Origin of the sequence: Ligilactobacillus araffinosus DSM 20653, assembly GCF_001435375.1 — a bacterium.
Classification (GTDB): domain Bacteria; phylum Bacillota; class Bacilli; order Lactobacillales; family Lactobacillaceae; genus Ligilactobacillus; species Ligilactobacillus araffinosus.
On the sequence record NZ_AYYZ01000029.1, the window covers coordinates 315 to 57,985 of the forward strand.

At 40.1% G+C, this 57,671-nt stretch carries 56 protein-coding genes and 7 tRNA genes (1 of these 63 only partly in view); 58 read left to right on the forward strand and 5 right to left on the reverse strand.

Annotation, left to right across the window (positions count from 1 at the left end; all coding sequences use genetic code 11):
- Positions 1-52 precede the first annotated feature (52 nt).
- The 11 genes from FC64_RS04465 (at position 53) to pepF (ending at position 5,238) form a co-directional block, all read left to right on the forward strand.
- Positions 53-128: transfer RNA gene (locus FC64_RS04465), tRNA-Phe, on the forward strand.
- A gap of 1 nt (position 129) precedes the next feature.
- A tRNA-Tyr gene (locus FC64_RS04470) sits at positions 130-212 on the forward strand.
- Positions 213-221: 9 nt separating this feature from the next.
- Positions 222-292 (forward strand) — tRNA-Trp (locus FC64_RS04475).
- A 15-nt stretch (positions 293-307) separates the two neighbouring features.
- Positions 308-382 (forward strand) — tRNA-His (locus FC64_RS04480).
- A gap of 9 nt (positions 383-391) precedes the next feature.
- Positions 392-463: transfer RNA gene (locus tag FC64_RS04485), tRNA-Gln, on the forward strand.
- Between the two features lie 28 nt (positions 464-491).
- Positions 492-562: transfer RNA gene (locus FC64_RS04490), tRNA-Cys, on the forward strand.
- Positions 563-605: 43 nt separating this feature from the next.
- A tRNA-Leu gene (locus FC64_RS04495) sits at positions 606-690 on the forward strand.
- Positions 691-1,151: 461 nt separating this feature from the next.
- Entirely contained in the window at positions 1,152-1,550 is a 399-nt protein-coding gene (gene spxA, locus FC64_RS04500; RefSeq protein WP_057906736.1) for a transcriptional regulator SpxA, read from the forward strand.
- A 112-nt stretch (positions 1,551-1,662) separates the two neighbouring features.
- Positions 1,663-2,439, forward strand: coding sequence for an adaptor protein MecA (locus tag FC64_RS04505; protein ID WP_057906737.1), 777 nt, complete (start codon positions 1,663-1,665; stop codon positions 2,437-2,439).
- Positions 2,440-2,483: 44 nt separating this feature from the next.
- The gene (locus FC64_RS04510) at positions 2,484-3,392 is read left to right on the forward strand and encodes a competence protein CoiA (RefSeq protein WP_057906738.1); all 909 of its coding nucleotides are present in this window, start codon (positions 2,484-2,486) and stop codon (positions 3,390-3,392) included.
- A 37-nt stretch (positions 3,393-3,429) separates the two neighbouring features.
- The gene (gene pepF, locus FC64_RS04515; protein WP_057906739.1) at positions 3,430-5,238 is read left to right on the forward strand and encodes an oligoendopeptidase F; all 1,809 of its coding nucleotides are present in this window, start codon (positions 3,430-3,432) and stop codon (positions 5,236-5,238) included.
- 32 nt (positions 5,239-5,270) lie between these two features.
- Here pepF and FC64_RS04520 read toward each other — a convergent pair whose 3' ends face one another.
- Entirely contained in the window at positions 5,271-5,903 is a 633-nt protein-coding gene (locus FC64_RS04520) for a DsbA family protein (RefSeq protein WP_057906740.1), read from the reverse strand.
- A gap of 135 nt (positions 5,904-6,038) precedes the next feature.
- Between FC64_RS04520 and yjbM the strand changes: the two genes are divergently transcribed.
- The 3 genes from yjbM to FC64_RS04535 are packed head-to-tail and all read left to right on the forward strand — an operon-like array spanning position 6,039 to position 8,384.
- Positions 6,039-6,677, forward strand: coding sequence for a GTP diphosphokinase (yjbM, locus tag FC64_RS04525; RefSeq protein WP_057906741.1), 639 nt, complete (start codon positions 6,039-6,041; stop codon positions 6,675-6,677).
- On the forward strand, positions 6,674-7,480 hold the full coding sequence (locus FC64_RS04530; protein WP_057906742.1) for an NAD kinase: 807 nt from the start codon (positions 6,674-6,676) through the stop codon (positions 7,478-7,480). Before yjbM ends, FC64_RS04530 begins: the two co-directional genes overlap by 4 nt.
- Positions 7,470-8,384 (forward strand): RluA family pseudouridine synthase, encoded by a 915-nt coding sequence (locus FC64_RS04535; protein WP_057906743.1) that lies wholly within the window; start codon positions 7,470-7,472, stop codon positions 8,382-8,384. Before FC64_RS04530 ends, FC64_RS04535 begins: the two co-directional genes overlap by 11 nt.
- A gap of 11 nt (positions 8,385-8,395) precedes the next feature.
- Here FC64_RS04535 and FC64_RS04540 read toward each other — a convergent pair whose 3' ends face one another.
- Complete coding sequence (locus FC64_RS04540; protein WP_057906744.1) at positions 8,396-8,992, reverse strand: copper homeostasis protein CutC; 597 nt, start codon at positions 8,990-8,992, stop codon at positions 8,396-8,398.
- Positions 8,993-9,012: 20 nt separating this feature from the next.
- Complete coding sequence (locus tag FC64_RS04545; protein WP_057906745.1) at positions 9,013-10,035, reverse strand: lactonase family protein; 1,023 nt, start codon at positions 10,033-10,035, stop codon at positions 9,013-9,015.
- Positions 10,036-10,135: 100 nt separating this feature from the next.
- On the opposite strand from FC64_RS04545, the gene FC64_RS04550 reads away from it, so the two are divergent.
- The 39 genes from FC64_RS04550 (at position 10,136) to alaS (ending at position 51,672) form a co-directional block, all read left to right on the forward strand.
- Positions 10,136-10,489, forward strand: a complete 354-nt coding sequence (locus FC64_RS04550; protein WP_057906746.1) for a PTS glucitol/sorbitol transporter subunit IIA — start codon at positions 10,136-10,138, stop codon at positions 10,487-10,489.
- Positions 10,490-10,499: 10 nt separating this feature from the next.
- Positions 10,500-11,000, forward strand: a complete 501-nt coding sequence (locus FC64_RS04555) for an aminoacyl-tRNA deacylase (RefSeq protein ID WP_057906747.1) — start codon at positions 10,500-10,502, stop codon at positions 10,998-11,000.
- A 91-nt stretch (positions 11,001-11,091) separates the two neighbouring features.
- Positions 11,092-11,871: a methyltransferase domain-containing protein gene (locus FC64_RS04560; RefSeq protein ID WP_081035656.1), complete on the forward strand. Its 780-nt coding sequence runs from the start codon at positions 11,092-11,094 to the stop codon at positions 11,869-11,871.
- A 176-nt stretch (positions 11,872-12,047) separates the two neighbouring features.
- The gene (gene trmL / locus FC64_RS04565) at positions 12,048-12,560 is read left to right on the forward strand and encodes a tRNA (uridine(34)/cytosine(34)/5-carboxymethylaminomethyluridine(34)-2'-O)-methyltransferase TrmL (protein ID WP_057906749.1); all 513 of its coding nucleotides are present in this window, start codon (positions 12,048-12,050) and stop codon (positions 12,558-12,560) included.
- A 14-nt stretch (positions 12,561-12,574) separates the two neighbouring features.
- On the forward strand, positions 12,575-14,893 hold the full coding sequence (locus tag FC64_RS04570) for an FtsK/SpoIIIE family DNA translocase (protein WP_057906750.1): 2,319 nt from the start codon (positions 12,575-12,577) through the stop codon (positions 14,891-14,893).
- A 2-nt stretch (positions 14,894-14,895) separates the two neighbouring features.
- Entirely contained in the window at positions 14,896-16,188 is a 1,293-nt protein-coding gene (yfmF, locus tag FC64_RS04575) for an EF-P 5-aminopentanol modification-associated protein YfmF (RefSeq protein ID WP_057906751.1), read from the forward strand.
- Positions 16,175-17,467 carry an EF-P 5-aminopentanol modification-associated protein YfmH gene (yfmH, locus tag FC64_RS04580; RefSeq protein WP_057906752.1) on the forward strand — a complete coding sequence of 431 codons (1,293 nt, stop codon included), beginning with the start codon at positions 16,175-16,177 and terminating at the stop codon, positions 17,465-17,467. Before yfmF ends, yfmH begins: the two co-directional genes overlap by 14 nt.
- On the forward strand, positions 17,464-18,189 hold the full coding sequence (gene ymfI / locus FC64_RS04585) for an elongation factor P 5-aminopentanone reductase (protein ID WP_057906753.1): 726 nt from the start codon (positions 17,464-17,466) through the stop codon (positions 18,187-18,189). Before yfmH ends, ymfI begins: the two co-directional genes overlap by 4 nt.
- 97 nt (positions 18,190-18,286) lie before the next feature.
- Positions 18,287-19,306, forward strand: coding sequence for a helix-turn-helix domain-containing protein (locus FC64_RS04590; RefSeq protein ID WP_057906754.1), 1,020 nt, complete (start codon positions 18,287-18,289; stop codon positions 19,304-19,306).
- 20 nt (positions 19,307-19,326) lie between these two features.
- The gene (gene pgsA, locus FC64_RS04595) at positions 19,327-19,923 is read left to right on the forward strand and encodes a CDP-diacylglycerol--glycerol-3-phosphate 3-phosphatidyltransferase (protein WP_057906755.1); all 597 of its coding nucleotides are present in this window, start codon (positions 19,327-19,329) and stop codon (positions 19,921-19,923) included.
- A gap of 97 nt (positions 19,924-20,020) precedes the next feature.
- Positions 20,021-20,482: a CinA family protein gene (locus FC64_RS04600; protein WP_057906756.1), complete on the forward strand. Its 462-nt coding sequence runs from the start codon at positions 20,021-20,023 to the stop codon at positions 20,480-20,482.
- A gap of 76 nt (positions 20,483-20,558) precedes the next feature.
- Positions 20,559-21,629: a recombinase RecA gene (gene recA, locus FC64_RS04605; RefSeq protein WP_057906757.1), complete on the forward strand. Its 1,071-nt coding sequence runs from the start codon at positions 20,559-20,561 to the stop codon at positions 21,627-21,629.
- A 342-nt stretch (positions 21,630-21,971) separates the two neighbouring features.
- A complete protein-coding gene (gene rny, locus FC64_RS04610; protein ID WP_057906758.1) occupies positions 21,972-23,537 on the forward strand; it encodes a ribonuclease Y in 1,566 nt (521 codons plus the stop codon).
- Positions 23,538-23,671: 134 nt separating this feature from the next.
- Positions 23,672-26,290, forward strand: a complete 2,619-nt coding sequence (mutS, locus tag FC64_RS04615) for a DNA mismatch repair protein MutS (protein ID WP_235804848.1) — start codon at positions 23,672-23,674, stop codon at positions 26,288-26,290.
- Positions 26,290-28,308 carry a DNA mismatch repair endonuclease MutL gene (gene mutL / locus FC64_RS04620; RefSeq protein ID WP_057906760.1) on the forward strand — a complete coding sequence of 673 codons (2,019 nt, stop codon included), beginning with the start codon at positions 26,290-26,292 and terminating at the stop codon, positions 28,306-28,308. Before mutS ends, mutL begins: the two co-directional genes overlap by 1 nt.
- Position 28,309: 1 nt before the next feature.
- The gene (gene ruvA / locus FC64_RS04625; protein WP_057906761.1) at positions 28,310-28,915 is read left to right on the forward strand and encodes a Holliday junction branch migration protein RuvA; all 606 of its coding nucleotides are present in this window, start codon (positions 28,310-28,312) and stop codon (positions 28,913-28,915) included.
- Positions 28,916-28,952: 37 nt separating this feature from the next.
- Positions 28,953-29,963 (forward strand): Holliday junction branch migration DNA helicase RuvB, encoded by a 1,011-nt coding sequence (ruvB, locus tag FC64_RS04630; protein WP_057906762.1) that lies wholly within the window; start codon positions 28,953-28,955, stop codon positions 29,961-29,963.
- 17 nt (positions 29,964-29,980) lie between these two features.
- Positions 29,981-31,027 (forward strand): tRNA preQ1(34) S-adenosylmethionine ribosyltransferase-isomerase QueA, encoded by a 1,047-nt coding sequence (queA, locus tag FC64_RS04635; protein ID WP_057906763.1) that lies wholly within the window; start codon positions 29,981-29,983, stop codon positions 31,025-31,027.
- 12 nt (positions 31,028-31,039) lie between these two features.
- Positions 31,040-32,185 carry a tRNA guanosine(34) transglycosylase Tgt gene (tgt, locus tag FC64_RS04640; RefSeq protein WP_057906764.1) on the forward strand — a complete coding sequence of 382 codons (1,146 nt, stop codon included), beginning with the start codon at positions 31,040-31,042 and terminating at the stop codon, positions 32,183-32,185.
- A gap of 81 nt (positions 32,186-32,266) precedes the next feature.
- On the forward strand, positions 32,267-32,626 hold the full coding sequence (yajC, locus tag FC64_RS04645; protein ID WP_057906765.1) for a preprotein translocase subunit YajC: 360 nt from the start codon (positions 32,267-32,269) through the stop codon (positions 32,624-32,626).
- Positions 32,627-32,752: 126 nt separating this feature from the next.
- On the forward strand, positions 32,753-33,241 hold the full coding sequence (locus tag FC64_RS04650; protein ID WP_057906766.1) for a cysteine hydrolase family protein: 489 nt from the start codon (positions 32,753-32,755) through the stop codon (positions 33,239-33,241).
- A gap of 647 nt (positions 33,242-33,888) precedes the next feature.
- The gene (gene fabZ / locus FC64_RS04655) at positions 33,889-34,341 is read left to right on the forward strand and encodes a 3-hydroxyacyl-ACP dehydratase FabZ (protein ID WP_057906767.1); all 453 of its coding nucleotides are present in this window, start codon (positions 33,889-33,891) and stop codon (positions 34,339-34,341) included.
- Between the two features lie 73 nt (positions 34,342-34,414).
- Positions 34,415-34,858, forward strand: a complete 444-nt coding sequence (locus tag FC64_RS04660; RefSeq protein ID WP_057906768.1) for a MarR family winged helix-turn-helix transcriptional regulator — start codon at positions 34,415-34,417, stop codon at positions 34,856-34,858.
- A 15-nt stretch (positions 34,859-34,873) separates the two neighbouring features.
- Positions 34,874-35,848, forward strand: coding sequence for a beta-ketoacyl-ACP synthase III (locus FC64_RS04665; protein WP_057906769.1), 975 nt, complete (start codon positions 34,874-34,876; stop codon positions 35,846-35,848).
- Between the two features lie 23 nt (positions 35,849-35,871).
- Positions 35,872-36,114 (forward strand): acyl carrier protein, encoded by a 243-nt coding sequence (locus FC64_RS04670; RefSeq protein ID WP_057906770.1) that lies wholly within the window; start codon positions 35,872-35,874, stop codon positions 36,112-36,114.
- A gap of 9 nt (positions 36,115-36,123) precedes the next feature.
- Positions 36,124-37,086 (forward strand): ACP S-malonyltransferase, encoded by a 963-nt coding sequence (locus FC64_RS04675; RefSeq protein WP_057906771.1) that lies wholly within the window; start codon positions 36,124-36,126, stop codon positions 37,084-37,086.
- Positions 37,077-37,805, forward strand: a complete 729-nt coding sequence (locus FC64_RS04680) for a 3-oxoacyl-ACP reductase family protein (protein WP_057906772.1) — start codon at positions 37,077-37,079, stop codon at positions 37,803-37,805. Before FC64_RS04675 ends, FC64_RS04680 begins: the two co-directional genes overlap by 10 nt.
- Before the next feature lie 11 nt (positions 37,806-37,816).
- Positions 37,817-39,049 (forward strand): beta-ketoacyl-ACP synthase II, encoded by a 1,233-nt coding sequence (gene fabF, locus FC64_RS04685; RefSeq protein WP_057906773.1) that lies wholly within the window; start codon positions 37,817-37,819, stop codon positions 39,047-39,049.
- Positions 39,050-39,051: 2 nt separating this feature from the next.
- On the forward strand, positions 39,052-39,495 hold the full coding sequence (gene accB / locus FC64_RS04690) for an acetyl-CoA carboxylase biotin carboxyl carrier protein (protein WP_057907106.1): 444 nt from the start codon (positions 39,052-39,054) through the stop codon (positions 39,493-39,495).
- The gene (gene fabZ / locus FC64_RS04695; RefSeq protein WP_057906774.1) at positions 39,496-39,924 is read left to right on the forward strand and encodes a 3-hydroxyacyl-ACP dehydratase FabZ; all 429 of its coding nucleotides are present in this window, start codon (positions 39,496-39,498) and stop codon (positions 39,922-39,924) included.
- A gap of 3 nt (positions 39,925-39,927) precedes the next feature.
- Positions 39,928-41,310 carry an acetyl-CoA carboxylase biotin carboxylase subunit gene (locus FC64_RS04700; protein WP_057906775.1) on the forward strand — a complete coding sequence of 461 codons (1,383 nt, stop codon included), beginning with the start codon at positions 39,928-39,930 and terminating at the stop codon, positions 41,308-41,310.
- The gene (locus FC64_RS07500; protein ID WP_057906776.1) at positions 41,297-42,151 is read left to right on the forward strand and encodes an acetyl-CoA carboxylase carboxyltransferase subunit beta; all 855 of its coding nucleotides are present in this window, start codon (positions 41,297-41,299) and stop codon (positions 42,149-42,151) included. The genes FC64_RS04700 and FC64_RS07500 overlap by 14 nt, the downstream gene beginning before the upstream one ends.
- Positions 42,144-42,923: an acetyl-CoA carboxylase carboxyltransferase subunit alpha gene (gene accA / locus FC64_RS07505; RefSeq protein WP_057906777.1), complete on the forward strand. Its 780-nt coding sequence runs from the start codon at positions 42,144-42,146 to the stop codon at positions 42,921-42,923. Before FC64_RS07500 ends, accA begins: the two co-directional genes overlap by 8 nt.
- A gap of 17 nt (positions 42,924-42,940) precedes the next feature.
- On the forward strand, positions 42,941-43,699 hold the full coding sequence (gene fabI, locus FC64_RS04715; RefSeq protein WP_057906778.1) for an enoyl-ACP reductase FabI: 759 nt from the start codon (positions 42,941-42,943) through the stop codon (positions 43,697-43,699).
- Positions 43,700-43,751: 52 nt separating this feature from the next.
- Complete coding sequence (zwf, locus tag FC64_RS04720) at positions 43,752-45,242, forward strand: glucose-6-phosphate dehydrogenase (protein WP_057906779.1); 1,491 nt, start codon at positions 43,752-43,754, stop codon at positions 45,240-45,242.
- Between the two features lie 104 nt (positions 45,243-45,346).
- Complete coding sequence (gene dinB / locus FC64_RS04725; protein WP_081035641.1) at positions 45,347-46,426, forward strand: DNA polymerase IV; 1,080 nt, start codon at positions 45,347-45,349, stop codon at positions 46,424-46,426.
- A 59-nt stretch (positions 46,427-46,485) separates the two neighbouring features.
- Entirely contained in the window at positions 46,486-47,454 is a 969-nt protein-coding gene (locus FC64_RS04730) for a DHH family phosphoesterase (RefSeq protein ID WP_057906780.1), read from the forward strand.
- Positions 47,447-48,781, forward strand: coding sequence for a DEAD/DEAH box helicase (locus FC64_RS04735; protein WP_057906781.1), 1,335 nt, complete (start codon positions 47,447-47,449; stop codon positions 48,779-48,781). Before FC64_RS04730 ends, FC64_RS04735 begins: the two co-directional genes overlap by 8 nt.
- A gap of 248 nt (positions 48,782-49,029) precedes the next feature.
- On the forward strand, positions 49,030-51,672 hold the full coding sequence (gene alaS, locus FC64_RS04740; protein ID WP_057906782.1) for an alanine--tRNA ligase: 2,643 nt from the start codon (positions 49,030-49,032) through the stop codon (positions 51,670-51,672).
- A 183-nt stretch (positions 51,673-51,855) separates the two neighbouring features.
- On the opposite strand, the gene FC64_RS04745 is transcribed toward alaS, so the two are convergent.
- Positions 51,856-52,407 carry a DNA-3-methyladenine glycosylase I gene (locus tag FC64_RS04745; RefSeq protein WP_057906783.1) on the reverse strand — a complete coding sequence of 184 codons (552 nt, stop codon included), beginning with the start codon at positions 52,405-52,407 and terminating at the stop codon, positions 51,856-51,858.
- Between the two features lie 191 nt (positions 52,408-52,598).
- On the opposite strand from FC64_RS04745, the gene FC64_RS04750 reads away from it, so the two are divergent.
- Together FC64_RS04750 and FC64_RS04755 are read left to right on the forward strand one after the other, a co-directional pair.
- Positions 52,599-53,537 carry a nucleoside hydrolase gene (locus FC64_RS04750; RefSeq protein ID WP_057906784.1) on the forward strand — a complete coding sequence of 313 codons (939 nt, stop codon included), beginning with the start codon at positions 52,599-52,601 and terminating at the stop codon, positions 53,535-53,537.
- Positions 53,538-53,631: 94 nt separating this feature from the next.
- Positions 53,632-54,198 carry a zeta toxin family protein gene (locus FC64_RS04755; protein WP_057906785.1) on the forward strand — a complete coding sequence of 189 codons (567 nt, stop codon included), beginning with the start codon at positions 53,632-53,634 and terminating at the stop codon, positions 54,196-54,198.
- Positions 54,199-54,205: 7 nt separating this feature from the next.
- Here FC64_RS04755 and FC64_RS04760 read toward each other — a convergent pair whose 3' ends face one another.
- A complete protein-coding gene (locus tag FC64_RS04760; protein WP_057906786.1) occupies positions 54,206-54,598 on the reverse strand; it encodes an arsenate reductase/protein-tyrosine-phosphatase family protein in 393 nt (130 codons plus the stop codon).
- A gap of 185 nt (positions 54,599-54,783) precedes the next feature.
- Here FC64_RS04760 and FC64_RS04765 point away from each other — a divergent pair, with 185 nt between their 5' ends.
- From FC64_RS04765 to FC64_RS04775, 3 genes are all read left to right on the forward strand, one after another.
- On the forward strand, positions 54,784-55,521 hold the full coding sequence (locus tag FC64_RS04765; RefSeq protein WP_057906787.1) for an SDR family NAD(P)-dependent oxidoreductase: 738 nt from the start codon (positions 54,784-54,786) through the stop codon (positions 55,519-55,521).
- Positions 55,522-55,699: 178 nt separating this feature from the next.
- Entirely contained in the window at positions 55,700-56,563 is an 864-nt protein-coding gene (locus FC64_RS04770) for a hypothetical protein (protein WP_057906788.1), read from the forward strand.
- Positions 56,564-56,715: 152 nt separating this feature from the next.
- Positions 56,716-57,671: the 5' portion of a glycosyltransferase family 2 protein gene (locus FC64_RS04775; RefSeq protein WP_057906789.1), read on the forward strand. 355 nt of this gene lie beyond the right edge of the window; only the first 956 of its 1,311 coding nucleotides appear in the window; its start codon is at positions 56,716-56,718; its stop codon lies off the right edge, out of view.

The following is a 57,671-nucleotide window of genomic DNA, read 5'->3' on the forward strand; positions in this document are numbered from 1 at the left end:
TAACCGAAAGGTTGCATTTGAATTTAATATTTAGTATCATCAATCAAGTAGTGGCTCGGTAGCTCAGTCGGTAGAGCAAAGGATTGAAGCTCCTTGTGTCGGCAGTTCGATTCTGTCCCGCGCCACCACGGAGGGGTAGCGAAGTCTGGCTAAACGCGGCGGACTGTAAATCCGCTCCTTCGGGTTCGGTGGTTCGAATCCACTCCCCTCCATTTTATAATAGGGATATAGTTTAAAGGTAGAACTACGGTCTCCAAAACCGTCGGTGTGGGTTCAATTCCTACTATCCCTGCTTCTTATTTTGATGGCGATAGTGGTGAAGGTTGGTTAACACACCGGTTTGTGGCACCGGCACGCGTGGGTTCGAATCCCACCTATCGCCCTTTTTTATTGGGCTATGGCCAAGCGGTAAGGCAAAGGACTTTGACTCCTTTATGCGCTGGTTCGAATCCAGCTAGCCCAATTTCTTAAGGATTTGAATCCTTTGAGATGGCGGTATAGCCAAGTGGTAAGGCAGAGGTCTGCAAAACCTTCATCACCGGTTCAAATCCGGTTACCGCCTTATTAATGCTTAGAAAGGCGTTAACTTTTTAAAATTTAATTATGCCGGTGTGGCGGAATTGGCAGACGCGCTGGACTCAAAATCCAGTGTCCGTTGAGGACGTATCGGTTCGACCCCGATCACCGGTATCATATGAATAAAGAGGTTGTGATGTAGGTCACAGCCTTTTTTGCTATATCCACATAATCGGGATTCTCAAAATAAACGGAACAAGCTAAGTTTGAAAAACGCCAAATCAGAGCTATGCATACTTATTCTAACGTTTTTCATATCTTCATTTTTGTATATTAAATTTATATTAGTTGAACTTTATATTAGTTGAACTTTATATGATAATCAATAAATTTTATATTAAAATTACTATAACAAATTACATATGGTTTAATTTGTGAACTTATTGCGATTAAAGCTTGAATTTGTTGTTATATCAATGATTAGAGTGTTGAAACGGCTCTGGCGAAACTTTAAATTAATTTAAAGGAACTCTAGTTTTTTTCTAAATTTACCGTTCAGTAATTGAAAATAAGTGTATAATGAAGAATGTAAGGTAGTTATTTGGATATGGACAAAAGCAAAGGAGCGGTTAGATATGGTTACTTTATATACATCACCAAGTTGTACTTCATGCAGAAAAGCTCGCGCCTGGTTAAAAGAACATGATATTCCTTTTACAGAAAGAAATATTTTCTCCAATCCACTTAGTATTGATGAAATTAAACAAATTTTACAAATGACTGAGAATGGGACAGAAGAGATTATTTCCAAACGTTCAAAAGCTTATCAAGATTTGAATGTTGACATTAATGATATGCCACTTCAACAGTTATTTGAATTATTACAATCAAATCCTGGACTTTTACGGCGTCCAATTATCATGGATGATAAGCGCCTTCAAGTTGGATACAATGAAGATGAAATTCGGCGGTTCTTGCCACGGAAAGTTCGAGTTCTTGAACTTGAGAAAGCCCAAAAGATGGCAGGATTTTAACCGGAATTAATTATTAAAATGGAATTTTGAAAGGTTGCCCATATAATATGGGTAGCCTTTTTTGTTAAATATGTGCTATGATATTACGTGAATTTGAAGGGAGGTTCTCTTTATGGAAATGGAGAAAATCAACGAAAATACAATGCGTGTAACCCTTGGAAAAGAGGATCTTGCCGAGCGTGGAATTTCAATTTTAGATTTAATTGGAAATCAACACGACGTTGAAGATTTTTTCTACGGTATTTTAGATGAAGTTGACACTGACCATGAGTTTCGTGATAATGGGGCAGTGACATTTCAGTTAGTTCCAAGCGGTGATGGGGTTGAGTTGTTTATCACTAAAGTTGACCCAGAAGCCGCAGAGAAGATGAATTTGCCTAAAGATGCAGAATTTGATGAAAATAATAGCGTGATGCTTTCAAATCTAACGCCGGATGAACTGGATCAAATTGGTTTAGATAAGGATGTTACCCGAATTTTAAAGGACCGAATGAAGGAAAATTTAAAATCAGATTCAAAAGATCAACGCAAAACAACGGTTGAACAGCCTGAGAAAGCAAGTACTAGTCGATCATCCCAAACCCCTGAACAATCTGAAAACTATGTTCGTGTTATCGAATTTGAAACACTTCAAGATTTTATTGATTTAACCCGAAATGTAATTTTTAAAGTTTCATTCGGATCAGATTTATTCCGAATGGACGATAAATATTATTTGGTGATTAAATTCTCTGATGAAGAGGTCACAAGCGGAACGGTTCAGGATGTATATTCAACCATGCTTGAATACGGGAAAGCGCCAAAAATACCGCCAATTTATCTTGAAGAACACGGTCAAATTGTTAAAACCCGGAATGCATATGAATGGTTTTCATATAATTTTAGTTAATCAAAAAGACACCTTATTTGCGTAACTGTAGATGAGGTGTTTTTATGTTTTATGCGTTAAATTCTGAAAATCAAATGATTCATGCTTCATCGGCTGATTTATCTCAAAAATACTATTGTCCAGTATGTCATCAGCTAGTTAAATTACGAACAGGCAAGTCAAATTCAAAGCATTTTGCTCATGAGCAGGTGTCTTTTTCAAAGCAGCACCATGAAACAAACATTCATCAAGCAGGAAAAAAGTTATTAATGAAATGGGGAAGTGAGATGGGGTATGCTGTTCAGTCAGAGATATATTTTAAGAAAATTAAGCGTCGAGCTGATGTAATTTTTAAACTTCCAAGATTCCAAGTGGCTGTTGAATATCAATGCTCACCAATTTCACCAACGGAATTAACGAAACGCAGCCAAGCATATTTTCAGGCGGGGTTGCGTTATATTTGGTTTGTTGGGAAACGCTATTGTCTTCATGAAAGAATTTCGCAACAGAATGCACAATTTTTTAGATACCATCCCAATATTGGATTTTATTTTATTTATTTAAATACTGAAATGCAACGGTTGGAACTTTACTATCAAATTCAGCAAGCAGCATTTTTGCGTTCAAAATATCGAATTAAGTTTTTAGCAAATCTAAAGGAATTAATTCAATTTATCCGTCATGCTAAAGAAAACTATTTAAGCAGGATCTCGGTTAAAATGCGATTGTGTCAAATTCGAAACCTTAATCGGGCAGAAGCATACTCAGCGGGAATGACCCGCATGCTACAGATTCGATGTTATCTGAATCATCTTGAATTTCATCAAGAAGTTTTACAGAGTCTTTCGCCGGTTTTTGATTATCCGATCTATCGGTATTCAAAGGCATATTTTCAGATTGCGACGCAATTAAATATTGACGATAAAAAGTTGCTTTATCAAATGCCGTTTATTAACTATCATAATTTTATTTGAGAAAATTTACTGGTAAAATGATTTTGAGGTGAAGATGATGACAGAAATCAAAAAGGTTCCAACACGTTCAGAAATTCCCGAAGAATTAACATGGGATTTGGAACGGGTTTATCAATCAATTGAAGAATGGAAAAAGGATCAACAAAAATTAGAACAAGAATTAGCCGGATTTCGTAAAGCAAAGAATCAAATGGAGTCGGGGGCTGAAGAGTTTCTGACAGTAATTGAACGCTACCTTGAAATTATGCGAATTTATGAGAAGCTTGCAGTCTTTGCTTCGATGAAGAATGACCAGGATACAACCAATTCTAAATATCAGGAATTACAAGGAATGGCAGATAATTTAGGAACTCAAGTCAGTGAAGCAGTTGCGTGGTTTCAACCAGCACTTGTTCATCTTGATGATCAAGTGCTTCAGGATTACTTTGAACAAAATTCAAACCTTGAACCATATCGGCACTTTATTACTGAATTGCGTTCACAGCGGGACCATTTATTAAGTGATGCACAAGAAGAGTTACTAGCTGCAGCAGGAAACATTTTTGGCGCTCCTGAAAAAACATTTGAAATGTTAAGTGATGCGGATTTAAAATTCCCGATTGTTGAAGGCGAAAATGGACAGCAAGTTGAGCTTTCAGAAGGAACATACAGTAAATTGCTCGAATCTGCTGATCAAAAGATTCGTCGAGGCGCGTTTAAGGCATTGTACCAAACGTATGGATCGTTTAAAAATACGTTTGCAACGACCCTAACTTCACAAGTTCAAGTCCAAAATTATCAAGCCAAGGTTCGGCATTATGCTTCGGCCAAGGATGCTGCATTAAGCGAGAATCATATTCCAGATAAAGTGTATGATGTTTTAATTGATGAAGTTCACCGTAATTTGCCGTTATTACACCGTTACGTTAAATTGCGTGGTGAAGTTTTAAAATTAGACAAAGTTCACATGTACGACTTGTATACGCCAATCGTGAAGGAAAGTAATTTATCATTTACATATTCTGAAGCTCAAGCTAAAGCACTTGAAGCTCTTCAAGTTTATGGTGATGATTATTTACAACATGTTCAAGAGGCATTTGATAACCGCTGGATCGATGTTGTTGAAAATAAAGGAAAACGAACCGGAGCATATTCTTCAGGCGGATATGACACTGATCCATATATTCTTTTAAATTGGCAAGATGGACTGGAAGACTTATATACGCTGGTACATGAGATGGGACACAGTATGCACAGCTACTATACGACCCACACCCAACCGTATGTATATGGTGATTATCCGATTTTCGTTGCAGAAATTGCATCAACTACAAATGAAAATCTGCTTACGGATTACTTGTTGAAGACGGAAAAGGATCCTCAAGTCCGAGCATTCGTTTTAAACCACTATTTAGATGGCTTTAAAGGAACGATTTTCAGACAAACTCAATTTGCTGAGTTTGAACAGTGGATTCATGGACAGGATGCCAGTGGGAAGTCATTGACGGCTGATTCAATTTCAAAATTTTATGGTGACTTGAATAAGGAATACTATGGTCCTGCAATTTATAATGATGATGAAATTGCGATGGAATGGATGCGGATTCCGCATTTTTACTATGACTTTTACGTATATCAATATGCAACCGGATTTGCAGCCGCAACAACGTTATCGCAACGAATTGAAGATGACGATCCTACCCATACCGAAGCATACTTGAACTTCTTAAAGTCAGGGAGTTCAGCATATCCAATTGAAACGATGCAAAAAGCGGGCGTTGATATGACGCAACGCGAATATTTAGAAAAGGCATTTAAGGTTTTTGAAGAACGGCTAAATGAACTTGAAAAGTTAATTGTGAAGTAACATAAAAACGGAGGCGTTTTAGTGCCTCCGTTTTATTTAATTGGTTTTTGTGGCCTGTTTAATTTTGCAGAATGCAAATAATGAGTATGATTATTTGAACATAAGACCGAATCTTGTGGATGCAAAATAAACTTGTGTAAAATATTAAATGATTCTTGCGGATTAAGCGAAAATGCATAATCAGGAAAATCAGTGTTAGTGACTACGACTTCCGGGTAAGTGGTAATTTGCATTTCAGCTGCAATTCGTTGATCTTTTTTAAAGGTTTTAACCGCCAAATCAGATTGCCGGTCTTTTTTAAAGAGCTCCCAGTCAAGATGACTCTTAAAAGCAACCTTTTCAACCATCTCGTCAGTGTATTTAAAATTGTTTCTTAACGTACATTCTTGAACGTTGAGTAAGAAATTTCGTCCGCGTTTCTGGCCTTGAAAAAGAGCGGCCTCATAGTCAAGGGATGCCTTATAAAGGGTATCAACGACTTGATGTTCAATTGAACTTGAAACGCCAACGTGCTGCATCGCAAATGAAACGGTACTCAACGTCAAAAGCGGGAGAACTCGAAATCGAATTTTATTTTGAGCTTGCGCAAGCAATTTAATAATTTTCTTTTCAGTCTGATAGCAAGTTTCACTAATCGGATTAATAAATAGATATACCTCTAACATATTTATTTTTCCTCCCTGCTCGATTTATTCATTCCTTACTTTAAATAAAACAAAGCCGTTTTGCAATTAATATGTTTTCACCAACTAATGACAACGTATGGTAGAATAACAACAGATAAAGTTTCGGGGAGCGAAATGATGGATCGTTGGGATGAATTTTTAGCACCGTATGCTCAAGCAGTCGATGAGCTTAAGCTTAAATTGAATAGTTTAAAAAAACAAATGAGTTATAACAACCATGGCCCGATTGAATTTGTAACGGGCCGGGTAAAAACGAAGGAAAGCATTCTTGAGAAAATGCAACGACGGCACATCACTGCTGAAAACCTTGCAGTCGATATGGAGGACATCGCTGCCGTCCGAATTATGTGCGAATTTGTGGATGACATTTATACCATTGTGGGGATTCTTCGCAAACGGCATGATATGGATATTATTGAAGAACGCGATTATATTGCCCATAAAAAGCCAAGCGGCTACCGTTCATATCACATTATTATTCGTTATCCGGTCGAACTTGTTACGGGAACAAAGTATATTAAAGCTGAAATTCAGATTCGGACGTTAGCAATGAACTTTTGGGCAACGATTGAACATTCATTAAATTATAAGTATCAGGGTGAATTTCCACCCGAGATTGCTGAACGGTTACGGAAAACGGCGGAGGCAGCCTTTTTACTTGATACAGAAATGTCAAATATTCATGATGATATTAAAGAGGCTGAACGACTATTTGCACAGCGAAAACGGAATGACAAAGAGGATAAAAAATGAAGATTGGAATTTTTGCAAATGATACTCCGCAAACGGAGCAGATCAAAAATCAGCTTGAACAAAAATTAATTGATCGCCATATTACGATTGATAATACAGATCCTGAAATTGTAATTACAATTGGTGGTGATGGAACGTTACTTTCAGCATTTCACCATTATCAGGAACAACTCGAAACGATTCGCTTTTTAGGGGTACATACTGGTCATTTAGGATTTTATACTGACTGGCGGGCTGACGAGCTTGATGATCTTGTAATCAGTCTTCAATCAGATAATGGGCAAGCGGTCAGCTACCCGCTCCTTGATATTTCCGTTACCTATCATGATGAAAATCAGGCCCGGCATTATTTAGCCTTAAACGAAGCAACGCTTAAGCGAATTGGAATGACAATGGGAGCTGATGTTTACATTGGCGGTGAACTGTTTGAACGTTTTCGGGGTGATGGATTATGCGTGTCAACGCCGACTGGTTCAACGGCCTATAATAAATCATTGGGAGGAGCAGTGATTCACCCGAGCTTAGATGTGATTCAATTGACAGAAATTGGATCGCTAAATAATTTGGTATACCGAACAATTAGTTCGCCAATGATCGTTCCGGCAAATGACTGGATCACGATTGTTCCCAATCAGGCGAGTGACTTTTTTATGACGGTTGACCAGGAAAATATTTATGGAAAACAAATTGAACAGATTATGTTTAAGGTCTCGAAACGTAAAATTCGGTTTGCTAAGTATCGGCACACTGAATTTTGGCGGCGGGTTCAAGCAGCATTTATTGGTGATTTAAATGAGAATTAGTTGGCAGTATACGGGAAATGAACCGATAAAACTAAAGACGTTTATTCGCAATCAGGGAATTTCCCGGCACTTAATGGCAAAAGTTCGGGGCGATGGCGGCAAAGTTCTGATCAATGGCGTTGAAAATCGTCAAATTGATAAGATTAAACCGCAAACGGTATTAACGATTAAGTTTCCACCTGAAGAGAACCGTAAAAATGATTTAATTCCATCGTACGTTCCTTTAAAGATTATATATGAAGATCGCGACTTTTTAATTATTGATAAGCCGGATCATGTTAATTCGATTCCGTCCGTTCCTCAACGTAAGGATTCATTGGTGAATCGGGTCGATGGCTATTATCATCTTCGGGGATATGACGATTTGATTCCACATATTGTGACCCGGCTTGATCGTGATACATCGGGCGTGGCGTTGTTTGCCAAACACCGGTATGCTCATGCATTGCTTTCACAACAAATGGAGCAGCATGCAATCAAAAAGACTTATTTAGCGCTTTTGAGCGGTAATTTAAAGGAAAATCATTTGGTGATTGATCGCCAGATTGGTCGTGTTCCGGGAAGTTTGATTGAACGACAGGCGGTTTCAAGCGGTGGGCAAGAAGCGCAGACTGAGTTATGGGTCAAAAAACGATTGCCGGACTGTACGGTCTGTGATGTGCGGCTGCATACAGGGCGGACCCACCAAATTCGGGTCCATTGTAAGTCGATCGGCTATCCGTTAGTGGCGGATACGTTATATGGCGGGCAAATTCAGTTGCCATTGCAGCGCCAAGGATTACATTGCCGTAAAATTGAATTTTATCACCCATTTAAAAAGCAAATGATGACGTTTGAAAGTCCGCTTCCACAGGATATGAAACGCTATTTAGAGTTTGAAGAGCACAAAAAAACTGGACGTTAAGTCCAGCTTTTTTATTCAACTAAGAGTAAGTGAAGGTTAAACTGTTCACAAAGCTCAGTTAATTGTTTTTCATCTTTTCCGGTCAGAACAAATTGAACTGTACCTTGATTATAGGCGATCAATGTTTGAAGATTCTTTTTAAATGATGATGAATCCGGGTGGACAGAAATCATGATGCGATCGATTCCATGCTCGTTTGCAAAATCAATGGCTTTCTTTTGCCCAGCCAAGGTTAATTCATCAAAAGCGTGGTTTAAGGTGATTTGCATTCCGCCAGCTGCGCCGATCAATTGTGTCATTGAATCTTCATCGAGATGATTTTCTTCAGTGATTGCGCCAATTGCAACGCTGTCAACGCCTAATGCTTGGGCCTCGAAAACATCGGCTTCCATTATTTTGATTTCGATATCGCTGTATGAATATTTGCCTGTGCGTGGTCGAATCAACGTTTCAATTGAAATCTTCTGATTGTCATGCAAATAGCGAACCGTTTCGGCAATCATGCCTTTACTAGCAGTTGTTTGTTGGTTTTGAAGTTCAATTTTTTGAAAGTCAGTAAGGGTTGAAAGTTCATGAATTGTCTGAACTGTCTTTTGTTTAATAATCATTTAAGATCCCTTTCTTTATCTTATTTTTTAAAGCAAACGCAGACTCCTTCAGGAAGAGGAATATTTTGCTGGATGCAATCTAGTTTACCATTTTTTGAATCTCGTTTAAATAAGGTTGCGTTGTTGGTATTTTGGTTAACCACAACGAGAAATCGATTTGTTTTGTCTAATGCAAAATCGCGTGGGAAACTGCCTTCGGTTGAAGTCCAGTCAATCAACTCTAACGTATGGTCTGAGTTGATTTGATAAATTGCAAGCGAGTCATGTCCCCGGTTTGAAACGTAAACAAACCGATGATCGTTTGTGATGCGAATTGCAGCGGCACCATTGTGGACAGTAAAGTCATCGGGAATCGTTGATAAAATTTGTCGAATTTCAAAATGACCATCATCCGGGGCATATTGAAGGACTGCAATTTGACTGCTCAGTTCAGCAGCTAAATAAGCGGTATTTTGATCAGCGAAAACAAGGTGCCGGGGACCGAAGCCAGCTTCAAAATTCAAGCAGGCATCTTCAGTCGCTTTTCCGGTTGAGTTAATGGTATAAGTCGTTAACGTATCATTTCCGAGGTCAACAACGGCCAACCGTCCATCTGGCGTAAGATCGGCAAAGTGGACGTGCGCGTCATCCTGTTCAGGCCGTGGTCCGTTTCCATGATGAATGATTTGATCAGTTAGGGTCAAGGTCAAATCATCGTTTAAATGATAAATTTCGACGGTTCCCCGATGGTAGTATGCTGCAAAAACGAATTGTCGAGACTGATCATAGCCGATGTAACATGGACTGGAGCCAGGTGTAAGTTGATCATCAAGTAAATCAAATGATTGGTCGGCCAGATTATAGTTGGTGATTCCGCCAAGGGAACCTTCAACCGCAACGGCAAGTAGTGAGTTGCGGTCAGTTAATCTTAAATAGGTGGGATTGCCAACCGTAATGATTGGCCGTGGTTGACTTAAACGGCCGGCATCGCAATCGAGTTGGGCTTGATAAATTCCACGGCTGGTTTGTTTAGTATATGTTCCAAAGTAAATTTGTTGTTTCATGTAACTCACTTCCCATTTAAGTTAATTTAATTATAGCATTTTCGAATTTCTTTAATAATTCAAAAATTGCTATGTTAAAATAACCTTGAGGTGAAGTGTGATGATTAAAATGAAAGTTGTTTCAGTCGGAGATGGCGCATTGAATGCGGATGATGGATTGGTTATTTTATTTGGCAAAGAAGTTTCAGAACGGTTAAAGGAAGTCTCAGTTATTCAAGAATTTGAACAAATCGATCAGTACGGTGTGAAAAAAGGAATGCAGTTAACGATTGATGATCAGCATTATCAAGTTGCATACGTTGGAAATTTAGTCGAAAGTAATCTTGAAACGGTTCATCATACTGTTTTAGATTTTAATACTGTTCCGGATGAACCCCGCAGTAATGCAATTTACTTGGAACCGCAAAAGTTTCCGATAATTCATGCTGGATCACAGATTACGATTGGAGAATAGAGGAATTATCGTGGCAAAGAAGAAAAAAATCAAGAAAACGAATGAAGAGCGGATTCTTGATGAAAATGGAATTGAATATGAAGAAAAGAATTTTAACTGGGTTGAACGCGGAATGGATGCGTTGAAAGATGCCGAAAGCCAAGGAATTGATCCAGATAGCTTGTTGAAGACGATCGTTTTACAAGCGAATAACGATGCCAAAGATTATCTGGTTGTTTGCTTACCCGTTCAGGCCGAGATCAATTTAAAATTAGTTGCCCATGAACTTGGGAAAAAGCAGGTTCATCTAGCCGATAATAAAAAGCTGGTGAAAATCACTGGCTATGTTCATGGAGCAAATACACCAATCGGAATCAGCGCATATAAAGGCTTCCCAATCTATTTTGATGAACAAATTCAAAAGCTTGATGAAATTTCGGTTTCTGCGGGAAAGTTAGGACGCTCAGTTCGATTAAAGCGGGAAGATTTAGTAAAACTGGTGAAGGGATCATACATTAAAGTTGAACGCTAATCAAACAAAGTTATTAAAGAAAATTGATCAAGCAAAAGTTTTTTTGACGCACAATCGTAACTTATTTAAGTGTCCGTATTGCGGGGCGAAGATGACTGCGATTGAAGATTATAGTTTGATTTGTGCTCAAGGCCACCGGTTTGATTTGTCCAAAAAGGGGACGCTTTTCTTAATTAAGCATGGGGTTAAAAGCGACTACGATCAAAAAGAATTATGGCAGGCTCGGCGCCATGTCCTTCAACACGGATTATTTGATGAGGTACTTGAACAGATTATTCAACGGATGCCTCAACGAAATTTAACTTATATTGATGTAGGATGCGGTGAAGGGACGCCGCTTGCTCAAATTCGGAAACAACGCCGTCAATTCAATGATCAAGCAATTGGATTTGATATTTCAAAGGATGCGATTAGCCTGGCAACGCAGCAAACGGCGAATAGTTTCTTTTGCATTGCAGATTTAGCGGCGCTCCCATTTGCCAATCGTCAAATCGATGTCATTATTGATATTTTATCGCCGTCATCATACCGCGAATTTGATCGGGTTCTTGCCCAAAATGGAATTTTATTTAAGGTTATTCCAAATGCCAAGTATCTGATTGAACTTCGGCATCGCCTCTATCGGCCTGAAGATCCGAAATATTCGTATCAAAATGATGACGTGTTAAACCGAGTGATAGAACAGTATCCGCAAACCGAAGTCGTTCCGGTTAAATATCAATTTGATTTAACACCAGAACTTGCGACGGACCTGTTAAAGATGACCCCATTGCAGTGGGGAACCCAGGCGGATCCGGCGAATGTCTTTAAAACATCGTTGGAGTATGTTACGGTTGATATGTCACTGTTAATTGTTCGGAAAATTTTGTAAAATTGCTTGTCAAACAATATTTAAGGTGTTAACCTTATTAGTAAGAAAACGGTTGTTAGTAATTAACCAAGTTGTTAGTTATTAATTAATTGGACTTCATTAACGTAGCTGTTCGCCGTGCCCACACCGAACGGTTACGCTTTTTTATTGCTTGAAATTAAGAAAGGAAGATATTGATGACGAATCACATTGCGCTCTTTGAACCATTAATGCCGGCAAATACAGGAAATATCGCACGGACTTGTGCGGGAACAAATACGGAATTGCATTTAATCGAACCATTAGGATTTTCAACTGATGATAAATATTTAAAGCGGGCCGGTTTGGATTACTGGGACAAAGTTAAAATTACATACCATAAGAATCTTCCAGCATTTTTAGAAACGATTCCTGATATGAGTAAACTTTATCTGGTTTCAAAGTTTGCGGAAAAAACATATACTGATCCGGATTATTCAAATGTCAATGAAGATCATTATTTCCTTTTTGGAAAAGAAACAACGGGATTACCGGAAAACTTCATGCGGCAAAATGCGGAAAAATGTATCCGGATTCCGCAAAACGATGACCATATCCGAGCATTGAACTTGTCGAATACGGCAGCAATTGTAGTTTATGAAGCATTGCGGCAACAAGGATTTCCGCAATTAGACCGGACGCACCTTTACGAAAATGACAAATTAAAATAATAGAAGAGGGAAAAATGGCAGCAAAGAAAAGCGGTAAACGAACATCAAAACGGAAAAAAGCGGCCGCAGCCCAAAAACCAATTTTTTCTGAACGGGTCGTTGGCCTGATTTTAGGTGTCGTAAGTTTATTTGGAATTTTTCATTTAGGTTACTTAGGAGTCTTGATTGCAAATGCATTCCGGTTGTTGATCGGCGATGCATATTTAATTGGAATTGGGCTTCTATTGTTATTTAGTATTTATTTGTTGATTTACGGTAAAGAACCCCAGATCAAACTACGATATTGGGGTGGAATATTACTGATTATTTTGGGAATTAGCCTTGGGTTGGAGGCAATTTTCTTTAATAAACTTGATTTGCATAACGACTTTATTGGTGTTACGTGGCAGTATTTGGCCAATGATATTGTCGGCGCAAGTCTTGGGACCGCGGTTGGCGGTGGGATGATCGGGGCGTTGCTGTATACCGGGACGAATTTCCTGCTTGCTCAGCTTGGATCATACTTGATCAGTATTTTGCTGATTGGTGCTGGTTTATGCATGTTATTTGGAATTTCACTGCAACAGGTAGCTCAATTTTTCGGAAAAATTGGACTTGTTTGTTGGAATGGAATTAAATTGATAGCTGATAAGTTAAAGACCGCGGCAGGAACAGCCAAAAATTCGCTTCAAGATGCAGCGGAAAAGCGGAAAGCAGCGGTCGCTGAAAAAACGGATGATCAACCGGAAGAAAAGAAAGGACCTGCTGAACCGGTAAATCTAGAAGAAGTTGAACCGCTTGTTGCTCCGGAAGATAAGGAATTGCCAAAACCGATCAGTGAACGGAATACAACGAATGTTTGGAATCACGAAACTGAAAAACCGGAAGAATCAGCGATGAAGCCGGTTTTACATCCGTCATCTTCAATTGAAAACTATCAATTGCCGCCAATTAGTTTGCTTCAGGATGTTGCGCCAACGGATCAAAGTCAGGAACGAAAAGAAATCAAGCATAATCAAGAGGTTCTTCGGCAAACGTTGAAAAGCTTTGGAGTTGATGCGGAACTGAAAAATACAATTTTGGGACCGTCAGTTACAAAATATGAACTGCACCCGGCAATTGGAGTTAAAGTTTCAAAAATCGTCAATCTGACAGACGATTTGGCGTTAGCCCTTGCAGCTAAAGATATCCGAATCGAAGCTCCAATTCCTGGAAAGTCATTGATTGGAATCGAAGTTCCGAATAAAAAGGTAGCGACGATTTCCTTCAAAGATGTGATTTCAGCGGAACATAAGCGCCCGCATCATTTGCTCGAAGTGCCATTAGGACGGGATGTCGCTGGAAAATTAATTACCTTGGACATTACGAAGACGCCCCACCTTTTGATTGCCGGCGCAACCGGAAGCGGAAAATCAGTGGCAATCAATGGAATCATTACGAGTTTATTAATGAATTGTACACCGGATGAAGTTAAATTAATGCTGGTCGACCCGAAGAAGGTTGAATTGGGAGTTTACAATGGCATTCCGCATTTAATTTCGCCAGTTGTTACGGAATCCAAAAAAGCAGCGATCTCATTGAACAAGTTGGTTGCTGAAATGGAACGGCGATATGAGACATTTGCGAATGTCGGGGCCCGCAATATTGACGGCTATAACCGGTTGATCAAAAATCAGCAAGCTTCAATGGATACTGGCGAAAAGCCGATGCCGTACATTGTGGGCATTGTTGATGAATTAGCCGACTTGATGATGGTTTCGTCAAATGAGGTTGAAGGTGCAATTATTCGAATTGCTCAAATGGGACGGGCCGCTGGGATCCATATGATTATTGCAACCCAACGGCCGTCAGTTGACGTAATTACCGGATTGATCAAGGCTAATGTACCGTCGCGGATGGCATTTGCAGTTTCAAGCGGAACGGATTCGCGGACGATTCTTGATCAAAACGGGGCTGAAAAATTACTTGGTCGGGGCGATATGCTCTTTAAGCTGGTTGGAAAGAAGCCAGTCCGGGTTCAAGGAGCATTTATTTCGGATGAAGACGTTGAGAAGGTCGTTTCCTTTGTCAAAGAACAGGGAACAGCTGATTATGATGATAATCTAGCGGTTTCGGACGAAGAAGTCCAGGCAACGCAGGATGGAAATGATTCAGATAACGATCCACTTTTTGAACAGGTGATTGACTTTATTCAACGTGAACAAAAGGTAAGTATTTCCCTCCTTCAACGGCGGTTTAAAATTGGATATAACCGGGCTGCCCGCATCGTTGATGATTTAACGAAAAAGGGTATGATTGGACCGCAAGAAGGAAGCAAGCCGCGGAAAGTTTACTTACCGAAGAAGGAAGAATAAGGATGAAGAGTGAATTTAATTATGAACTTAAACCGGGAATCAAGGTCCGGTTTATTCAGAGTAAACAATTTAAATCAGTTCAGATGATGGTTTCGTTTATTCACGAATTGAAAAATAAACGGGAACTGGCAAGCCGGACGCTTTTAGCCGGGATTTTAGAAAGTTCAAGTGCAGCATATCCGAATCAGCATGCAATCACACTTAAACTTGCTGAATTATATGGGGCAACGTTTGGCGCGAATACTGAAGTTGAGGGGAATTTAAATCTCCTCAATTTTGTTTATAGTTTTGTTGCGCCAGAGTACTTGAAAGCTGGACAGTCCCTTCTTGATGAATCGATTGATTTTTTGAATCAAATTATTTTTCATCCGCGAATGGAAAAAGGAATGTTTAAGCCTGAAGTCTTTGAACGTCAGCGAATGAATTTAAAAACATATATTCAAGGAATTGTCGATAATAAACAGTCCGAAGCCCTGGTTAATGTTCAACGGTCATATTTTGATGATCCAATTCAGCAAAATACACCATATGGGACGGAAACTGATTATCAAGAATTAACGAATCAGGACATTGTTGCGGCTTATGATCAAATGCTTCGGCGTGATCAAGTTCAAATCACAGTAATGGGGGATTTAGACCTTGATTTTTTGAAGCATTCTCTTTCAAAATTTGAATTTCAAGAATCAGCTCGGGAAACGCTTCATGAAATTTGTTATTCCCAAGCGGTCAAAAATCAAGTGAAGGTGCAAACGAAGAATGAATCAGTTCAGCAAAGTAAACTGGATTTGATTTATCATTTACCGATTGATGCGCATCAGGACAGAATGTTTTATGCTGCGGTTGTAATGAATGCGTTCCTTGGCGGGTCGCCGCAATCGCTTCTCTTTCAAAATGTTCGCGAAAAAGCAAGTATGGCGTATTATGCTGAAAGCAGCTATTCATCTTTACGGTCGATGGTGCTGATTCAAACCGGAATTCAAGCAACGAATCATGATTCAGTTTTAACGTTGATTAAGGAGCAGATTGCTGCTTTGCAGCAAGGCGATTTTTCCGTTGAGCAGTTAGCTAAAATTAAAATCGAACTGATCAATGAACGACAGCGAATGCAAGATAGTCCGGCAAGCAACCTTGAGCAAGCTGTTTTAAGCGAATTGCTGGATCGTCCATTGGATTATAAAACCCAACGAAATGGAATTCAAGCAGTGACAAAGCAGGACGTCGTTGCGGCTGCTAGTCAACTTAAGCTTCAAACTGAGTTTTTCTTGAAAGGAGAGATGGCCAATGGTAACTATTAATTACAGGCGTTTTCGCGAAAAGATGGAAAGTTTTGTTTTACCGAATGGCTTGCATGTTAATTTGATTGCCCGCCCATCCTTTCATCAAACGGAGGGAGTTTTGACGACCCGTTTTGGATCAGTTAATACAACGATTACGGTTGATAATCAGCTTAAAACTTATCCAAGCGGAATTGCCCATTTTTTGGAACATAAATTGTTTGAAAAGGAAGAGTATGATGCATTTGATAAGTTTGCAATTTACGGAGCAGATTCAAATGCATTTACCAGTTTTACCCGGACAAGTTATCTTTTTTCAACGGCTGAAAACGTTGGCGAATGTGTTTCAACGTTGCTAGATTTTGTTTTTAGTCCGTATTTCAGTGACCAAACTGTTAATAAGGAAAAAGGAATTATTGGGCAAGAAATTCAGATGTACGAAGACGATGCAAACTGGCAGTTACTGTTCGGAATTATCAACAATTTGTACCCGAAGACGCCGCTGACAGCTGATATTGCTGGAAGTGTTCAGTCGATTCAAGCAATTACGCCCGCAATGCTTTATGAATGCGATCAATATTTTTACCGGCCATCAAATATGAGTTTAATGATCGTTGGTAATTTTGATGGAGTTCAAATTAAAGAAATTATTAAGAATGCGACTGCAGGAAGTTCAGCTTCAAATGATAGGTTAAACTTACAACGGGTTAAGTTAGCTTATCCGTTAATCGTTCCGTTTGCTGAACGGCAAATGGATATTCAACGGCCGAAACTTGCGTTAGGGATTCGGTTTGAAAAAGATTTTCTTCCGGCTGAACGGTTTAAAGTCAAAATTATGCTGCAGATCATTTTAGAAATGCTGGTTGGCGAATCATCTACTGATTATCAGCGCTTGTTTGACCAGGGGTTGATCGACAACAGTTTCGGTTATGAGATTCAGCTTGAAGATGGATTCCAGTTTGTTGATTTTTATTTAGATACAAGTTTAGAACAAATCGATCAAACGGCTGCCGAGTTAAAGGCAATTATTGTCAATGCAGCAGTAAAACTTACGGAACAAAAGCCGATTTTTGAATCCATGAAGCGTGAATTTATTGGAAGGGCAATTAAAGGAATGAATTCCAACGAGAACATTGCCAACCATTTTGATTTGTGGCTTTATGGCGAACGGACGGTGTTTGACATTCCAGCAATGATCGAACAGCTGACATTCGATGAAGTGATTGATTTTGCGGATCAGTTCTTTGATCCGGCGGAATTAACTCGTTATCAAATATTACCAAGGGGAGATCAAAAATGAAGTGGGCGTTGATTTTAGGAAGTTCTGGTGATATTGGTAGTCAGATTGCACGTGATCTGGCACAGCAAGGCTGGTCGCTTTACCTGCACTATGCCCACCAGCAAGAACGAATTGAAAAGCTGATTGACGAATTTCAATCAAAGTTTCCGCGGCAGGATTTCATTCCCATTCAAAGTGATTTCATGGTGGCCGATGGTGTTGACCAAATCGCGAATTCAATTTTTGGAGTCGATGCAGTCATTTTTGCTCAGGGAACAACGCACTTTAAGTTTTTGCATGACTTTACTGAAAATGAACTGGATGAAATTTTGCGAATGCAGCTTAAAGTGCCGATGATGATTCTTCAGCGTTTAGAAGATAAGCTTGTCCGTGCAAAAGCCGGGAGGGTTGTCTTTATCAGTTCGGTATACGGGAAAAGCGGCAGTGCAATGGAAACCCCATACAGCGCAGTAAAAGGGGCAATCAATACATTTGTTAAAGCATATAGCAAGGAAGTTGCTTCGATGGGGATTACGGTCAACGCGATTGCTCCCGGAGCGGTTAATACTCAAATGAATCAAATGTTTGATGCGGAAACTTTGGCGACTGTTCGTAGTGAAATTCCAGTGGGACATTTGGCTGATCCGGCAGAAATCAGTTATTGGGTGCGCATTTTATTAGCACCCGAAGCAGGGTATATGACTGGTCAAACCCTTTATGTTACGGGCGGCTGGCTAGAATAGTCGTTTTTGGCAGATAAAGACGCTTATGATATACTTAACTGTATGTAAGACGAAATATTAAAAGTTTGAGATTAAATAAGAAAGATGTGGATTTTTAATGGCTAGTGTTGGTCAAAAATTAAAAGACGCAAGAATTGCCAAGGGGTTGACCCTTGATGATTTGCAACAAACAACTAAAATTCAAAAGCGTTATTTAATTGCGATTGAAGAAGGCAATTATGATGCTCTTCCGGGGAAGTTTTATGTGAAGGCATTTGCCCGGCAATATGCAGAAACGGTTGGCTTAAATCCCAACGAGATCATTCAAGAATTAGATCAAGAACTTGGAATGCCGGCTTCACCTGAAGAACAAGCAGAAACAACTTCGCGAGTTCAAAAGCGTGAAGAATTGACCCGGCCGCAAGACAACAGCTTAAGTGCAAAAATTTCTAAATATCTTCCAACGATTATTATCGTCGTGGTAGTGGTTGCAATTTTAGGGACGATTTATGCCGTTGCATGGGGAAACCATGAAAAGGCTAAAAATCAACAAATTGAACAAACCAATACCAAGGTTGCAGTTTCAACTGATGTGAAGAAACCAGCAAAGAAAAAGAAAAGCGAATCATCATCGACATCAAAGAAGGAACAAAAAATTGTTAATATTGCTTCCGCAGGTTCAACGTTTACATATAACGTTGAAAACGCACCAAGTCAAAGCACAATTGAACTTGGGGCTTCTGGCGGTTCATCATGGGATGCAGTCTATATTGGCGGCGCCCAAAGCTGGCAAGGAACCCTTCAATCAGGAGCAACGAAGGAAATTCAAGTTCCAGCAGGGACAAGCCGCGTTGTTTTGAGCATTGGAAATTCAAATGCTTCAACGGTTAAAATTAACGGTCATAAGTTGAACTTCCTTGCTCAAAATTCATCACTAACTGTACGGAAGTTAGTTTTGAATTTTACAAACGGTTCAAGCTCAACCAATGCTGAAACGCAATCCCAAACACAAACGGCTGCTCAAACTCAAGGACAAGGGCAAACGGTTAATAATCAAAATGGTTATCAAACAAACCAGCAACAACGTTATCAACAAAATAACGGTCAAACAAATAATTATCAAACCGTTACCCGGTAATTTTAATTGAGGTGAGAGAGTTGAATTTACCTAATAAATTAACAGTTATTCGAATTTTATTAATTCCATTATTTATGTTTGTTTTATTGTTACCGTTACATTGGGGAAACATCGTTCTTGCGGGGACGGCGATTCCGAAAACAAGCTTAATTGGCGCAATTATTTTTGCAGGGGCATCGATCACGGATTTTGTTGATGGTCAGATTGCTCGGCGAAAGCACTTAGTAACAAATTTTGGCAAGTTTGCCGATCCGTTGGCAGATAAAATGCTGGTAATGACCGCGTTTATTATCCTGGTTCAAATGGGAAAAGTTCCGGCATGGGTTGCCGCAATTATTGTCTGCCGTGAGTTAGCGGTTACCGGATTACGGTTGATCGTTGTTGAAAATAATGGTGAAGTAATGGCTGCGAAGATGCCAGGAAAAATTAAGACAGCATCGCAGATGTTTTCAATTATTTTTCTCTTCTTAAACAACATTTTCTTTGCAAATATTCACTTCCCAATCGGACAAGTTCTTTTATATGTCTGCTTGTTTTTTACGATCTATTCAGGAATCGAATATTTCTACAATGCACGGCACGTATTTGCTGACTCATTCGGGAAAGATAAAAAATAATTTGAAAAATAAAGGTGGAGAGGCTAGGGAATTTTCTAGCCTCTGTTTTGTCTAAAAATAATTTTAATTTCGTATCTATTAAGTGAGGAGGATTTATATGGGATCAGATATGCATCAAACGGATCAATCAAGGTTAATTCAAACCGTAATGGAAAAGCTAACTGCTCAAAATCAGACGATTGCATTTGCAACTGATTTTTTAACAAATTTTGCGACGGATTTAATCGATCGGGAAGCAAGTTTTGCAGGATTATTTGTTGCGCCCACTGATGACGCGAAGAATGCGATGTTTGATATCCCATATCAAATTTTGAATGCGAATGGATCGCATAGTGAAGAGACAACGATTTGGATGGCACGGCAAGCAAAAGCAGTTCTTCGGACAAACTACGCAATTGCGACTACCCGGAATTCAGAGCAATATACTATTTGGATTGCAATTGTTGACCAAAAGGGGCATGAACGGTCATGTTCGATTCCATTTTATCGAACGCAAAATGTTGAAGATAAGGTGTTTAACAAGGCGTTTGAACTTGTTCAGCAAAGTTTTGAAAAATGAATCAAACATTTGTTCGCATCTTTGGATAATCTTTGGTATAATAAATTCGACGAGAAATGATACAGGAGGAAATGGCGTGGCTAATAACGATAGACAAGCAGCATTAGATAATGCATTAAAGAAAATTGAGAAAAACTTTGGAAAAGGTTCCATTATGCGGATGGGTGAAAAGGCCGATACCCAAATTTCAACGGTTCCAACAGGTTCACTTGCCCTTGATGAAGCTCTTGGAGTTGGTGGATATCCGCGAGGCCGGATTGTTGAAATTTACGGGCCTGAAAGTTCAGGGAAAACAACGGTTGCGTTGCACGCCGTTGCTGAAGTTCAAAAAAACGGAGGAACAGCAGCATACATTGATGCTGAAAATGCCCTTGATCCAGCATATGCTTCTGCATTAGGTGTTAATATTGATGATTTATTACTTTCACAACCAGATACTGGAGAAGAAGGCTTGGAAATTGCCGATGCTTTGGTTTCATCCGGTGCAATCGATATCGTCGTTGTTGATTCAGTTGCTGCACTGGTTCCACGTGCTGAAATTGAAGGCGAAATGGGCGATGCCCACGTTGGCTTGCAAGCCCGGTTAATGTCACAAGCATTACGGAAGCTTTCGGGAACGATCAATAAGACCAAAACAATTGCGTTATTTATCAACCAGATTCGTGAAAAGGTCGGCGTAATGTTTGGTAACCCAGAAACAACTCCCGGGGGACGTGCGTTGAAGTTCTATTCAACGATTCGATTAGATGTTCGGCGGGCTGAACAAATCAAAGACGGTTCCGATGTAATTGGTAACCGGGTTCGAATTAAAGTTGTTAAGAATAAGGTTGCTCCGCCATTTAAACAAGCTGAAGTTGATATTATGTATGGTGAAGGAATTTCGAAGACCGGTGAATTGCTTGATATGGCGGTTGAAAAGGACATTATCAAGAAGAGCGGTTCATGGTTCTCATATGGTGAAGACCGAATCGGTCAGGGACGTGAAAATGTTAAACGGTACTTGAAGGAACATCCTGAAATGATGAAGGAAGTTACCCTGAAAGTCCGGAAGGCATACGGAATTGCAACTGAAGAAGAACAAAAACAACTTGATTTAAAACTTGATGATCAAGCAAAGAAACCTGAAAAGGATCCAAAGAAGAAATAAATTATTGAAAGAAAAAGTGTGATAAACCGTTAAAAACGAGCGTGATGAAAGCGGAGAAGCAAACGAATCGCGGAGCATAAATTCAGAGGTTTTCGAACTTTACTAGTTTCGCATCGTAGCTTGTTTGTTTTGGAGCGGATATAGCAAGGAGGTTGTGGGTTATTGTCACAGCCTTTCTTATTATATATTTTTTATTATTTCTAAAAATGCCGATTATTTATGTTGACATTTTTCGGGCGTAACAACTAAAATAGATACGTATGTGTAATAAATATATTTAATTTAAAAATTAAAAATGCAGTTTAAAAGCCGCATTTTTGAGACGATGCGGAGGTATTAACTATGATGGAGATCATTGTAATCCTCGCCGTCGCTGTTTTGACTTTGATTATTGGTTTTATCTTAGGAGATAAACGTCGAATCAAGCTTTATGAAACCAGTTTGAACGAGGCTAACCGAACAGCCGAAGGAATTGTGAAGCATGCCCGTAAGGAAGCGGCTGCGAAGAAAAAAGAAGCAATTCTAGAAGCAAAAGAAGAAAGTCATCGTTACCGCTCTGAAGTTGAAAAGGAACTTCGTGAACGGCGCAATGAAGTTCAAAAGCAAGAGAATCGAATGATTCAACGTGAAGAAAATCTTGACCGGAAGGATTCTTTACTTGAAAAACGCGAACAATCTCTTGATAAGAAAGAGGATCAGTTAAATGCTGATCAACAAAAAATTGATCATCAACGTCAAAAAGTAACAGAACTTGTTCAACAACAACACGATAAGTTAGAAGAAGTTGCTTCATTAACGACTGAACAAGCAAAAGACCAAATCATGAAGGAAACTAAGGCAAGTCTTACTTATGAACTTGGTCAAATGATTAAGGAAAGCGAAGATGAAGCAAAAGCTCGCGCTGAACAAACAGCTAAAGATTTAATCGCTCAGGCAATCGAGCGCAGTGCGGCTGATACGGTTTCTGAGTCAACGGTATCAGTTGTAACATTACCTAATAATGACATGAAAGGGCGGATCATTGGTAAGGAAGGACGGAATGTCCGGACATTTGAAACATTGACCGGCATTGATCTGATTATTGATGATACTCCAGATACAGTTTTATTGAGCGGATTTGACCCTGTTCGAAGAGAAATCGCTAAAATCGCGCTTGAAAAATTGATTCAGGATGGACGAATTCATCCCGCACGGATTGAGGAAATGGTTGATAAAGCTACCCGTGAGATGGATACTAAAATTCGTGAGATTGGTGAAGAAACGATCTTTGATTTGGGCTTGAATTCAATGCATCCTGATTTGATCAAGACGGTTGGACGGTTGAATTACCGGACAAGTTACGGTCAGAATGTATTGACCCACTCAATTGAAGTTGCCAAAATAGCTGGAGTTTTAGCTGCTGAATTAGGAGAAGATGTTACATTAGCGAAACGCGCAGGATTATTACACGATATTGGGAAAGCTGTTGATCATGAGATTGATGGTTCACACGTTGAAATTGGAGTTGAATTGGCGAAGAAATATCACGAAAATGATGTGGTTGTAAATACGATCGCATCGCACCATGGTGATGTTGAACCGAAGTCAGTAATTGCAGTTTTAGTTGCTGCTGCAGACTCGATTTCAGCTGCTCGCCCAGGAGCACGGAGCGAATCATTAGAAAATTACCTTCACCGATTAGAGAAACTTGAAAGTATTTCAAATGAATTTGATGGTGTAAGCAAGAGTTATGCAATTCAAGCAGGACGTGAAGTTCGCGTAATTGTTAAACCTGAAAAGATCAATGATTTGCAAGCAACAGTATTAGCACGTGACATTAAAGATAAAATCGAAAATGAACTTGAATATCCGGGACACATCAAAGTTACGGTTATCCGGGAAACGCGTGCGACAGAATATGCGAGATAAAAAGAGGTTGGATTTTTTCCGACCTTTTTTATTATCGAATTTAAAACCGTTGATAATTGAAAAATGTTAAAATAAGAGAAGCAAACCATAAGGAAGGAATGAGAAAAGTGGCCCCAAAAATCAAGCCAACTCCGATGATGGAACAGTACTTGGCAATCAAAAAGCAATATCCTGATGCTTTTTTGTTTTACCGCTTAGGCGACTTTTATGAAATGTTTTATGATGATGCAGTTAAGGGATCGCAGCTGCTAGAACTGACCCTAACTCAACGCAATCATAGTTCAAAAAATCCTGTTCCAATGTGTGGTGTCCCGCACCATGCCGTTCAAAACTATATTGATATTTTAGTTGACAAAGGCTATAAGGTCGCTATTTGTGAACAGATGGAAGACCCGAAGCAGGCCAAAGGAATGGTTAAACGGGAAGTTATTCAGTTGGTTACGCCGGGGACGTTAATGGATGAATCCGCCGGTGATGCAAAAGAAAATAACTATTTGACTGCTCTTCATCAAGATCAGAACGGTAAAATGGGCTTTGCTTACGCAGACCTTTCGACTGGTGAATTGAAAGTTACGGAACTACAATCGACGGATGCATTGGTCAACGAATTAACCAGTTTGCGGACAAAGGAAATTGTAGTTGATGATTCTGTAAACCAGGATATTTTAGCCGTAATTAAAAAGTTGAAAATTTTAATTTCAACTCAAAATTCATATGAGGAAAAAGCAGAATTTTCATATGCGGTGCAGGATCTGACATCAAATCTTGAAATTGAGGTTGTTAAACACCTGTTAATGTATTTAACCGTGACGCAGAAGCGGGCCCTTGCACATCTTCAACGGGCAATTCACTATGAACCGTCAGCATATTTGAAATTGGACCGATTTGCCAAGCGAAACTTGGAGCTTCTGCAAAATTCGCGGACTGGAAAAAAATCCGGGACATTACTTTGGATTCTGGATGCAACCAAAACGGCGATGGGTGGCCGATTGTTAAAACAATGGTTATCGCGCCCGTTATTGTTAAAGGATGAAATTGAACAACGTCAAGGAATTGTTCAAAACTTGATGGACAATTTTTTTGAACGGAATAATTTACAAGATGAATTAACAAACGTTTATGATTTGGAACGGTTAGCCGGGAAAATTGCGTTTGGCAGTGCGAACGGTCGGGATTTGATTCAATTAAAAACTTCATTATCTCATGTTCCCCAAATCCGGTATCTTCTTTCGCAATTAAATACGGATGGAATTTATAATGATTTGCTTGCTGAGCTTGATCCGGTTGAAGAAGTGGCTGATTTGATCGAGCAGGCGATTGTTGATGATCCGCCGATTTCAGTGACAGATGGAAATTTGATCCGTGAAGGTTATAACGATGAGCTTGATCAGTACGTTGATGCGATGAAAAACGGGAAGCAATGGCTTGCTGATCTTGAAGAGCAGGAACGTGAAAAGACCGGAATTCATAACTTAAAGATTGGATTTAACAAGGTTTTCGGATACTACATTGAGGTTTCAAAGGGAAATGCTAGTAAGGTTCCCCAAGATCGTTATCAGCGCAAGCAGACCCTTGTCAACGCTGAACGGTTTATTACACCTGAATTAAAGGAAAAGGAATCATTGATCCTTGGTTCAGAAAGTAAAGCATATGATTTGCAATATAAACTTTTTGTCGATGTTCGGGAGCAAATCAAGGACCAGATCAAACGAATTCAAAAACTTGCCCACGCCCTAGCTAAGTTGGATGTGTTGCAAGGCTTTGCGGTTGTGAGCGAAAATCACCAATTTGTGAAACCAGAATTAACAACGCAAGGCCATTCACTTGAAATCAAAGATGGATGGCACCCGGTTGTTGAAGAAGTTATGGGACGTCAAAGTTATGTTCCGAATGACATCAAAATGGATGATGATCAAACGATTTTACTGATTACCGGGCCAAATATGTCAGGAAAGAGTACTTATATGCGGCAACTGGCATTAACGGTTATTATGGCGCAAATCGGGTGCTTTGTTCCGGCAACACAGGCGCGGATGCCGATTTTCGATCAAATCTTTACCCGGATTGGGGCTGCAGATGATTTAATTTCCGGAGAATCAACGTTTATGGTTGAAATGAAAGAAGCTAATGAAGCACTTGAAAACGCAAGCGAAAACAGTCTGATCCTTTTTGATGAAATCGGCCGCGGAACCGCAACGTATGATGGGATGGCCCTTGCACAAGCAATTATTGAATTTATCCATGACCATGTTCATGCGAAGACCTTGTTTTCAACGCACTATCATGAATTAACGATTCTTGATAAGAAATTAAAACATCTTACAAATGTCCACGTTGGGGCAGTCGAAAAGAACGGCGAGTTGATTTTCTTGCATAAAATGCAACCTGGCCCAGCTGATAAATCGTACGGGATTCACGTCGCTAAACTAGCAGGCATGCCGGATTCGTTGTTGCAGCGGGCAGATGTAATTTTGAAACGGCTGGAAAATGATTCAAAGAAGGTTACGCATCATGAAGAGGCCGATGAAGAATCAGCAGCAACATCAGTGATCAAAGAGGACGAATCATCGGTAAGTCAAGTTGACGAACAACTTTCACTTTTCCAACCAGAAACGGTTAAACTTGATTCGCAGGAAAACGAATTACTTGAAGATATCAAGACGACGAATTTAATGTCATTAACGCCGTTAGAGGTAATGAATAAAGTTTTTGAGTGGCAGCAAAGATTAACAAAGAAAGGTAAGCGAAAATAATGGGAAAAATCCATGAATTGCCGGAAGTCCTTGCTGATCAGATTGCAGCGGGTGAGGTGATCGAACGGCCCGCATCAGTTGTAAAGGAATTGACTGAAAATTCAATTGATGCGCAAAGTACGCGAATTGATATTTTGGTCGAAGATGCCGGTCTAAAGTCGATCCAGGTAATTGATAATGGGATTGGAATTGCAGCTGAGGATGTTCAAATTGCCTTTCAGCGGCATGCAACCAGCAAAATTACTAATCGGGATGATTTGTTCCGTGTCCGTACTCTTGGATTTCGGGGAGAGGCGCTTCCAAGTATTGCATCAATTGCAGATGTGATTTTAGAAACTATGCAACAGGATGCCTCAATGGGATCGATGATTCATTTTAAAGGCGGAAAGCTAATTACCCAGCAACCCTACGCTGGACGGCAGGGAACCAGAATTACCGTTAACCAGTTGTTCTATAACACTCCGGCCCGTTTAAAATACTTAAGTTCGCCGCAAACGGAATTAGCGGCTATCACTGATTGGGTCGATCACCTTGCAATGAGTCATCCGGAAGTGGCATTTTCACTGTCAAATAATGGACGAACTCTGCTCCGAACTTCTGGTAATGGAAACCTGGTTCAGGTAATCAGTGCGATTTACGGGGTAAAAAACGCCCATCAAATGATCGATTTTGCAGGCGAAGACCGTGACTTCCAGGTTAGTGGATTAGTTTCGCTTCCAAAATTGACCCGGGCATCGAAAAATTATATCAGTATTTTATTGAATGGCCGGTACATTAAAAATAATGAGCTTTCAAAAGCAATTATTAAGGGATATGGCTCAAAATTAATGGTTGGTCGTTACCCCATCGCCGTGTTAGCGATTCAACTTGATCCGTTACTGGTAGACGTTAACGTTCATCCGACAAAGCAAGAAGTTCGGATTAGTAAAGAAAATCAACTGGCTGACTTGATCACAACAAGTGTTGCTAATCGAATTGGACAGCAAAACTTAATTCCAAGTGCAGTCGGCAATTTAAATTCACATCAACCAAAGGCAAAAAAAGCAGAACAATTTGATATTGGATTGAATCCACAAGCCGTTGAACACCAACATCATGTTGAAAAGCAACAAGAAGTTTTAGCAGCGCTTTTAGGTGAAAAGCCGCTGCCAATTTCAAAAAATGAAAAGCAGTCAGCAGACTCAACGGCAGAACAGGCGACGGGCAAAGAACCGTTTAAACCGCAAACGATTACTCACCCGGTAATGATTGCGACCCGGGATGATTTAAAGAGTCCGACGGTTCAGCAATGGGACCAAAAGTATCGCTCTCAATTGGAAGCTGAACAATCCGATGCTTCATTTGAGATCCATGAAGAGCAGGCAACGGAAAAAGTTAGTGAACTTTCGTCGCGGCGTTTTCCGGATTTGAAGTATATCGGTCAGTTGCACGGGACCTATTTGCTTGCCGAAGCTGATGATGGGTTTTATCTGCTCGATCAGCATGCTGCTCAAGAACGTGTTAAATATGAGTTTTACCGGGAAGAAATTGGTAATGACAACCCGGCAGAACAAAAAATGCTTGTTCCGCTTGTTTTGACGTATTCAGTCAGCGATGCGTTGAAGGTTGAGCAAAATCGCGATAAGTTAGCGCAATTGGGAATTAATCTCGAAGATTTTGGGCAAAACACTTATATTATTCATGAACATCCAGCGTGGATTCCAGCTGGAAAAGAGGAAGAAACGATTCGGAACTTAATCGAAGAATGTTTGGCTGACCCGCAATTAACAGTTGCTAAATTTCGGAAGGCAACTGCGATCATGATCAGTTGTAAGCAATCGATTAAAGCAAACCATCACTTAGAGCGGCAACAAGCAGTTTCGCTGTTACAGCAGTTAAAGGAATGTGAAAATCCATTTAACTGTCCGCACGGACGGCCAACGGTGGTTAAATTCAGTAATCAAGATCTAGAACGGATGTTTAAACGGATCCAAGATTCACACCGTTCAATACGGGAAACAAAAAACGCAGGAGATTAATATGTATGAATATTTAATTGGAAAAATCACAGCCATCAATCCGCATTACATTGTGGTTGAAGTTAACGGAATCGGTTATCAGTTACAGGTTGCAAATCCATTCCGGTACGAAGAAAATACCACACAAAAGGTATATGTATATCAAGCGGTTCGAGAAAATGACGTGACGCTATACGGTTTTTACGATCTTGCTGAAAAGCAACTGTTCTTGAAGCTGATTAGCGTTTCCGGAATCGGACCGAAAAGTGCACTTGCGATTTTGGCAACGAATGATCAGGGCGGTTTTGTTGCTGCAATCAATGCAGATGATGAAGCCTATCTGACAAAGTTCCCAAGTATCGGGAAGAAGACGGCCAAGCAAATTATTCTTGATTTAAAAGGCAAAATGGACGATATTGAAACGCCGACGCCAATGGTTGACCAACAAAACCTGGCCCTTGATTTTGATAGCGAACAATCATATCTTAAAGAGGCGCTTGAAGCAATGTTAAGCCTTGGTTATACTAAAACGGAAGTTAAAAAGGTCAGCAAAAAGCTTAAAGATTTTCAAGCCGACTCGACGGACGCTTATTTGAGTGCTGCGTTAAAGTTAGTTTTAAAGAAGTAATGAATTGATTGAATTATGAATAGAAAGGAGCAGACTGATGGCAGAAGATGACCGGATTGTTTCGGGAGAAGCGCTTGATGCGAATGATGAATTTGGGCAGTTAAGTTTACGGCCGCAATTTTTAAATCAATATATCGGACAAACCAAGATTAAAGACGAGATTGCGGTCTATATTCAAGCAGCCAAGCAGCGTGAAGAGTCACTTGATCATGTTTTACTATATGGCCCACCAGGATTAGGGAAAACAACCTTGGCAACGGTGATTGCCAATGAGTTGCAGGTCAATATTAAGACAACTACAGGCCCAGCAATTGAAAAGCCAGGTGACTTGGTTGCGATTTTAAATGAACTCGAACCGGGGGATGTCTTATTTATCGATGAAATTCACCGATTACCGAAAAATGTTGAAGAAATTTTGTATTCGGCAATGGAAGACTTTTACATCGACATTATTGTGGGCCAGGATACAACGGCTCATCCCGTGCATTTTCCGTTGCCGCCATTTACGCTGATTGGTGCAACAACCCGGGCAGGGATGCTTTCAGCACCTTTGCGGGCCCGGTTCGGAATTCTTGGCCATATGAGCTACTATACGGAAACGGAATTGACTGCAATCGTTAAACGGTCAGCTGAGGTTTTTGATACGCAAATCGATGACCAAGGGGCTCACGAAATTGCGCGCCGTTCGCGAGGAACCCCGCGAATTGCCAACCGCTTATTAAAACGAGTGCGAGACTTTTCACAAGTTTCGCAAAAAGAAATGATCGATAAGGAAATCGTCGATTATGCGCTTAAATTGTTACGGGTCGATGAAAAGGGCCTGGATGACAATGACCGTAAGCTTTTACGAACAATGATTTTGCTTTATAACGGTGGCCCGGTCGGCTTATCAACGATTGCTGCCAATATTGGCGAAGAAACCGATACGATTGAAGATGTGATCGAACCGTATTTGCTGCAAATCGGCTTTATTAAGCGGACGCCACGTGGTAGAGTGGTAACAGACGCTGCTTATCAGCATTTAGGATTAGTACGCACAGACAAATAGGAAAGGTGAAATTTAAAATGACAGATAAACCACTAAAGACAGAAGATTTTGATTATGATTTACCCCATGAATTAATTGCCCAAACTCCATTAAAGGAACGGGATGAAGCCCGGATGCTGGTTTTGAATGCCAAAACCGGCGAATACAAGGATGATTATTTCTATGATATTATTGATTACTTAAACCCGGGAGATGCAGTCGTTATGAACGATTCGCGGGTTATGCCGGCACGAATTTACGGTGTTAAGCCCGATACTGGTGGTCACTTGGAAGTTTTGTTATTAAATAATACCGAAGGCGATAACTGGGAAACATTGGTTAAACCTGCCCGGCGTGCCAAAGTTGGGACAAAGATCGTTTTTGGGAACGGTGAATTAACAGCTACGGTCACCAAGGAACTTGAACACGGCGGTCGGATGATCAAGTTTGAATATGACGGAATTTTCATGGAAATTCTTGATAAGTTGGGTGAAATGCCGCTTCCGCCATACATTAAGGAAAAACTTGATGATCCTGAAATGTATCAAACAGTTTACTCAAAGGAAGTCGGTTCAGCAGCTGCTCCAACGGCCGGCTTCCACTGGACAAAGGAACTGTTGAAGAAGGTTGAAGAAAAAGGGGTTAAACTAGTTTACTTAACGTTACACGTCGGATTAGGAACATTCCGCCCAGTTAACGAAGAAAACATTGACGATCACAAGATGCACAGTGAATTTTACAGCATGTCGCAAGAAGCAGCGGACACATTGAATGAAGTTCGCAAAAACGGTGGTCGAATCGTTGCAACCGGAACAACTTCAATTCGGACATTGGAAACGATTGGAACTAAATTTAACGGCGAATTAAAGGCTGATAGCGGCTGGACAGATATCTTTATCAAACCAGGTTACAAGTGGCAAGTTGTTGATGCCTTTATTACAAACTTCCACTTGCCGAAATCAACATTGGTAATGTTGGTTGCTGCCTTTACCGGCCGGAAAAATATTTTGAATGCATACAAGCATGCCGTTCAAGAAAAATATCGTTTCTTTAGCTTCGGCGATGCGATGTTTATTCACAAATAATTAGGAGGATCTATGAGCGAACCAGCAATCAAATACCGGTTAATTAAAAAAGAAAAACATACTGGCGCACGGCTTGGTGAAATCATTACGCCGCACGGAACTTTCCCAACCCCGATTTTTATGCCGGTTGGAACCCAAGCAACGGTTAAGGCGATGTCACCGGAAGAACTGGATGAATTAGGTGCAGATATTATTTTGTCAAATACCTATCACTTGTGGTTGCGGCCTGGTGAGAATCTTGTCCGGGAAGCAGGCGGCTTACACAAATTTATGAATTGGCACAAGGGAATTTTGACGGATTCAGGCGGTTTCCAAGTCTTTTCGTTGGCCGAATTACGGAATATTACCGAAGAAGGCGTTCATTTTAAGAACCACCTGAATGGACACCAAATGTTTCTTTCGCCCGAAAAGGCGATCCATATTGAAAATGCGCTGGGTGCCGATATCATGATGAGTTTTGATGAATGTCCACCGTTTTTTGAAAGTTATGACTACATCAAAAAATCCGTTGAACGGACTAGTCGATGGGCTGAAAGAGGATTAAAGGCGCATCAAAATCCGGAGACACAAGCCTTGTTTGGAATTGTTCAAGGTGGTGGTCATAAAGATTTACGGCAACAAAGTGCTCGTGATTTGGTCGCAATGGACTTTCCGGGTTACTCAATTGGCGGGTTGTCAGTTGGAGAATCAAAGGCGGAAATGAACCATGTTCTGGATTTTACAACACCATTATTGCCGGAAAATAAACCGCGGTACTTAATGGGTGTTGGTTCACCAGATGCGTTGATTGACGGCGTTATTCGCGGGGTAGATATGTTTGACTGCGTTTTGCCGACCCGGATTGCGCGGAATGGAACATGTATGACCTCGCATGGGCGTTTAGTAGTTAAAAATGCCCAGTATGAGCATGACTTTAGTCCGATTGATGATCAGTGCGACTGTTATGCATGCCGGAATTATACGCGGGCCTATGTCCGGCATTTGTTAAAAGTCAATGAAACGATGGGAATTCGCTTAACAAGTTACCACAACTTGTACTTCTTGACGCACTTGATGCAAAGAATCCGGCAAGCAATTTTGGATGATAACTTACTGGAATTCCGGGAAGATTTTTTTGACCAATACGGTTTAAATGTTCAAAATCCTAAGAATTTCTAGGATTTTGTTCGATTTTGCTAGTAACAAAGCAATTTTTTTGATACAGTGTTACCTGTAACGATAATTTAAGGAGTGACAAAGATGAAAGGCGGAGGACTTTACTCAATTATCATGATCGTCATCTTATTCGGATTGATGTACTTCATGATGATTCGTCCACAAAAGAAACAACAGCAACAATGGCAAAACATGATCAATAACTTGAAGAAGGGTGATCATGTTGTTACGCGCGGCGGCTTGCACGGTGTGATTGACAGCATCGATAAGGCTAATAAGACTGTAACGCTTGATTGCGATGGTATTTTCTTGACATTCAGTTTGAACGCAATTGGAAATGTTCAAAGTGCACCTGCTGCTCAAACACAAACAGCCACAACTGAAGAAAAAACGGCTGAATCCTCAAAGGAAGAAACGTCTGCTGATAAGCAAGACGAAAAATAATGTTTTTCATACAGTTCCACTTTGATGGTGGGGCTGTATTTTTTATTTTAAAATTTAAAGAAATATTGACGGATGAAGAACACAGATGATAAAATTTCACCATATTAAAATCGGAAGGAAATTTTTATGGGGAAAGCGTTACTTGTCATAGATATGCAAAATGGAGTATGTACAACCGATATTTATAAGTTAAATCAAACGATTGTAAATATTAATAATCGAATTAAAGACTTTCGAAATCATAAATTACCAGTTATTTTTATTCAACATAATGATCAGGCCTTAAAATCCGGTTCATATAATTGGGAAATAGTGCCACAAATCAATTATTTTAAAGATAAAGACATCACAATTCAAAAAATACATGCAGATGCCTTTTACAAAACAGATTTAAAAAAGAAATTAGAACAATTACAAATTAATGAATTGGAAATTACCGGTGCACAAATAGAATACTGTGTTGATGCAACAATTCGTGTAGCGCATGATTTAGGGTATGAAATAACAATGCATCGAGGAACAACAACGACGTTTGATAATGAATTTTTACCGGCAGCAAAGATGGTTGATTATTATTATCAAATGTGGGATCAGCGATTTTTAACCTTATTTTAGAACGATTTCGTTGCTTAGTCAGGAAAAGTTTGAAGGAAAAGCATTCGTCGTACATCATATTTTTGCATTGTATGATATTTGTTAAAAAAATAAACGATAAGCATTACTTGAAACGATTGCTGACGACAGAAATGAATAGTTTGGGTCAATTTTGATAATCTAAATAACGGAAATTTGTCGCTATTAATTATAAAAATTAAGGATGAGTACCAAAGTAAAAAAATTTTTTTAATTGCGATTCATTATTTTAATTGGAATGTACGTTTTTAATGCTAAGGAAAAAAGACTTTTAAAACAATATCATTGTTTTAAAAGCCTTTTTTTATAATTGGCTTATACTTGAAAAGTAAAAGTAATTTGATAATCAAAATAAGTTTAATTAATAAAAATTCGAAATTAATTATTGTTAAAATAAGATATTTAGAATTTTAATTTTGATCAATAATGTAATAAAGAGTGTGTCTTTATTGATTTTTATTAGATATTTTGATACTTCAAAGTATTATGCCAGTTAACGATTAAAATTTAAAAGAAATTGATATAATTTATAAAATCAATGAAATTTCTGACTTGACAGTCTTTTTTTTATGAAGTATGGTTTGTACATCGAATATTTTGATATTCGAAATAAATCAAGGGGTGATTTTATGAAAGTCATGGATGCTCAAGAAATCATGAAAATCATTCCAAATCGGTATCCGATTTGTTATGTTGACTATGTTGATGAACTTGAGCCGGGGAAGCGGATCGCTGCAACGAAAAACGTGACGATCAATGAATCTTATTTTCGCGGTCATTTTCCTGGGAATCCAGTTATGCCTGGGGTTTTGATTATTGAGACAATGGCTCAAATTGCATCGATCTTGATTTTGAAGTCAGCAGAATTTCGAAATAAGACAGCATATCTTGGCGGGGTTCAAAAAGCAAAATTTAAAAGAATGGTTCGTCCAGGAGATGTGTTAAAAATTGAAGTCGAAATTACGAAACAACGTGATAACATTGGAATTGTAGATGCTAAAGCGCGGGTTGAAGGAAAGGTTGTTTGTTCAGCGGAATTGATGTTTATTGTTTCTTTGAAGGATGAACAGCAGGAGAAATAGCGAAATGCCTTATTTTTTGATATTATTTTGATAGACAAAATATTTGAATAACAAATGATAAGGTGAGAATAGAATGAATGAGCGAGAAAAATACATCGATGAAGCGATGAAAAGAGTTTATGCCGATATTGTGTGGATCGAAGAAAATGAACTTCGCAAAAGCAGTTTTAATGATTTAAGCATTAAGGAAATTCATGCAATTATTGCAATTACAATGTACGATCATCAAACAGCGTCGGAAGTTGCCCGTAAATTACATTTGACCCCTGGAACCTTAACAACTACAGTTGATCGGTTAGTAAGGAAAGGCTATGTTCGGCGGATTCGTGGAGAAGACGATCGCCGAATCATTCGGTTGGGATTAACCCCCAAGGGCCGGTTAGTTTACCGTGCCCATGATGCCTTTCACCGTCAAATGGTACGCAGCTTCTTAAAAGATCTTGATCCGGAGGAAGTTAAAACGATTGAAAAAGCGATTCGCAATTTAGAGGTATTTTTGGAGGCTCACTCTGATTAATGGGAAGGCTGAATTGTGAAAAAGGTAAAAATTAATCAAATTGCTAGTTATGTACCAGCATATACGGTTTCAAATGATGATTTAAGTCAGATTATGGATACGTCTGATGAATGGATCAGCACGCGGACCGGAATCAGGGAACGAAGAATCAGTTTAAATGAAAATACATCGGTTTTATGTACAAAAGTTGCCCAGCAACTGATTGCCAAGGCGCAGATTCCAGTTGATGAAATTGGATTGATCATCGTTGCAACAATGTCACCCGACGCATGTACACCATCAACCGCAGCATTGGTTCAGGGACAGATCAAAGCACCGAATGCGATAGCGTTTGATATTTCAGCAGCGTGTTCGGGGTTCATCTACGGCATGGAAATTGCTCAAAAGATGATGCGGATGAGCGATTTTAAATATGCAATCGTCATTGGCGGTGAAGTTCTTTCAAAGGAAGTTGATTGGACGGACCGGACATCCGCTGTGCTTTTCGGTGATGGCGCTGCCGGGGCTTTGCTTGAGGCCAATAATGATGTAGAAGCCTTTACAGGCACTGATTTAAAAACGTTTGGCAATCTTGGTGATCGGTTAGTTGCCGGAGAAACCAATCCAATCGGCGAGTTTCCGCCGGCACAGTTTACAACTTTTCATCCGTTTAAGATGGACGGCCGGGCAGTTTATAAATTTGCAACAACGGAGGTTCCAAATTCAATTGAACGGGTATGTGATCAAAATCATGTTTCGCTTAATGAAGTTGATTACTTTATTTTGCACCAGGCAAATATTCGAATCATCAAATCAATTGCCAAAAAATTAAACCAGCCGCTCACTAAGTTTCCAAATAACATGGAACGTTATGGAAATACCTCGGCGGCAAGTGTTCCGCTTCTTTTAGCGGAAATGAGAGAGAATGGAGAATTACATGCCGGACAGACGATTATATTATCTGGATTCGGCGGTGGCCTGACAATTGGCAGTCAAATTATAAAATTATAATAAGAACAAGGGAGAAATGGATAATGACAGAAGAACAAATTTTTGAAAAAGTACGTGAAATTGCAGCCGATCAATTAGAAGTTGATCAAGATGATATTAAGTTGACATCAAACATCAAGGATGATCTTGATGCAGATAGTTTAGATTTCTTTGAAATCATGAATGAACTTGAAGATGCATTTGATATTAAATTGGAATCAGATGAAGATGTTGTAACGATCGATGACGTTGTTAAGTACGTTAAGAAACAACTTGATAATAAATAGGAAATTCAGATGACACTTCAATGGGGAATTTTATTTAGCGGTCAGGGTGCACAAAAAACGGGGATGGGCCTTGATTGCTATGAGCAAAGTAATGTGTTTCGGCAGGTAATTGATGCTAGCAGTCAGGAATTGCAGATAGATTTGCTGAAGGTGTTGCGAAACGGAAATGGGGAGCTTGATCGTACGCGCAACGTTCAACCAGCACTTGTGGCGGTTAGCCTTGGTTTTTATGCGATGTTGCAGCATGATTTGCCACAGCTTGATATTTGCGCCAGCGTTGGCTTATCACTTGGTGAATATTCAGCATTGATCGCCAGCGGAAAGCTGCCTTTTCAAGCTGGAATGCGGATTTTGAAAGTCCGGGCACTTGCCATGGAACGGGACAGTCAAGCCGCTGAAGGAAAAATGTATGCAATTGTTGATCCGCAAGATGTTGTTCAAATTTTAACGCTTTGTCAGCGGCAATGTTCAGCGGATCAAGTCGTCCAGATTGCAAATTACAACTCACCGCATCAAATTGTGATTGGCGGCAACGCAGCGGCGACTCGCCAAGTTGCCCAAACGATTCAGGATCAGCGGTTAGCAGCCAAAGTGATTGAACTTCGAGTTGAAGGCGCGTTTCACACGCCGTTATATACTGGGACCCACCATGAATTGGCACGGGTGATTCAAAATAATGATTTCATTGCGAATTCAAAATGTGTGTTAAGTAATACGACAGGAAAGAATTTTGAGTCAGATTCAATTGCGGCAACGTTAATCGATCAGGTTGTGCGACCAACGCACTTTGGCGACTGTTTGCAGCGGATGATTAGTGAAAATCAGGTTAACGCCACCCTTGAAATTGGGGCGGGCAAAGCCTTATCGTCATTTGCGCGTCAAGTTGATCCGCACCTGCAACGGGAACGCATCACAAATTACCGAAACTATCAACGATTTATTGAGAAAGCGGGAGAAAAGGAATGGATCTAACGGGGAAGAATGTTTTAGTAACGGGTTCATCGCGGGGAATTGGAGCCGCCATTGCGGTTAAGTTTGCTGAGCATGGGGCGAACGTAATTTTAAATGCTCGGCATGAACCGACAGAATTGATTCAACAGATTAAGAATCTCGGTGTTCAAGTGCGGTTTATTCAAGCGGATATTTCAAGTTCGTGCGATATTGAGAAAATGATTTACCAACTTGATGATCGTCAAATTGATGTTGATGTTTTAGTTAACAATGCCGGGATCAACCGGGATAAGCTAATGATCAGCATGCGGGAAAAAGACTTCGACGACGTTGTGAATACGAATTTGATTGGAACGTTTCAGGTAACCCAGCCGCTTTTTAAACGGATGCTGAAACGGCGTTCGGGAGTCATCATCAACATGGCAAGTGTTGTCGGCGAACACGGAAATATCGGGCAGGCAAACTATGCTGCAAGTAAAGCCGGGGTAATTGGATTTACGAAGGCGGTCGCTCAGGAAGGTGCATTACGGGGAGTTCGGTGTAATGCGATCGCACCGGGAATGATCGCAAGTTCAATGACCGCGGCGATTGATGAAAAACGGCAAAAAGAAATTAAAGAACGAATTCCGCTTAAACGGTTAGGAACGGCAGAAGAGGTTGCCCAAACAGCACTTTTCCTTGCTCAAAATGATTATTTGACCGGTGAAGTAATTAACGTTGACGGCGGAATGACAATGTAAGGGAGAAAAAGATGACAAGAGTTGTGATTACTGGAATGGGGGCAGTTACACCTTTAGGAAATGACGTTCAAACGTTTACTGCGAACGCATATGCTGGCAAGGTGGGAATTGGTCCGATTACAAAATTTGACGCTGAGGAAACTGGCATTGCGGTTGCCGGGGAAGTTAAAAATTTTGATCCGGCTGAAAAAGTTGGTAAGAAGGCTGCGAAGCGAATGGATCTGTTTTCGCAATATGCAGTTGCTTCGGCAGTTGAAGCCGTTGAACAGGCAGGGATCACGGAAGAAAACACTCGCAGCGAGGATCTTGGAGTCATCTATGGTTCCGGAATCGGCGGCTTAACCACTATTCAGGAACAAATCATCAAGATGCATGAAAAGGGACCGCAACGCGTTTCACCAATGTTTGTCCCGACGGCGATTGCGAACATGGCAGCTGGGAACATTGCAATTCGATTCCATGCCCAAAATATCTGTACGGCAATTGTTACTGCATGTGCAACCGGGACGAATTCAATAGGTGAAGCTTACCGACAAATTAAAGAAGGGCGTGCCCAGGCAATGATTTGCGGTGGTTCCGAAGCATCGGTCAATGAGATCGGGATTGCCGGATTTGCCGCATTAAATGCGTTATCAAAGGAAAAAGATCCAGCCAAGGCTTCAATTCCATTTGATAAAAAGCGCTCTGGGTTTGTTTTAGGTGAAGGTGCCGGAACGCTGGTACTTGAAAGTCTTGAACATGCTCAAAGTCACGGTGCAGAAATTTTAGGCGAAATCGTTGGTTACGGCAGCAACTGCGATGCATATCACATTACGGCCCCTGATCCGACCGGGCAACCAGCTGCCCGTGCAATGCAGGAAGCAATCGTTGAAGCAGGAATCACGGCTGACCAGGTTGGATACATTAATGCTCACGGAACGTCAACGCATGCGAATGATGTTAGTGAATCACTTGCTATTCGGAAAGTATTTGGCGAAAATAGTAAAGTGAGTGTCAGCAGTTTAAAGTCAATGACCGGTCACCTTCTAGGGGCAGCCGGCGCGATCGAAGCAGTATTGACGGTCGATGCGCTTCGACGTCAGGTTCTGCCTCCTAATGTTGGTTTGACGGAACAGGATAAAGAGTGCGATATTAATGTAGTTAAAACCGCAACGCCTGATTCAACGTTAGAATATGCACTTAGCAATTCATTAGGGTTTGGCGGTCACAATGCGGTTCTTGCATTCAGAAGATGGAGTGAATGAGATTGAATTTTGATGAAATAAATAAAATTATTGATAAATTTAATCAATCCTCAGTAAGAGAATTGGACATTAATGATGGTGAATTTCACCTTCATTTGAGTAAAAATGAAAATTCACCGGAAACACCGGTTCAACCAATTCAACCGGTTCGTTCAAGTGAACCCGCAGTGAAGGCTGAAGATTCTTCGAAGAATTCAGCTGCAGGATCAAATCAAATTGTTGCACCAATGGTCGGCACGGTTTACTTGCAACCGGAACCAGGAGCAAAGCCATACGTTGAGCCGGGTAAAATGGTGCATGCTGGTGATGTTGTTTGTGTAATCGAAGCGATGAAAATGTTGACGGAAGTTAAAAGTAACGTTACTGGTCAAGTGAAAAATATTTTAGTTGAAAATGAAGATTTGGTTGAATATGACCAACCATTATTTGAAATCGAGGAAAAGTAAATGGAATTGGATGTTACGGAAATTCAAAAGATTATTCCGCACCGCTATCCAATGCTGTTGATTGATAAGGTAACTGACCTTGAACCGGGGCATAAGGCAGTCGCAATTCATAACGTAACGGCGCATGAAGAAATTTTTAATGGGCATTTTCCAGGAAATCCGGTAATGCCTGGCGTTCTGATCGTTGAAGCTCTTGCACAAACCGGAGCGGTTGCCTTACTGTCAATGCCGGACTTCAAAGGAAAAACGGCATATTTTGGCGGAATCAAGAAAGCCCGGTTCCATCAAATGGTTCGTCCAAGCGATTCGTTACGGCTGGAAGTTGAATTAACGAAATTGAGGGAACATATTGGGAGCGGAAAAGGAATTGCGTATGTTGGCGATCAAAAAGCATGTACAGCTGAACTGACATTTATGATTGGAGAGTAGCTGATGTTTAAGAAAGTTTTAGTTGCAAATCGTGGTGAAATTGCGGTGCGCGTCATTCGAACATTAAAAGAAATGGGAATCAAGACGGTTGCAGTGTATTCAACGACTGACCGCGAAAGTCTCCATGTTCAGATTGCTGATGAAGCTGTTTGCATTGGTGGACCGCAACTTAAAGATTCTTATTTGAATATGAAATCGATCTTAGCCGCTGCAATTGGAACTGGGGCGGAAGCAATTCACCCCGGATTCGGCTTTTTATCAGAAAACAGTGAATTTGCGCGGTTATGTGAAGAATGTCACGTAAAATTTATTGGCCCACGATCGGAAACGATTGAACTGATGGGCAATAAGGCAAATGCGCGGATGCGGATGATGCAAAGCGACGTTCCGGTAATTCCAGGAAGCAAGGGTTTTATTCAAGATACTGCTGAAGCACTTGAAATTGCGGATCTGGTTGGTTATCCGGTTTTGCTTAAAGCGGCTGCAGGTGGCGGTGGCAAAGGAATCCGGGTGGTTCAAGACCGGCAAGAAATGAAGACGGCGTTTACGCAGGCGAAACAAGAAGCTCAGCATGCGTTTAATGACGACCGAATGTATCTAGAAAAGGTAATGCAAGATGTCAAACACCTTGAAGTTCAAGTTTTCCGGGATCAAGCAGGTCATACCTTGGCATTTCCAGAACGGGACTGCTCAGTTCAACGCAATAAACAAAAGATGATTGAAGAAAGTCCTTGTCCAATCTTAACGGAAAAAGAACGGCAAGAGTTGCAGTCAATTGCAATCAAAGCAACTGATGCGCTTAACTATGTCAATACCGGAACAATTGAATGCTTAATGGATCAAGATCATCATTTTTACTTCATGGAAATGAATACCCGGATTCAAGTTGAACATACGATCAGTGAAATGATTACCGGGGTCGATATTGTGCGTGAACAGGTGCGGATTGCTGCCGAGTTAGAACTTGATATTACACAAGCGGATCTGACTCCGCATGGGGTATCACTTGAATGTCGGATTAATGCCGAGGATCCAGCGCGTGATTTTATGCCGCAATCAGGAAAGGTTGACTATCTGTACCTTCCAACCGGAAACCTTGGTGTTCGAATCGATACGGAATTGTATCCTCAATGGACGATCTCACCGTTTTATGATTCAATGGTTGCTAAATTTGTATCATGGGGACCAACCCGGCAAGAGGCAATTGCAAAAATGCAACGCATCTTAGATGAAGCGATTATTAAGGGGGTCCAGACGAACATTGAATTCCACCAGGCATTTCTTGAACGTGATGGTCAATTTGCTAAGGGAACGGTAACGACGGATTATCTTGAAAAGCATTTTTTGCCGGAATGGAAGAAAGGTTTAAATCATGAAACTTTATGAAAATAAATCACGAATCAGTGAGCAGCACGTGAAGGCTGATCATCAAGCGATGGACCGGGTCCCGGACGGTTTGTGGATCACATGTCCTAAGTGTCACCAAGTATTTTTGCGTGAAAAGCTGGGAAAATTCCGAACATGCCCCGAATGCGGTTATGGATTTCGAACAAGCGCCCGGCAACGGGTTGAATGGCTCGCTGATGATTTCAAAGAAATTTTGACGGATATTGAAGAATCGAACCCAATTGATTTTGAAGGTTTTGATAAGAAGATTAAACAATGTCGTGAAAAAAGCGGAATTGATGAATCAGTCTTAACAGGGATTGCTGAAATTCAGCATGAAAAGTGTGCGCTTGCCGTCATGGATCCAGACTTTATCATGGGTTCATTAGGAAGCGTTACGGGTGAAAAACTGACCCGACTATTTGAAATGGCAACACAAAAACGGTTACCGGTTGTTTTATTTGCCCTTTCTGGCGGGGCCCGGATGCAAGAAGGTATCTACTCGCTGATGCAAATGCAAAAGGTTACTCAAGCAGTAATGGAACATTCAAGTGCTGGATTGTTTTATCTGACAGTCTTGACAGATCCAACAACCGGTGGGGTGACGGCCAGTTTTGCCAACCAAAGCGATATTATTTTGGCTGAACCAAAAGCATTAATCGGCTTTGCTGGTCGGCGGGTAATTGAACAAACAATGCATCAAAAGATTGCTGATGACTTGCAGTCAGCGGAAACCTTAATGAAAAACGGTTTGATCGATGACATTGTTCCGCGAGATCGGCAAAAGCAGGTAATTGCAAAGTTATTGCGGTTAAACCGGACGGAGGCAGCAAATGGCTAAAAAAGAACAAACAGCAGCTGAAATTGTGAAGGCTGCTCGGGATAAAAATAAAGTCAGTGCGCGGGAACTGATTACAAATGTTTTTGATGATTTTTATGAACTGCACGGTGATCGGGTAATGGAAGATGATCTGGCAATGATCGGCGGGATTGCTTCGTTCAACGGCCAACCAGTCACGGTAATTGCAACCGATAAGGGAACGACTCCGCAAGAACGAATCGATCGCCATTTTGGCTGTCCAACGCCTGCCGGTTACCGCAAAGCTCAACGGTTAATGGCGCAAGCAGCGAAGTTTAACCGTCCAGTGATTACATTTGTGAACACTGCGGGAGCTTATGCCGGGGCTGAAGCAGAAGAACAGGGGCAAGGATATATGATTGCTCAAAACTTAATGGTGATGAGTGAACTAAAAACACCGTTGATTACTATTATTACCGGTGAAGGCGGTAGTGGCGGTGCGCTGGCATTAGCCGGTGGTGATTCGGTATGGATGCTTGAAAAGAGTATTTACTCGGTCATTTCACCAGAAGCCTTTGCTTCGATTCTGTGGAAGGATAGTTCCCGGGCCGATGAAGCTGCTGAAACATTGAAGATTTCACCGGCAGAATTATTAAAACGGCAGATAATTGAAGGAATTATTCCGGAAAGTGACGATCATATTGAAACGTGCACGGCAATTGCCGATGTGCTTCAAACTGAAATTCAGCGGTTGCAAAAGCTTTCGCTTGAAGAATTGCTTGCACAGCGGCACGCGCGCTTCAGAAAATTTTAATAGGGGATGATTAACGAATGAACGGCTTGCTTGAAGGCAAAAAAATTTTAGTAATGGGCGTTGCAAACAAGCGTTCAATTGCCTGGGGATGTGCTCAGGTAATGGCGCAACAGGGAGCAACGCTTATTTTTACATACCAAAATGAACGGATGAAGAGAAGTTTATCAAAGCTGGTCAACGATGATGAACGGTTAATTGAATGCAATGTGGCGGCTGATGAAAACATCGAAAAGGCATTTACTGAAGTTCAAAGCCGGTTCGGCAAAATCGACGGTATCGTGCATGCAATCGCATATGCTGATCGGAACGAACTTCAAGGCGATGTGATGAAGACGACCCGTGAAGGTTACAATTTAGCACAGGATATTTCAGCATATTCATTGATCGCGGTTGCGCGGTATGGCCAAAAAATTCTGAACCGTCCGGGCAGCATTGTGACGTTGACTTATATGGGTTCAGTACGGGCAATCCCTAATTATAATGCGATGGGAATTGCGAAGGCGGCGCTTGAATCGGCAGTGCGGTATTTAGCCCGCGACATGGGAAAGAATAACATTCGGGTAAATGCTATTTCGGCCGGTGCAATGAAGACGTTAGCAGTTACCGGCGTTGCAGATCATTCCGCTTTGTTGGCTGAATCTGAACGGCGGACGGTTGATCAACACTCCGTGACCTTAGAAGAAATCGGCGGCGTATGTACTTTTTTGATGAGTGATTTGGCAACTGGCGTTGTGGGTGACGTAATTTACGCGGATAAAGGAGTTCATTTGATTTAAAAATCCCTTGTCGCAATTCTGAGTTATAGTACAATGAAAGTGTAAAATCTTGATGAAAGTGACGGGGAACGACTTGAAAGAACGAAAAGCACTTTTTATTATATTTGGCGCAACTGGCGATTTAGCCCAACGCAAACTGTATCCGGCTTTGTTTCATCTTTACCAAAAAGGATTTTTAAAGAATAAATTTGCAGTCATCGGAACTGCCCGGCGGCCGTGGACAAACGAACGGCTTCAGGAAGTAGTTCGAAACAGCGTTGCTGATATGGAAAATAACGCCCTTGAAATCAATCAGTTTGCCAGCCATTTTTATTATCAATCACATAACGTTAATGATACTGAGCACTACATAACTTTAAAAAACTTGGCAGCCAAGTTAGATGAACGCTATCAAATTGGTGGCAACCGCATCTTTTATCTTGCAATGTCACCAACGTTCTTTGGGACGATTGCCAAGCATTTGCGGTCGCAAAATCTTGTAACCGAAAACGGCTATAATCGGTTGGTCATTGAAAAGCCATTCGGCCATGATTTAAAGAGTGCGGAAGCCTTAAACGACGATATTGCCCGTTATTTTGAAGAAAAAGATATTTTTCGAATTGACCATTATCTGGGGAAGGAAATGGCTCAAAGTATTTACGCGATTCGGTTTGCCAACCCGATTTTCAACGCTTTATGGAATAACCGCTATATTTCCAATATTCAAATTACGCTTGGCGAAATTCTAGGGGTTGAAGAACGGGCCGGTTACTATGAACATGCTGGAGCATTGAGGGACATGGTTCAAAATCATATTTTGCAACTTGTTTCTTTATTGACGATGAATGCGCCAGTTTCATACAAAGATACTGATATTGAACGCGAAAAAATCAGTGCATTGAAGGCATTGAAGGTTTATGAACCAGATGAAGTCCGGCAAAATTTTGTCCGCGGTCAATATGGTGCAACGGCAGGAATGCCTGCTTACCGTGAAGAAAGTCAGGTGATGGCCGATTCGATGACCGAAACCTTTGTTGCGGGGCGGATTTTTGTAAATAACATGAATTTTGCCGGAGTTCCGATTTATATTCGGACAGGAAAGCGGATGGCTGTCAAAGGAACTCGAATCGATGTCGTCTTTAAGGACATGCCGAATAACATTTTCTCAAACGAAAAGCTTGATCCGAACGTTTTAACGATCAACGTTGAACCGACTCCAGAGACCAGTTTGCGGTTGAATGAAAAGGAAGTTAGCGAAGAAAATTATCCGGTAAGTAGTGTCACAATGAAATTCAAACACAACTCGGCTTTACGGGCAAAAACGCCGGAAGCATATGAAAAGTTATTGCTTGATGTAATCAAAGGCGATTCAACAAACTTTGTTCACTGGGATGAAGTTCGCTATTCATGGCGGTTTGTTGATGCCATTCGAAAGGCATGGAATGAATCTGACGCGGATCCAGCAATTTTTCCAAACTATGACTGCGGTTCAATGGGGCCGCGCGAAGCGGATGAATTGTTGATTCGCGATGGAAATTATTGGGAGTTTAATCCATTAAGATAAAAATAGGATGTGACTGAGGTCACATCCTATTTTTATTCATTCCTTGATTTCGAACATACATTCGTTTAAAATATTAGCGAAACTTTGAAGGTGAGGTGGAAAACGTGGTAAAGCAGCGGAAAATCGTGCATGTTGATATGGATGCGTTTTATGCATCGGTTGAGATGCGGGACCATCCTGAATTACGGACTAAACCGCTCGTGATTTCACGTAATCCACAGCACACAGGTGGCCGGGGCGTTGTCGCAACGGCGAATTACATTGCACGTTCTTATGGAATCCATTCGGCAATGAGTGCCCAGGAAGCGTTGAAAAGGTGTCCGCAAGCCTACTTTAAGAAGCCGGATTTTCCAAAATACAAATGCGTTTCACATCAAATTCATTCGATTTTTTACGAATATACTGACAAAATCGAGCCAGTGGCCTTTGATGAAGCTTATTTGGATGTTACTGAAAATAAACCGGGAATCGGATCGGCGGTGGCTCTTGCCCATCGAATTCAGCAAGAAATATATGATCAGTTGCATTTAACTTGTTCTACAGGTGTTTCGTATAACAAGTTTTTAGCAAAGCTTGCGTCGGATTACCACAAGCCAGTTGGAATGACGATCATTAACCCGGAGGATGCGCTTGATTTTCTTTTTCCGTTACCGATTGAAAAGTTTCGCGGTATTGGAAAGAAAACAGCACCGAAAATGCGGGAATTAGGGATCAATACTGGTGAAGATCTATATCACTGGAAAGAGATCGATTTAATCTCGAAATTCGGTAAGATGGGCCATATTTTATATCAGCGGGTTCGCGGAATTGATGACCGACCAGTTGAATGGCAGCGGGAACGAAAATCAGTTGGGAGTCAGCGAACATTTGACCAGCCATTAAACTCGATCGAACAGGTCGATGAGCAGTTGAAATTAACGGCTGAGCGGCTCGTAGCTGAACTTAAACGCCAGCAAAAGCACGGCAAAACGATCGTAATCAAGGTCCGGGACAGTCATTTTGAAACGGTCACGAAACGCCTGACGTTTGATGATTATCTTGATAATCAGGCAGACAACTTCGCATATTACGGGCGGCAGTTATTTGACGAAATTCAAGATAATCCAATTGACGTGCGATTATTGGGATTGACGATTACCAACCTTGATCCGTTGGAATTTGATAACATCCGACTCGATCTTTGAAAAAGCTGGGACTTATTTGTATACTTGATAATTGAAGATTAATTGAAAGAGGTCAGAAAATGACAATCGAACAACAAATTATTGAAAAAATCAAAGAATACGATAAAATCATTATTCACCGTCATACAGACCCGGATCCAGATGCATTTGGTTCTCAAGGCGGATTAGCAGAAGTAATTCGGAATAGTTTTCCAGAAAAGACCGTTTACCAAGCAGGTGAAAATGATGGCAGTTTGACATGGATTACAACCGAAGATGAATTGACTGATGATATGTTCAAGGGGGCTTTAGTGATTGCAATCGATACTGCTAATCGGCCACGGGTCGATGACCAACGTTACGATCAGGGCGATTATTTAATTAAAATCGACCACCACCCGGATGACGATCACTATGGTGACATCAGCTTGATTAACACTGGAGCATCAAGTTGTTCGGAAATGGTTGTTGATTTAGTCAATAAATCTGAAGGTCAACTAGTATTGAATCAAAAAGCTGCGCGGATGTTATATGCCGGGATTGCAGGCGACACTGGCCGGTTTATGTATGACAATACGACAGCGCACACATTACGCGTAACGGCTCAATTATTTGAATTTGATATCAATGCTTCTGAAATGAACCGGAAAATGGATGATATCAGCCAAGGCGTTGCCAAGTTATCGGCATATGTTTGGGATAACATGATCATGACAGAACACAATGCCGCATATATTGTCTTGAAGCATGATTTAGTTAAGAGTTTTGATCTTGGAGCTCAAGGAACAGCTCCAATTGTGTCTGTGATTGGTAAAATTGATAAGGTTGTTTGCTGGACACTCTTTGTTGAAGGCGAAGACGGTAAATACCGCTTAAATATTCGTTCAAAGGGTCCGGTAATTAACGAACTTGCTAAAGAATACGGCGGTGGCGGTCACCCATTAGCAAGTGGAGCCATGATGGACACCTTAACGGATGATCAATTGAAAGAATACGTTGCGAAGTTAGATCAAATCGCCGCAACATACACAGGAGAAAAGAATGACTAAAGAATTTAAGGATTTTAATTTTAAACCCTTTATTAACAAAGCATTGAAAGCGATGGACTTTCGGAACCCGACGCCAGTTCAGGAACGACTGATTCCAACGATTCTGAAGGGAAAAAGTGTAGTTGGTCAGTCGCAGACTGGAAGCGGGAAGACCCATACGTTTCTTTTACCGATTTTCCAAAAAGTTGATCCAAGCGGCCCAGCACAAGCGGTAATCACCACGCCGAGTCGGGAACTGGCATATCAGATTTATGAAGCGGCAAAGCAGATTACGAAGTTCGCTCCGGAACCAATCATCGTTCATAATTATGTTGGGGGAACGGACAAGCAACGGCAAATTGAAAAATTAAGTCACAACCAGCCACAAATCGTGATTGGAACTCCCGGCCGAATTTTAGATTTGATTCGCGCCCAAGCACTTGATGTTCACGAAGTTCAGCAATTTGTTGTTGATGAAGCGGATATGACGCTGGACATGGGATTTTTGGATGACACGGATGCAATCGCATCATCACTGCCGCAAGATTTGCAGATGATGGTCTTTTCAGCTACGATTCCTGAAAAGTTGCAACCATTCTTGCATAAATACATGGAAAATCCAGTCGTTGAGGTTGTGAAAAACCAAACAATCATCAGCGATACGATCGATAACTGGTTGATTTCAACGAAGGGGCGCGACCGCAACCAAATTATCTATAAGTTGTTGACAATGGGCGAGCCGTACTTGGCATTGGCTTTCACGAACACGAAGGAACGGGCAGATGAACTGACAGATTACTTGCGTTCCCAAGGATTAAAGGTTGCGAAGATTCATGGTGGATTACAACCGCGGGAACGAAAGCGGATCATGAAGGCCGTTCAAAATCTTGAATATCAATACGTTGTTGCAACCGATTTGGCAGCACGGGGAATTGATATCCAAGGCGTTTCACATGTTATCAACGATGATTTGCCAACCGACCTTGAATTCTTTGTTCACCGGGTTGGTCGGACAGGCCGAAACGGGATGAGCGGAATAGCAATTACGCTTTATGAACCGAACGATGAAAGTAAGATCGAAGAACTTGAAAAGATGGGTATCAAGTTTGAACCGAAGGCTATTCGGAATGGCGAGATTGTTGATTCATATGACCGGAATCGGCGGTTGAAGCGGAAGAAGATCCGTGAGAAGATGGATCCGAAACTGCAAGGAATGGTCAATAAACAAAAGAAGAAACATAAACCAGGGTATAAGAAGAAAATTCAGCGCGCAATCAAGCGTGATCAGCAGCAAAAGCGGCGGATCGCCCAACGACAAGCGCGGCGTAAAGCACGCAAGTCACAGTAACGGATTGACAAACTCTTAATTTTTAAATATACTTTTGAGAGATTAGGATATGTTGTTTTACGGATTCTTTTCAGCGAGGGTTTGGTTGGTGCAAAAACCTGAGAATTGTAAAATAATGCTCCCTATGATGACATTGAAATTAATAAATTTAAAGAGGTTACGATAAAGTATCGTTGCAAGCAGGGTGGTACCGCGCATGTGCGTCCCTGCAGGCAATGGTACTTTTTGTATATTGGAAAGGGAAAAACATGAAAGAATTATCAAGTGCCGAAGTACGACAAATGTATTTGGATTTCTTTAAATCAAAGGGCCACGATGTTTTGAAAAGTGCGCCATTGATCCCACAAGATGACCCGACATTGTTATGGATCAACTCAGGGGTTGCAACGATGAAGAAGTATTTTGATGGAACGGTTGTTCCGAAAAACCGCCGGATGACAAGTTCACAAAAATCAATTCGGACAAACGATATTGAAAATGTGGGTCATACTGCCCGCCACCATACATTATTCGAAATGCTCGGAAACTTCTCTGTTGGGGACTATTTTCGGAATGAAGTTATTCCGTGGGCATGGGAATTGTTGACCAGCCCAGAATGGTTCGGAATGGATCCTGAAAAACTTTACATTACGGTTTATCCAAAAGATAAGGAATCAAAGAAAGTGTGGATGAAGGCCGGCGTTGCTGAAGACCACATTTATCAAGTTGAAGACAACTTCTGGGATATCGGCGAAGGTCCATGCGGTCCGGATTCAGAAATTTTCTATGACCGGGGACAGGAATTCAATAATGTTGCGGAAGATGATCCTGAAAACTATCCGGGTGGCGAAAACGAACGCTACCTTGAAATCTGGAACATCGTCTTTTCAGAATACAACCACAAGCCAGATGGCACGTATGAACCGCTTCCGCATAAAAACATTGATACGGGGATGGGCCTTGAACGGGTCGTTTCCGTTTTCCAACATGCGAAAACAAACTTTGAAACCGATTTGTTTATGCCGATCATCGATGAAACGGCGCAAATGTCAGCTGGCAAACAGTATGGCGATAATGCCGATAGTGATGTTTCATTTAAGGTTATTGCGGACCACGCGCGGGCAATCACATTTGCCATCGGGGATGGTGCATTGCCATCAAACGAAGGCCGCGGCTATGTTATCCGCCGGTTGATTCGACGCGCTGAACTTCACGGGCAAAAGTTAGGCATTGATGGTGCATTTTTGTACAAGTTAGTGCCGATTGTTGGAGACATCATGAAATCTGCTTACCCTGAAGTCTTGGAACAAGCTGAATTCATCCAAAAAGTTATCAAGATGGAAGAAGAACGGTTCAACAACACCTTGAAGGATGGAATGCAATTGCTTGACCAAGTGATCGCTGATGCCAAGGAAAATAAGCAAGATAAGATTGACGGCAAAACTGCTTTCAAGTTATACGATACTTATGGTTTCCCATTGGAATTAACGGTTGAATACGCGAACGATGCCGGATTAGGCGTTAATGAAGATGAATTCCAAAGCGAAATGGATGCTCAAAAAGAACGTGCGCGGAATGCCCGGAGCAATGAAAAATCAATGGGTGTTCAAAACGGCTTGTTAACGGATATTAAGACTCCAAGTGAATACGTTGGTTACGAAAAACTTGATGCCCAAGGTGTATTGAAGGACATTATTGTTGATAATCAATTAGTGGATGAAGTTGCTAATGGCGAAGCTAAGATGATTTTCTCAGTTACTCCATTTTATGCTGAAATGGGGGGGCAAGTTGCTGACCAAGGGGTTATCAAGGACGAAAATGAAGAAGTCGTTGCGGAAGTTGAAGATGTTCAACACGCTCCAAACGGCCAAAACATGCACACCGTGAAAGTTTTGAAGAAGATGACCAAAGAACATGAATATGAATTGGTTGTTAACAAACAGTTCCATGATAAAGTCCGGAAGAACCACACCGCAACGCATTTGCTTGATCAAGCATTACGTGATGTTTTAGGCGAACACACGCACCAAGCCGGTTCATTGGTTGAACCAACATACTTGCGGTTCGACTTTACGAACTTAGGCTCGGTTACAGCTGAAGACCTTGATAAGGTTGAACGCATCGTGAACGAAAAAATTTGGGATGCGTTACCAGTTGAAACCGTTGAAACTGACATCGAATCAGCCAAGAAGATGGGTGCAATCGCATTGTTCAGCGAAAAGTACGGCGATGTTGTTCGGGTCGTTAAGATTGGCGATTACTCAATGGAATTCTGTGGTGGAAACCATGCTGATAACACCAGCGAACTTGGTTTGTTCAAGATTGTTTCTGAATCAGGTGTCGGTGCTGGTGTTCGCCGGATTGAAGCCGTAACTTCAAAGGAAGCATACGAATTCTTGCAACAACGGAATAACATCTTGAACGAATCAGCCGCTAAATTGAAGGTTGCTCAAGTTAAGAATGTTCCAAGCAAGATTGATCAAACCCTTGCTCAAATCAAGGAACTTGAACAACAAAAACAAGCCTTAGAAGACAAGTTTGCAAGTCAACAGGCTGCTGATGTCTTCAAGAACGTGCAAACAATCAACGGCAAGACATTGATTGCTTCGCAAGTCAACGTTTCAGGAATGAACCAATTACGGCAATTGGCTGACCAATGGAAGGCCAAGGGTCTTTCAGATGTTCTTGTTCTTGGAACGGCAACCGAAGACGGCAAAGTCAACTTGATCGCTGCCATGAGCGATGCCGCAATGAAAGCCGGCTTAAAAGCGGGCGACTTGATTAAAGAAATTGCCCCATTAGTTGGTGGTGGCGGTGGTGGCCGACCAAATCTTGCTCAAGCCGGTGGAAAGAAACCAGCTGGGATGCAGGATGCATTGAAGGCTGCCGCTGAATGGTTGGAAAATAAATAGTAAAGATTACTTAATGAAAAGAGGTTGTGACATAAGGCACAGCCTCTTTGTTATTTATACCTGCACAATGAAATTTCCAAATAAACGAACTATGACACAAAGTCAGAAAAGTTCAAAGGCCTCCGAGTTGTATGATTCGGAGGCCTTTTGTTTTCAGCACGTTCATTTTTAACATTTTGTCATTTAATATTTAAAACAACTGGTTTCATGGTCATTAACCATCCCGATTGCCTGAATAAATGACTGAATCGTAATCGGTCCGGTAAATTTAAAACCATCTTCTTTCATTTGTTTGCTGATTTTGATTGAGAGTTCTGTTTTGGAAGGAATTTCATGGTAATTTTGATAATGATGCTTGATTGTTTTAAAATCGGTAAATTGCCATAAATATTCATTTAGCGATTTTGGAAGTTTTAGAACAACTTTTGCATTATTGATTGTTGCTTCGATTTTTTTGCGATTGCGAATAATTGACGAATTTTGCAACAGCATTTTAATTTTTTTATCAGAATATTGACTGATTTGACGAACATCAAAATTATCAAAAGCGATTTTAAAAGCAAGCCGCTTCTTTAAAATTGTATTCCAACTAAGACCCGCTTGAAAAATTTCAAGAGTGAGGAGTTCAAATAATTTTGAGTTATGATGACACGGAACGCCCCATTCTTGGTCGTGATATTCTTGAGCAAGTTGATTTTGAGTTGCCCAATGACAACGAATTAAATTTGACAAAATTTCACTCCTCTTAATGATATTAATTCTATTATAGCTTAAATCTTAAATAGTGATAATATTTAAATTTGATAACGTTTTAAGAACTATTTAAGCAATCAATGAATTAATTGTTTAAAAATATGTTAAATTTAAAATGAATGTATGTTAAAATAATACGTGTTTTATCACTACTATGTTTGAGGAGATTTGCTATGAAAAACGTTTATTTTAATCATGATGGCAATATTGACGATTTAACTTCGTTGTTATTATTATTTCAAGTTCCAGATATTCGATTAATTGGTGTTGGAGTCACGGATGCGGATTGTTACGTTGAGCCGGCAGCTGAAGCATCACGAAAGATGATCGATCGTTTCAATACGTTTAATCATCAAGTCGAAGTTGCATTATCGAATTCACGGCCGAAACATCCTTTCCCTAAAGAATGGCGGTTGAGTTCATTTGCATTTAATTCATTTCCGATTTTAAATGAAAAGGAAACGATTAAAACGCCGCAAGCTGTTAAACCCGCTCATTTAGATATGATTGATAAAATTATGAACCAAGATGAAAAGACAACCTTAATTATGACCGGTCCATTATCTGATTTGGCTCGGGCATTGGAGATTGAACCGCGAATCCAAGATAAAATTGAAAAATTATACTGGATGGGTGGCTGTCTTGATGGGCACGGAAATGTCCTTGAACCAAGTTATGACGGAACTGCTGAGTGGAATGCTTTTTGGGATCCGGAAGCTGTTAAAACGGTATGGGATTCATCGCTGGATATTCAAATGGTCGGGCTGGAAAGTACCGAAGAATTGCCATTAAACGTTGAATTACGTGATCACTGGGCTAGTTTACGAAAATACCCGGCAATGGATTTAATTGGTCAAGGATATGCCTTAGTGCTGAATTATGAAGCAAATTCAGTTTATTATTTGTGGGACGTTTTAACTACGATTTCAAGTTTGTATCCGGAAACGATTGAAACGAAAAAAGTTAAAAGTGATGTTATGGTTGGCGGACCGGCAGACGGCCGGACCTATCCCACAGAAAGTGGACGTGAAATTACATTAGTTACCGAAGCGCATCAAGATAAATTTTATGAAATTATGGATAATTTGGCTGAATCAGCTAAGTTTGAATAAAAAATGATTAGTTAAAAATAACCGCATGAGCGGTTATTTTTTTATAAAAAGGATATAATTTGGTTGAATGAAACTAATTTAAGGAGGAAGATTGATGGCGAAAAAATTAGTTTTATTAATGGGCATCAATGGTGCAGGTAAAACAACGTTAAGAAATAGCCAACAGCTTAAGGCAGATGATGCGCAAACCATTGATTCGGATGAATTTTTACAAGCAGCAAAAGGAAATTGGCGCCGAAAAGATGATCGGATAAAAGCAATTTTACAGGCTGATCAAAAACTAAACTTGCTAATTGAAAAGAACGTCGATATCATTTGGGAATTGGAAGCAGTTGGAAGCCTGCATAACGAATTAAATATAATTACAAAAGCAAAGGATCAACGCTATGACGTAGAACTTGTCTGGGTAACCCTTGATCGTCCAGAATTAGCCTTAAAACGTGTTTTAAGTCGTTTTCGTGAAGGTGGAATAGGTGGTTCTCAAATTGATGTTCCACAAAGATATCGACGGGTTAATGATAATTTTATTAAGCTCGAAATGTTGGCAGATCAAGTAGTAATCTATGATAATACTTTCGAAATGAAGAAAGTCTATGAAAAACAAGATAATAAGGAAGTACTGAATAAATTAATTGATTATCCATGGATAAAGATAAAATAAAGCTCTGTTATTTAACAATAACAGAGCTTTTTAAATTGGTAACATTGGTTTTTATTTGTTCAATAATCTTGCTAAAAGTTTGATCATCCTTCTCAGCAGGATCTTCGATATTCCATTCAATTAATTTTTTACATGAAACATATGGACATTGGATCCCGCAGCCCATGGTAACTAAAATATCGATGGGTGGTAATTGCGATATTTTTTTGGGATATTGTTTTTGAGTCATATCGATATGATATTTTTCATTCATAATCTTAATTGCTCTAGGATTAATTTGATTTGCGGGATTAGTTCCAGCTGAATAGCAATTAATCGTATCAGGAAAATATTTTTTACCAAATGCTTCGGCAATTTGACTACGACAAGAATTTTGGATACAAACAAATGCAATATTCATATTTATCACCTAACTTTAATTTAATACAAAATTGAAACCGAAACCTATAATTATAATCCCGACTATTCCAATTATAATAAAAGTTATTAATAATTTATTTTTAAGCATTATTAACTCAGGTAAGGATAACATAGTTACTGACATCATAAAAGCAATTAACGTTTTAATGGAAATTATTATGTTCAATGATTCTATCAGTAATAACGATTCCGTTAATGCTGTGTTTAGCAGACCGGAAAGAGCAGATGAGTAATGAGACGTTGGCGGAAATTAAGAAGATTACGCCGAACGTTAAATTTATGATTGCTGATTTAAAGGAAGAAGAAAATTGTAAGAAATTAGTTGACTTAGCGGTCGAAACATTTGGAACAATTGACGTATTAGTAAATAATGCTGGAATTACAGGAACGCCGGCACCGGTAGATCAAATGCCGACTTCAATGTTTAAAAATGTGATCGAAACAAATATTTTTATTGCATTTTATATGTCTCATTATGCTATTCCAGTAATGAAAGCTAATGGCGGTGGCAGTGTTGTGAATGTTGCGTCGGTTGCCGGCTTAACGGGATTCCCTGGCCATAGTGCTTATGTAACATCAAAGCATGGTTTAAATGGATTGACGCGTAATATGGCACTTGATTACGCAAGTGATAATATTCGGGTAAATTCCGTCAACCCTGGTACAACTGCAACACCAATGCTTGATGAAGCAATTGAATTTCTTAAGCATAAACGTGAAAAAGCAGCTGCTAATGGGGAAACGACTGACGAAGCCATTGTTTCTGGAAAAACAACTTCACCTCAAAATCGGGCTGCTACAGCCGATGAGGTTTCTGATGTAATTTTATTCTTGGCTTCAAATGAAGCAAGTAATATGACCGGAGCCTTTGTACCGGTTGATGGTGGATTCACAGCATTTTAAGCAATTAAAAAGATAGTGAAAGACGCTTTTCATTTAATGAAGAGCGTCTTTTTATTTTCTATTGTTGTGAAATGTAAATTTACCATAAGAAAATATAAATGTTTTTATAAGTCACTATCCAAACATAGTAATGGGTATGTTAGTCTTATTTATAAGAAAAGGTCTAAATGGAGGTTTTATGAGAAAAAAATTTAGATTATCGTTAGAAAGGGTAATTCTATTACTTTTTATTATGATCGTTTTGTTGTTGGCATGGTCAAATAGTATGCCGATAAAGTTGTTTTACCCGGTTGCTGTTCTATCCTTTATCGGAGTTGTAGCTGGACTATTCTTACCAACGATTGCTTCTACTTGGTTGGTTATTCTTTCATTTTTTGTAGGAATATTTTTAGTTATATTAGGATATATGTTGATTCCCGTTTGGGAAAGGGCAGTATTGGTTTTGGTTTTACCTACAGTATTGGCGCTTTCATCATTAGTAAAAAAGAAAGCAGGAATTACCGCCAATGTTAAATTAGGTGCAAATGAGATATTTGATTATATTGGGGAGCGTGATTTAACGACTAACCTTTGGGGGATTGATGAGGCTGAAAACTTTTACAATAGATGTATTCGCTTTTTAAGAAAAGCGGATATGTCTACCTCTACCGCATGGTTTAGTGCAACATTGATTTATTGGTCTCATAGCGAACAATATTATCACATTGACAGTGATGAAACCGATGTTGTTTTAAAAACATTGGCAAAGCTTTTAAAGAATTCACGGCTTCCAAGTGAACGAATTTTCTATTTAAATGAAGGTTATTTTTTGATTCTCGGGCCAGTTCATAATCAGAAGGTTTTAGATGAATTAAACAATCAAAGTTTAAATGAAATGAGTAAAGTAAATTTTCGGACGGATGAGGATAGGGTTGGTATTCAATTTCAATTGACTGACTTGATTATTACAAAAGACAATTTTAAAAGGTATGAAAGGCTTGGTTTAATAATAAAAAAGCTAACACGTGAACAGGAAATGAAATTAGTTCGTGAGTACCAATAGGTGATTAAAAATGACGCAGGATTTTTATTATATTGCTTTGGTCATTACGTTAATTTTTGCGATAGTTGCTTTTGCTTTACTGGGATTTATGGCAAAGATATATTTCAATGTCATTCGTAATTTTAATAAAACGGAAAGGAAAATGCGTAAAAATGATAAGTGAAACGTTGATGATCATTACTTTAATTTTAATTTGGATTTCGTTATTTATGGCATTGGTAGTGGTATGTTCAGCCGTTCATTTTTGGTTGAGACAAAGTAAAAAAATAACACAGATAAAACCGCTTAAAAGGTATCCGAAAGTGACGGTTGTGGTTCCAGCACATAATGAAGCGTTAGTTATTCAAGCAACGATAGAAGCAATTTTAAATCTTAATTATCCTACTGATAAAATTGAATTGCTATTATATGCTGATAACTGTACAGATAACACGTATCAGATAATGAAGCAAGTGGTTAGCCAAGATAGGTATCATAGAAGAAATGTAAAAATAATTAATCGTCATGGAACAGGAAGTAAAGCTGGAGTTTTAAATGAAGCGATGGCGCTTGCCCAAGGTGAATATATGTGTATTTACGATGCAGATGCCATTCCGGAGAAAAACGCTCTACATTTTTTGATTGAAAAGGTTTTAGAAGATCCTGACCGTCATGTAGCTGTTTTTGGAAGGAATAAAACACGCAATGCTAAGCAAAATTTTCTTACAAAGTGTATAAATCAGGAAATTGTTGTGACTCAAAGGATTCAGCATGTAGGATTATGGCATTTATTTAAAATTGGAAGAATTCCGGGAACTAACTTTATTATTCAAACGGATTTTGTAAAAGAAATTGATGGCTGGTCTAAAGGGGCGTTAACGGAAGACACTGATATTTCCTTTAAGATAATGCAGAGCGGCAAATTAATTGCATTAGCATTTAATTCTGAAGCTTTTCAACAGGAACCGGAAACGCTTAAAGCATATATGATGCAGCGTAAACGCTGGGCTAAGGGAAATTTTCAAGTGGTGATTTCAAATTTTAAACATTTATTTGATAAAAGTAATTGGCGAGTAAAACTTGAAACGTTTTACTATTCATGCACATTTTTTGCGTTTAATTTGGCAAT

Coding starts and splice junctions, on each gene's coding strand:
- spxA (WP_057906736.1), top strand. CDS start 1,152: ATGGTTACTTTATATACATCACCAAGTTGTACTTCATGCAGAAAAGCT.
- FC64_RS04505 (WP_057906737.1), top strand. CDS start 1,663: ATGGAAATGGAGAAAATCAACGAAAATACAATGCGTGTAACCCTTGGA.
- FC64_RS04510 (WP_057906738.1), top strand. CDS start 2,484: ATGTTTTATGCGTTAAATTCTGAAAATCAAATGATTCATGCTTCATCG.
- pepF (WP_057906739.1), top strand. CDS start 3,430: ATGACAGAAATCAAAAAGGTTCCAACACGTTCAGAAATTCCCGAAGAA.
- FC64_RS04520 (WP_057906740.1), bottom strand. CDS start 5,903: ATGTTAGAGGTATATCTATTTATTAATCCGATTAGTGAAACTTGCTAT.
- yjbM (WP_057906741.1), top strand. CDS start 6,039: ATGATGGATCGTTGGGATGAATTTTTAGCACCGTATGCTCAAGCAGTC.
- FC64_RS04530 (WP_057906742.1), top strand. CDS start 6,674: ATGAAGATTGGAATTTTTGCAAATGATACTCCGCAAACGGAGCAGATC.
- FC64_RS04535 (WP_057906743.1), top strand. CDS start 7,470: ATGAGAATTAGTTGGCAGTATACGGGAAATGAACCGATAAAACTAAAG.
- FC64_RS04540 (WP_057906744.1), bottom strand. CDS start 8,992: ATGATTATTAAACAAAAGACAGTTCAGACAATTCATGAACTTTCAACC.
- FC64_RS04545 (WP_057906745.1), bottom strand. CDS start 10,035: ATGAAACAACAAATTTACTTTGGAACATATACTAAACAAACCAGCCGT.
- FC64_RS04550 (WP_057906746.1), top strand. CDS start 10,136: ATGATTAAAATGAAAGTTGTTTCAGTCGGAGATGGCGCATTGAATGCG.
- FC64_RS04560 (WP_081035656.1), top strand. CDS start 11,092: ATGACTGCGATTGAAGATTATAGTTTGATTTGTGCTCAAGGCCACCGG.
- trmL (WP_057906749.1), top strand. CDS start 12,048: ATGACGAATCACATTGCGCTCTTTGAACCATTAATGCCGGCAAATACA.
- FC64_RS04570 (WP_057906750.1), top strand. CDS start 12,575: ATGGCAGCAAAGAAAAGCGGTAAACGAACATCAAAACGGAAAAAAGCG.
- yfmF (WP_057906751.1), top strand. CDS start 14,896: ATGAAGAGTGAATTTAATTATGAACTTAAACCGGGAATCAAGGTCCGG.
- yfmH (WP_057906752.1), top strand. CDS start 16,175: ATGGTAACTATTAATTACAGGCGTTTTCGCGAAAAGATGGAAAGTTTT.
- ymfI (WP_057906753.1), top strand. CDS start 17,464: ATGAAGTGGGCGTTGATTTTAGGAAGTTCTGGTGATATTGGTAGTCAG.
- FC64_RS04590 (WP_057906754.1), top strand. CDS start 18,287: ATGGCTAGTGTTGGTCAAAAATTAAAAGACGCAAGAATTGCCAAGGGG.
- FC64_RS04600 (WP_057906756.1), top strand. CDS start 20,021: ATGGGATCAGATATGCATCAAACGGATCAATCAAGGTTAATTCAAACC.
- rny (WP_057906758.1), top strand. CDS start 21,972: ATGATGGAGATCATTGTAATCCTCGCCGTCGCTGTTTTGACTTTGATT.
- mutS (WP_235804848.1), top strand. CDS start 23,672: ATGATGGAACAGTACTTGGCAATCAAAAAGCAATATCCTGATGCTTTT.
- mutL (WP_057906760.1), top strand. CDS start 26,290: ATGGGAAAAATCCATGAATTGCCGGAAGTCCTTGCTGATCAGATTGCA.
- ruvA (WP_057906761.1), top strand. CDS start 28,310: ATGTATGAATATTTAATTGGAAAAATCACAGCCATCAATCCGCATTAC.
- ruvB (WP_057906762.1), top strand. CDS start 28,953: ATGGCAGAAGATGACCGGATTGTTTCGGGAGAAGCGCTTGATGCGAAT.
- queA (WP_057906763.1), top strand. CDS start 29,981: ATGACAGATAAACCACTAAAGACAGAAGATTTTGATTATGATTTACCC.
- tgt (WP_057906764.1), top strand. CDS start 31,040: ATGAGCGAACCAGCAATCAAATACCGGTTAATTAAAAAAGAAAAACAT.
- yajC (WP_057906765.1), top strand. CDS start 32,267: ATGAAAGGCGGAGGACTTTACTCAATTATCATGATCGTCATCTTATTC.
- FC64_RS04650 (WP_057906766.1), top strand. CDS start 32,753: ATGGGGAAAGCGTTACTTGTCATAGATATGCAAAATGGAGTATGTACA.
- fabZ (WP_057906767.1), top strand. CDS start 33,889: ATGAAAGTCATGGATGCTCAAGAAATCATGAAAATCATTCCAAATCGG.
- FC64_RS04660 (WP_057906768.1), top strand. CDS start 34,415: ATGAATGAGCGAGAAAAATACATCGATGAAGCGATGAAAAGAGTTTAT.
- FC64_RS04670 (WP_057906770.1), top strand. CDS start 35,872: ATGACAGAAGAACAAATTTTTGAAAAAGTACGTGAAATTGCAGCCGAT.
- FC64_RS04675 (WP_057906771.1), top strand. CDS start 36,124: ATGACACTTCAATGGGGAATTTTATTTAGCGGTCAGGGTGCACAAAAA.
- FC64_RS04680 (WP_057906772.1), top strand. CDS start 37,077: ATGGATCTAACGGGGAAGAATGTTTTAGTAACGGGTTCATCGCGGGGA.
- fabF (WP_057906773.1), top strand. CDS start 37,817: ATGACAAGAGTTGTGATTACTGGAATGGGGGCAGTTACACCTTTAGGA.
- fabZ (WP_057906774.1), top strand. CDS start 39,496: ATGGAATTGGATGTTACGGAAATTCAAAAGATTATTCCGCACCGCTAT.
- FC64_RS04700 (WP_057906775.1), top strand. CDS start 39,928: ATGTTTAAGAAAGTTTTAGTTGCAAATCGTGGTGAAATTGCGGTGCGC.
- FC64_RS07500 (WP_057906776.1), top strand. CDS start 41,297: ATGAAACTTTATGAAAATAAATCACGAATCAGTGAGCAGCACGTGAAG.
- accA (WP_057906777.1), top strand. CDS start 42,144: ATGGCTAAAAAAGAACAAACAGCAGCTGAAATTGTGAAGGCTGCTCGG.
- fabI (WP_057906778.1), top strand. CDS start 42,941: ATGAACGGCTTGCTTGAAGGCAAAAAAATTTTAGTAATGGGCGTTGCA.
- zwf (WP_057906779.1), top strand. CDS start 43,752: ATGAAAGTGACGGGGAACGACTTGAAAGAACGAAAAGCACTTTTTATT.
- FC64_RS04730 (WP_057906780.1), top strand. CDS start 46,486: ATGACAATCGAACAACAAATTATTGAAAAAATCAAAGAATACGATAAA.
- FC64_RS04735 (WP_057906781.1), top strand. CDS start 47,447: ATGACTAAAGAATTTAAGGATTTTAATTTTAAACCCTTTATTAACAAA.
- alaS (WP_057906782.1), top strand. CDS start 49,030: ATGAAAGAATTATCAAGTGCCGAAGTACGACAAATGTATTTGGATTTC.
- FC64_RS04750 (WP_057906784.1), top strand. CDS start 52,599: ATGAAAAACGTTTATTTTAATCATGATGGCAATATTGACGATTTAACT.
- FC64_RS04755 (WP_057906785.1), top strand. CDS start 53,632: ATGGCGAAAAAATTAGTTTTATTAATGGGCATCAATGGTGCAGGTAAA.
- FC64_RS04760 (WP_057906786.1), bottom strand. CDS start 54,598: ATGAATATTGCATTTGTTTGTATCCAAAATTCTTGTCGTAGTCAAATT.
- FC64_RS04765 (WP_057906787.1), top strand. CDS start 54,784: ATGATTCTATCAGTAATAACGATTCCGTTAATGCTGTGTTTAGCAGAC.
- FC64_RS04770 (WP_057906788.1), top strand. CDS start 55,700: ATGAGAAAAAAATTTAGATTATCGTTAGAAAGGGTAATTCTATTACTT.